Origin of the sequence: Mycobacterium alsense, from assembly GCF_002086635.1 — a bacterium.
In the GTDB taxonomy this organism is placed as follows: Bacteria; Actinomycetota; Actinomycetes; order Mycobacteriales; family Mycobacteriaceae; genus Mycobacterium; species Mycobacterium alsense.
The window spans coordinates 1-43,957 of the sequence record NZ_MVHD01000050.1 but is presented as its reverse complement, the minus strand read 5'-3'; the positions used below and the strand labels follow the sequence as shown (position 1 = coordinate 43,957).

The following is a 43,957-nucleotide window of genomic DNA, read 5'->3' as shown; positions in this document are numbered from 1 at the left end:
GGGAGGGCGGGGGCGCGGCCGCCGGAGGCGCGCTCGGCGGAGCCGCGGTGACCGCCGGCTTTCCACCGTGGCCGTTGTCGGTCGAGGTGTCCGAATGGCACATGGCGACGCTCAGCGCGAGGGCGGCGACGACGGCAACCAGCGCGATTTGGACAAGCCGGGGCTTGACCGTCCGGGCAATCATCGGCGCCCTCCGATCGTGAAACTACAGATCGCCACCCGGGTACCCGCTGGGAGCGGGATCACCCTCCCTGGCCATGCGCCTTGGCGGGGCACTTGCCATCCTCGGACGCCCGCAGCTTGACGGTCGTCGCCTGCAGCGCGCCGCCGTTGTCCAGTGTTCCGCTCGCCGAGACGCACTTGCCCGACGCGATCGCGTCGGGCGTCGCGGTGACCGTCTTGGTGTACTTCGTCGCGTCGTCGACCGTCACGGGCGTCTGGGTGGTGTTGCCGCGGTCGTCGGTGCCCGCGACGGTGATGGTGTTGCCCGCGACCGACGCGACCGAGCCTCGCACCGGCGTCGGCGGCGCGGGCGCCGGGGATCCCGGAGCCGGCGGGGCGGTGGAACCCGGCTGATTCTCCTTGGGCTTCGGGCAGGTGCCGTTGACCGACGGGCTGACCCGCACGGACGCCGCGGTGACCGGCTGCCCGCCCTGCGCCTCCTGCGTGGGCCGCACGGTGATGCAACTGCCGTTCGTGACGTCACTCAGCGTGGCCGGCGAGACCTCGGTGATCTTGGTCGTCGACGTGAAGTTCACGGTGGCGTTGGAGTTGTCGTCCTTCGTCACCCGCATCGAGTTGCCCGCCACCGACGCGATCAGCCCCCTGACCTTGGCTTCGCCGGGGGCGGGTGCCTGCGAGGTGGCGGTCGAGGTCACCGTGGAGGTGGAGGTCGACGTCGACGTCGACGTCGGACTCGATTGATTCGACGAGCCGCACGCGGCGAGGGACAGCGCGGTTGCGCCCGTGACGGCGACGATGGCGAGGCGGGTGAGCCGAGGAGCGGAACAGCTGGCGGGCATTTACTTTTCCCCAATCGTGAGTCGGACCACGAGAGGGTGTACCCAATCAAGCCGTGTCTGACCTGTGCGTGCCCCGCCCGCTCAGAACGCGTCTTCGGACACCCGCATGATGTCGCCGTCGATCGATTCGATGACCCGCCGCTGCGCGGTGAGCCGCGGGAGCATGTTCTTGGCGAAGAACGTCGCGGTCGCGATCTTGCCCCGATAGAAGTGCTCATCATCCGCCGACGGCCCGGCCGCCAGCGCGGCGTGGGCGACGCCGGCCTGGACCAGCAACCGCCAGCCGATGACCAGGTCGCCGACCGCGAGCAGGTAGCGCACCGACGCCAGCCCCACCTTGTAGATCTCCGTCGGGTGCTGCGCCGCCGACATCAGGTATCCGGTCAGCGCGCCCGTCATCGCCGTGACGGCGTCCAGCGCGGCTTGCACCAGGTCGGCCTGCGGCCGCAGCGCCTCGTCGCAGGCGTCGAGGGTGTCGCTGATTCGGGCGGTCAGGAACTGCAGCGCCCGGCCGCGGTCGCGAACGATCTTGCGGAAGAAGAAGTCCAGTGCCTGGATGGCGGTGGTGCCCTCGTAGAGCGAATCGATCTTGGAATCGCGGATGTACTGTTCGATCGGATAGTCGACCAGGAACCCCGAGCCGCCCAGCGTCTGCAGCGACTCGGTCAGGACCTCGTAGGCCCGCTCGGAGCTCACGCCCTTGACGATCGGCAGTAGCAGGTCGTCGATGCGGTGCGCCATGTCGGCGTCGGCGCCCGAAACCCGTTGCGCCACATCGGGATCCTGATGGGCAGCGGCATACATGTACAGCGCGCGCAGCCCCTCGGCGTATGCCTTCTGGGTCATCAGGCTGCGACGCACGTCGGGGTGGTGGATGATCGTGACCCGCGGCGCGGTCTTGTCGGCCATCTGGGTGAGGTCGGCGCCCTGCACCCGCTCCTTGGCGAACGCCAGCGCGTTCAGGTAGCCCGTGGACAGGGTGCCGGCGGCCTTGACGCCGATCGTCATGCGGGCCTGCTCGATGATGGTGAACATCTGCGCGATCCCGTTGTGCACGTCGCCGACGAGATAGCCGACGGCCGGCACGCCGCCGTCGCCGAAGGTCAGTTCGCAGGTCGGCGAGGACTTGATGCCCATCTTGTGTTCCAGCCCGGTGGCGAAAACCCCGTTGCGGGAACCGAGTTCGAGCGTCTCGGGATCGAACAGGTACTTGGGCACATAGAACAGGCTCAAGCCCTTGGTGCCCGGGCCGGCGCCCTCCGGGCGCGCCAGCACCAGGTGGAAGATGTTGTCGGCGGTGTCGCCGACGTCCCCGCCGGAGATGAACCGCTTGACTCCCTCGATGTGCCAGGTTCCGTCGGGTTGTGCGATCGCCTTGGTGCGCCCCGCCCCGACGTCGGATCCCGCGTCGGGCTCGGTGAGCACCATGGTGGCCTGCCAGCCGCGCTCCACACCCATTGCCGCCCAACGCTTTTGCTGCTCATTGCCCTCTTCGAACAGCGCTTGGGCCATGAACGGGCCGAAGTTGAAGAAATTGGCCGACGGGTTGGCGCAGAGGATCATTTCGGTGACACCCCAGGCCAGCGGGGGCGGGGCCGGCATGCCGCCGATCTCCTCGGCCAGGCCGAGCCGCCACCAACCGGCCTCCTTGATGGCCCGGACCGTTTTGGCCAATTCCTCTGGCACGCTGAGCGTGTGCTCAGCCGGGTCGAAGACCGGGGGGTCGCGGTCGGCGGCGGCGAACGACTCGGCGACCGGGCCCTCGGCCAGGCGGGCGGCCTCGGCCAGGATCGTGCGGACGGTGTCCTCGTCGAGGTCGCCGTAGCGTCCGGCGCCGAGGACGGCGCCCACATCGAGGACGTCGAACAGGTTGAACTCGATATCACGGACGTTGGCGATGTAGTGGCCCAACGCAATTCCCTCCGCCCGACTGCTCCGCGCTAAGTCTGTCGGACGCGGGAAAAGGTACGCAACCGTAGGTAGGGCTCACACCACGCCGGGCGCGCCCTTGCTTCCGAACAAGATTCCGCCGTTGCCGCCGGCGCCGTCGGTGCCGCCGACTCCGCCGTTGCCGCCGTTGCCCCCGTTGCCGACCAAGACGGCGTTGCCGCCGTTGCCGCCGTTGCCGTTCGACCCGCCGTTGCCGCCGTCTCCGCCGTTGCCATAGAACAAACCGCCAACGCCGCCGTCGCCGGCGTTTCCCATCGATAGCGTGGCCCCACCTGCGCCGCCGTTGCCGATCAGCCAGGCCCGGCCGCCGGCACCGCCACCGAAGAAGCCGACGCCGCCCGCGCCACCGTTGCCGTACAGCAGCCCGCCGCTGCCGCCGGCGCCGCCGATCGCCGCGGGGCCGCTGGCGCCGCCGGAGCCGCCGGTGCCAAAGAGCCCCGCGTCACCGCCCCGCCCACCGTTCTGGCCCGCGACCGTGCCGGCGCCCCCGGCGCCGCCGTTGCCGAACAGGATTCCGCCGGACTCGCCGGCCTGGCCGGGCAACCCGTTGTTCCCGTCGCCGATCAGGGGGCGGCCGAAGAGCAGCCGGGTGGGCGTGTTGATCACGTCGAGCAGCGGCTGCAACGGGTTGGCGCTGGCCGCCTCGGCGGCGGCGTAGGCCTGCGCGCCGCCGAGCAGGTTTTGCACGAATTGATTGTGAAAGGCCGCGACCTCGGCGCTGAGCGCCTGGTAATTCCTGGCGTGCGCGCCGAACACGGCCGCGACGGCGGCCGACACCTCGTCGGCCCCCGCCGCCGCCACGGTGGTCGTCTGGGCCGCCACCGCGGAATTGACCTCGCTGATCGTCGAACCGATGCGCGCCAGACTCCCGGCCGCGCCCGACAGCAACTCCGTATCTGCGACGAGAAATGACATCGGGCACCTCCAGACGACGCATCAGCGATGCGAAAAATCCTAACGCTCTTCCGGCGGCTACGGGAGTGCAATACCGCCTCTGTCCACGGCAAATTTGATTGCACAGGTACATATTTCATTGTGTGTTCAATTCCCGCGTCCGATAGTTTTGCGGCGGATTTGAGATGTCGGTGGATTTAGTCGAGAGCAAATTGTATAAACCACCTTCGGTCCCGGGCCGGATCCCGGGCCGGATGCAAGGGGCACCGCGCGCCAAATCCCGGCGACCGCGCCCGCCGCGGACGTACGCTCGAGCGGAAGTGACTACCGAAGACCTGACCAACGAGAACTTCAAGCGCACCGTCTACGGCAACGACAACGTGCTCGTCTACTTCTGGGCGCCGCTGTGCGCGCCCTGCGACGTGTTCGGCCCGACCTACGATGCGTCGTCCGACAAGCACCCCGACATCGTTCACGGCAAGGTCAACTTCGACATCGAGCGGGAACTCGTCGGCGCCGCTCAGGTCACGCTGTTGCCCACGCTGATGGCCTTCAGGAAGGGCAAGTTGGTGTTCAAACAGGCCGGGATCGCCAACCCGTCGGTGATGGACGATCTGGTGCGCCACCTGCGGGCCTACCGGGTCGACCCGGCAGAGATCCGGCGGAACCTGATCTGAGCCCTGCCGACTCGCGGGAACATCGCGGCGGCCGCCTACGTTGACGCGATTGTGACAACACGCGATCTCACCGCCGAGCAGTTCAACGAAACCATCGAGGGCAACGACATCGTCCTCGTCGACTTCTGGGCCTCCTGGTGCGGTCCGTGTCGCCAGTTCGCGCCGACGTTCGCCGAGTCGTCGGAGAAGCATTCCGACATCGTCTACGCCAAGGTCGACACCGAAGCCGAGCAACAGCTCGCGGCGGCGGCCCAGATTAGGTCGATCCCGACGCTGATGGCGTTCAAGAAGGGCAAGCTGCTGTTCAACCAGCCCGGTGCCCTGCCGCCGGCGGCCCTGGAGGACCTGGTGCAGCAGATCAAGGACTTCGACGTCGACGCGGCGGTGCAGGCCGAGCAGGCCTGATCACACCAGCTGCCGCTGCAACCGCGTGTCGTCGCGCGGCGCCGCCACCGCGGCCCGGCCCCCGGCGACGCACAGGTAGATCGATCTCAGCGTCTGGATGTAACGCGTGACCGACTGGCGCGCGACCGGGTTGTCGGGGAAGAACACCATTGCGTGCGTTTCCTTCTCGTACCGGTTCACGCGCAGGTCGAAGCGGGCCGGAACGCCGCCGTCGTGGTGGATCGTGATGTTCGACCCGCCCCATTCCGACTTGACGATGGTCGACAGGGGAGGGCTGCTCGCGTCGAGGTGAAACAGGAGCGGAACGCGCCCCGGCGGCATCCTCAGCCACGGCGCCAGCTCCAGGACGCGATGGAACGGCACGTTTGCGAGCGCCTTCCCCGAATCGAACGATTGCTGCGCGGCGCGGGCGGCAGCCTCGAACGACCGCGTTTGGACCGGGATGGTGATCGGCACGAAGCCGGTGAACCACCCGACCGTCAGGAATTCCTCCCGGCTGCTGCGGGTATCGCACGCGACCAGGCCGTGATACGTCTCGGCGCCGGTCAGCTCGTATTGCGCGAGCGCGGCGCAGGCGAACACGCCACCGCTGAAGCGCGCGCCGGCGGCCAGGCACGCGGATTCGAACTCGGCGGTCTGGCGCTCGTCCATCACCCGCATGAACATCAGGTCGCAGGGGCCCGAGCCGTCGCCGAGCGACACCGGGGGTTCCGGAAGGGTGCCGTCATTTCGCTCGAAGAATTCGACCCAGGCGCGCACCTGTGGGGAAGCGAGCGTCAGGGCGGAGCTGTATTCGTGCTGCCGGAGGCAGTAGTCGGCGTAGCTGCCCGCGGCCGGCAGGGACGGCGGGGCGCCGCCGGCCAGCAGCGAGGTGTACATCAGATACAGCTCCATCCGCATCGCGCCGAGGAACTGTGCGTCGATGTAGAGGTGGTCGATGCTGAAGCAGAAGGTGAAATGGTCTGCGCGCTGAATGATGGCGAAGCGGAAGCAATCCCACTGCAGCGGGCTCGGCGTGGTCGCGATGTGCTCGCGGACATCGGCCGGTTCCATCTCGCCGCGCTTGACCGGCACCAGGCGGATATCGGCGGGGTCGGTCAGGGTGTGCCGCACGATGCGGTCGCCGTCGGCGAACTCGAACCAGCTGTGATACGTGTCGTGCCGGCGAAGGTGCGTGGTGATGACGTACGTCAGGACCCTGATGTCGCACGTGCCGGGCATGTCCCAGCTGCCGATGCACAGCCGGGACATATCGACCCCGCGGTCGGCGTGGTCGCGAAAGTTGCGCAGGTGCCGGGCTTGCTGATGGCTGGCCGGGACGGGGCTTACCGGGGCGCGCCGCACCTTGACGAGCGAGTCGGGGGAGGGTTGCCAGCACACGACCGAACCACGCTCCGGCGCCCATTCGTCGATGGATCCGAAGGCGTCTTCACCCGGGACGAACACATTCCCTCCCTGCCTGTTTCACTGCCGGGACACAGGTGATTCACATAACTCGGGTCGGCTCGGTCATCGGGTTACCCAATGGCGCACCTACCTCCATTGGTCAATCCCGTTGCGGTACAGCGCATTCGGCGCCAGTGCTTCGGCTACTGTCGCTCGTGCAGCCAGCCAAGACGTCTCGCCGGGCAAATGCTGATACGTGCCCGACGGTGGCTTAAGATAGCAGACCAAACCAGCCGGGATGCGGCAATTTTCCTACATTTCACGGTCGCGTCCGCGTGCGACGGTACCGCAGTCCCGATCGCGGTAAAGTGCCGCCCATGTGGGGCACCGTTCTCGCGTTGGCGCTGGTCGCGGGGGTGGACCCGGGGCGGATCGGGGTCACGCTGCTGGTGTTCTCGCGGCGGCGGCCGGTGCTTCATCTCGCGGCGCTGTGGCTGGGTGGGCTGGCCGTGGGCGTGGCCCTGGGCGTCGGCGCCCTGTTCGGCCTGCACGACGTCGCGCTTCGGGCGATGCACCGGGTGGAGCGCGCCACGGCCGGGCCGACGGCGGGCCAGGTTCAGATCGCGGCGGGCGCGCTCGCGCTGGTGGTCGCCGCGGGGCTCGCGATCGGCGTCCCGGGGCGTCGACCCGCGGGGACGCCGGCCGCTGACCCGCCGCCGTCGCGGCCCCCGGGCCAGGGGTTCTCGCGGCTGTCGGCGCGCACACTCGACGCGCTGCGGGCCGGCCCGCCTTGGATCACGTTCGTGGCCGGGATGGTGCTGACGACCGACTTCCGGTACCTGGGGGCGCTCACCGTGATCCTGGCGTCGGGAACCGCGCTGGGCAGCCAGGTCGGCGCGGCCGCGGCGTACACGCTGGTGGGCTTGGCGTTCGCCGAAATCCCCCTGCTCTGCCACCTGGTCGCGCCCCACCGCACCCGCGCGCTGATGGGGCGCGCGCACGACTGGGTGGCGGCGCGCAGGAGCGCGGTCCTCGGGGTCGTCGTGGCCGCGCTGGGGGTTTTCCTGATCGCCACCGGCTTGGGCCACGTCTGAGCGCCGGACCGGTCCGGTTCGCGTTAGGTTTCACGGGTGAGTTTGGTACTGGTAGAGCAACCGCGGCCCGGTGTCGCGCTGATAACCCTCAATCGGCCGGAGCGGATGAACTCCATGGCGTTCGACGTCATGGTGCCGCTCAAAGAGGCGCTCGAGCAGGTCGGCTACGACAACTCCGTGCGGGTCGTCGTGCTGACCGGGGCGGGCCGAGGGTTTTCCTCGGGCGCCGACCACAAGTCCGCGGGCACGGTGCCCCACGTCGAGGGCCTGACCCGCCCGACCTACGCGCTTCGGTCGATGGAAGTGCTCGACGACGTGATCCTGGCGCTGCGGCGGTTGCACCAGCCGGTGATCGCCGCGGTCAACGGCCCCGCCATCGGCGGTGGCCTGTGCCTGGCCTTGGCCGCCGACATCCGGGTCGCCTCGACCAGCGCGTACTTCCGGGCCGCGGGCATCAACAACGGCCTGACCGCCAGCGAGCTGGGCCTCTCCTACCTGCTGCCGCGGGCCATCGGATCGTCGCGCGCGTTCGAGATCATGCTGACCGGCCGCGACGTCACCGCCGAGGAGGCCGAGCGCATCGGGCTGGTGTCGTGCCAGGTGCCGGAGGCGCAGCTGCTGGACACCTGCTACGCGATCGCCGCCCGCATCGCGGCCTTCTCGCGCCCGGGAATCGAGTTGACCAAGCGCACACTGTGGACTGGACTCGACGCCGGTAGCCTGGAGGGGCACATGCAGGCCGAGGGCCTGGGGCAGCTCTTCGTCCGCCTACTCACCGCCAACTTCGAAGAAGCGGTTGCCGCGCGCGCCGAGAAGAGGCCGCCGGTGTTCACCGACGACAAGTAGCGAACAAGGGAAGCCGTGGGAGACACGGAAGACACGGGAGACAGATGTGATCACGGCCACGGACCTCGAGGTCCGCGCGGGTGCGCGCATCCTGCTCTCACCGGACGGCCCGGACCTGCGCGTACAGCCGGGCGACCGGATCGGGTTGGTCGGGCGCAACGGCGCGGGCAAGACCACGACGCTGCGCATCCTCGCGGGCGAGACCGAGCCGTACGCGGGCTCGATCGCGCGGACCGGTGAAATCGGTTATCTCCCACAGGATCCCAAAGAGGGCGATCTCGACGTGCTGGCCCGCGACCGGGTGCTGTCGGCGCGCGGGCTCGACGTCCTGCTCACCGACCTGGAGAAGCAGCAGGCGCTGATGGCCGAGGTCGCCGACGACGAGGCGCGCGACCGCGCCATCCGCCGTTACGGGCAGCTCGAGGAGCGGTTCGTGGCGCTGGGCGGGTACGGCGCGGAGGGCGAGGCCGGCCGGATCTGCGCGAGTCTGGGCCTGCCCGAACGGGTCCTGACCCAGCAGCTGCGCACGCTGTCCGGGGGGCAGCGCCGCCGGGTGGAGCTGGCGCGCATCCTGTTCGCGGCCTCGGAAGGTGGGGCGGGTGCTTCGGGTTCGAGCACCACGCTGCTGCTCGACGAGCCCACCAACCACCTCGACGCGGATTCGCTCGGCTGGCTGCGCGATTTCCTGCGGGCGCATACCGGCGGGCTGGTGCTCATCAGCCACAACGTCGACCTGCTCGCCGACGTCGTCAACCGGGTGTGGTTTTTGGACGCCGTGCGCGGCGAGGTCGACGTCTACAACATGGGCTGGCAGAAATACCTCGACGCCCGCGCCACCGACGAGCAGCGCCGCCGCCGCGAGCGCGCCAACGCCGAACGCAAGGCCGCCGCGCTGCGCACGCAGGCCGCCAAGCTGGGAGCCAAGGCCACCAAAGCCGTTGCGGCCCAGAACATGCTGCGTCGCGCCGACCGGATGATGGCCGCGCTGGACGAGGAGCGCGTCGCGGACAAGGTGGCCCGCATCAAGTTCCCGACGCCGGCCACGTGCGGGCGCACGCCGCTGGTCGCCAAGGGGCTGAGCAAGTCCTACGGGTCGCTGGAGGTGTTCAGCGGCGTCGACCTGGCCATCGACCGGGGCTCGCGGGTCGTGGTGCTGGGCCTCAACGGCGCAGGCAAGACGACGCTGCTGCGGCTGCTGGCCGGTGTCGAAAGCCCCGACAGCGGCGCGCTGGAGCCCGGACACGGTTTGCGGATCGGCTATTTCGCGCAGGAGCACGACACGCTCGACACCGACGCGACCGTGTGGGAGAACATTCGGCACGCCGCGCCCGACTCCGGCGAACAGGATCTGCGCGGCCTGTTGGGTGCGTTCATGTTCGGCGGGGGCCAGCTCGACCAGCCGGCGGGGACGCTGTCGGGCGGCGAGAAGACCCGGCTGGCGCTGGCCGGTCTGGTGGCGTCCACGGCCAACGTGCTGCTGCTCGACGAGCCGACCAACAACCTCGATCCCGCGTCGCGCGAACAGGTGCTCGACGCGCTGCGCAGCTACCGCGGCGCGGTGGTGCTCGTGACGCACGACCCGGGGGCAGCGGAGGCGCTCGACCCGCAACGCGTCGTGCTGTTGCCCGACGGCACCGAGGACTACTGGTCCGACGACTACCGGGATCTGATCGAGCTGGCGTAAATCGCCGACGATTTCGACCAAAACCCGCCCGCGCCCGGCGAGGTGTTCCTACTCTGTGTGCTGGGATCGAGTCCAGTGGGGGAGGGAACGTTGAGGACGTCGAAAAGCGCGGTGAAAAAGCCGAAGAAGACGCGCGACCAGCTGTTGCACGAATTGCGCAACGCCTACGAGGGCGGCGCCAGCATCCGCACCCTGGCCGCGACCACCGGCAAGTCGTACGGGTCGATTCACAGCATGCTGCTCGAGTCCGGCACCACGCTGCGCGGCCGCGGCGGCCCCAACCACACTTCGCGGCGGACCCGGTCCACGCGAGCGTAGCGTCACTGCGAAAGTTCGTCCCCTCATTCGCAGTGGCGTTACCTCGCGGCCCCGAATCCGCTGCGGCGCACCGAGTTTTCCACCAGGTCGAGCACCGCGGACAGCCGCCGCGGATCCTCGCCGGATGCCAGCCGCGCCACCAGCCCGTCGAGAACCAGTTCCAGGTAGCACTGCAAGACCTCGCCGGGGACGTCGTCGCGCACCCGGTGTGCCTCCTTCTGGCGGCGCAGCCGATCGGTGGTCGCCGTCGCCAGTTCGGCCGAGCGCTCCGCCCAGCCGCGGCTGAAAACGGGATCGTTGCGCAGCTTGCGCGCGATTTCCAACCGGGTGGCCAGCCAGTCGAACTCCTCGGGCGCGGCGAGCATGTCGCGCATCACCTGGATGAGGCCCTCGCGGGACGCCACGTCGGCCATCCGCTCGGCGTCCTCGTGGGCCAGCGCGAAAAACAGCGCGTCCTTGTCCCGGAAGTGGTGGAAGATCGCGCCGCGCGACAGGCCGACCGCCTTTTCCAGCCGGCGCACCGTGGCCTTGTCGTAGCCGTATTCGGCGAAGCAGCGGCGGGCGCCGTCGAGAATCTGACGGCGACGGGCCGCCAGATGGTCCTCGCTGACTTTCGGCATGGCCAGGGCCCGGCTTTCCGCCGGGCTAGCCCGACTTCAGCATGTTGCGCAGCACGTACTGCAGGATGCCGCCGTTGCGGTAGTAGTCGGCCTCGCCGGGGGTGTCGATGCGCACCACCGCGTCGAACTCGACTGCGTCCCCGCCGGATTCCCTGCTCGCCTTGACGTGCACGGTCTTCGGCGTCTTGCCGTCGTTGAGGTCTTCGATACCGGTGATGTCGAAGACCTCGGTGCCGTCGAGCCCCAGGTCTTGCGCCGACTTGCCGTCGGGGAACTGCAACGGGATGACACCCATGCCGATCAGGTTGGACCGGTGGATGCGCTCGAAAGACTCGGCGATCACCGCCCGCACGCCCAGCAGCAGCGTCCCCTTGGCCGCCCAATCGCGCGAGGAACCCGATCCGTACTCCTTGCCGCCCAGCACGACCAGCGGGATGCCTTGTGCCGCGTAGTTTTGCGCCGCATCGTAGATGAACGCCTGCGGCGCGCCGTCCTGGGTGAAGTCGCGGGTGTAGCCGCCCGCAACGACCTCCCCCAATGTGCGAAGTAGCTGGTTCTGCAGCCGGATGTTGGCGAACGTGCCGCGGATCATCACTTCGTGGTTGCCGCGCCGCGAGCCGAACGAGTTGTAGTCCCTGCGGGCCACGCCGTGCTCGTCGAGATACTGCGCCGCGGGGGTGCCCGGCTTGATGCTGCCGGCGGGGGAGATGTGGTCGGTGGTCACCGAGTCGCCGAGCAGCGCCAGCACCCGGGCGCCGGTGATGTCCTTGACCGGCTCGGGGTCGGCCGACATCCCCTCGAAGTACGGGGGCTTGCGCACGTACGTCGAATCCGGGTCCCACTCAAAGGTATTGCCGCTGGGCGTCGGCAGGTTGCGCCAGCGCTCGTCGCCCTTGAACACGTCGGCGTAGTTCTTGGTGAACATCTCCTGGCTGATCGCCGAGGCGATGGTGTCAGACACGTCCTTCTGCGACGGCCAGATGTCCTTCAAGAAGACGTCGTTGCCGTCTTTGTCCTTGCCCAGCGGCTGGGAGTCGAAGTCGAAGTCCATGGTCCCGGCCAGCGCGTAGGCGACCACCAGCGGCGGCGACGCCAGGTAGTTCATCTTCACGTCGGGGTTGATGCGCCCCTCGAAGTTGCGGTTGCCCGACAGCACGGCCGCCACCGAAAGGTCGTTGTCGTTGATCGCCTTCGAGATCTCGTCGGGCAGCGGTCCGGAGTTGCCGATGCAGGTGGTGCACCCGTAGCCGACCAGATAGAAACCGAGCTTTTCCAGGTACGGCCACAGGCCGGCCTTCTCGTAGTAGTCGTGGACCACCTGCGAGCCGGGCGCCATCGTGGTCTTCACCCAGGGCTTGGACGCCAGGCCCTTCTCGACGGCGTTGCGTGCCAGCAGCGCCGCGCCCAGCATCACCTCGGGGTTGGAGGTGTTGGTGCACGACGTGACCGCGGCGATCACCACCGCGCCGTGGTCGATCTCGAACTCGCCCAGTTCGTCGGAGCGCACCTTGACCGGGTTGCTGACCCGGCCCTTGGCGTGCCTGGCGGCCGACTCCACCGGCGGGCGGTCGTCGGCGTGACCGTTGCTGAGCGCCTCCGGGTCGCTGGCCGGGAACGTCTCGTCGACCGCCTCGTCCAGCTTCGAGTAGTCCTTCTTGTCGGGATCGTCGCCCACATAATTCGGAATCTGTTCGCGGAACGTCGATTTGGCGTCCGACAGCGCGATCCGATCCTGCGGGCGCTTGGGCCCGGCGATGGACGGCACCACGTCGGACAGGTTGAGCTCGATGTATTCGGAGTACTCCGGCTCGTGTTTGGGGTCGTGCCACATGCCCTGTTCCTTGGCGTAGGTCTCGACCAGCGCCAGCTGCTCTTCGGTGCGCCCGGTAAACCGCAGGTAGGAGATGGTCTCCTCGTCGATCGGGAAAATCGCAGCGGTGGAACCGAATTCGGGGCTCATATTGCCCAGCGTGGCGCGGTTGGCCAGCGGCACCTCGGCCACGCCCTCGCCGTAGAACTCGACGAACTTGCCGACCACGCCGTGCTTGCGCAGCATCTGGGTCACGGTCAGCACGACATCGGTGGCGGTGACGCCGGCCTGGATCTCGCCGGTCAGCTTGAAGCCGACGACGCGGGGGATCAGCATCGACACCGGCTGGCCGAGCATCGCGGCCTCGGCCTCGATGCCGCCCTCGCCCCAGCCGAGCACGCCGAGGCCGTTGACCATCGTGGTGTGCGAGTCGGTACCCACGCACGTGTCGGGGTAGGCGGTCATCTTTCCCGCGCCGTCCGCCCGACTCATCACCACGCTCGCCAGGTACTCGATGTTGACCTGGTGCACGATGCCGGTGCCCGGCGGCACCACCTTGAAATCGTCGAAAGCGCCCTGCCCCCAACGCAGGAACTGGTAGCGCTCGCCGTTGCGCTGGTACTCGATCTCGACGTTGCGCTGGAAGGCGTCGGCGGTGCCGAACAGGTCGGCGATCACCGAATGGTCGATCACCAGATCGGCCGGCGCCAGCGGGTTGACCTTTTCCGGGTTGCCGCCCAACTCGGCGACGGCCTCGCGCATGGTGGCCAGGTCGACGATGCACGGCACGCCGGTGAAGTCCTGCATCACCACGCGCGCCGGCGTGTACTGGATCTCAATGCTGGGCTCCGCCTTGGGATCCCAATTCGCGATGGCCTCGATGTGGTCCTTGGTGATGTTGCTGCCGTCCTCGTTGCGCAGCAGGTTCTCGGCGAGAACTTTGAGGCTGTACGGGAGTTTCTCGGTGTTGGGGACGGCGTCGAGGCGATAGATCTGGTAACTCTTGTCGCCGACCTTGAGGGTGTCGCGGGCCCCGAACGAGTTCACAGAATCTTTGTTAGTCACTTCAACTCCCAAGGATTAAATTCTCCCGCCGGCGGGCTGTGCCGGCGGCGCGGATGCTACTTTAACAGTACGCTTGTCCTGCATTACGTGGCACCCGGTAACCCAGTCTTGTCTCGTGGGCGACGGGTTTAACCCCTGTTTCCGACCCCGCGGGCGCGAAGCCGCGCTCATCGTCACCGGGCGGCGGGGCATCGCGTACGGTTCCCCTAGCACCGCGCCAGGAGGGACGCAATGACCGGCCAACAGTTCCTGCCCGCCTACATCCCGCAGGACGTCGACATGACCGCCATCAAGGCTCAGGTCGCCGCCGACGGCGTCAGCGCGCCGCCGTCGGCCATGCCGGGCCTGCTCGGCGTGGTCAACCAGGCGCGCGCCGACGGCATCAACCTCAAGATCGTGCTGCTCGACCACAACCCGCCGAACGACACCCCGCTGCGCGACATCTCGACCGTCGTCGGCGCCGACTACCACGACGCGACGGTCCTCACCCTCAGCCCGAACTACGTCGGCAGTTACAGCACGCAGTTCCCGCGCGTCACCCTCGAGGCGGGCGAGGACATCGCCAAGACCGGCAACCCGGTGGTCTCGGCGCAGCACTTCCTGCACGAGCTGAACGCGCCGGAGTTCCCCTGGACGGCGCTGACCATATTCCTGTTGGTCGTCGTGCTCGCCGCGGCGGTGGGCACCCGGCTCCTGCAGGTGCGCGGCAGGCGTCCAGCAACGCCGGCGGCCGCGCCGGACACGCCGCCCGACGCGACCGGTAGCGCCTAGTAACGCCGTCTGACACGACCATCCGCCTCCAGCCGCACCGGCGCGCGAGCGGTCGTGATTCCCGGCGGCAAACTGGGCAGGTCACCGTTCGGTCACATTAAACGCACGTCCCGAGTGCAGTTTGTGACGAGCGTTTCCACCGCGTCCCGTGTGACGTACGGTGCAAATGATGCTCGTGTTGTTATGGCCGCCCCCCGATACGACCGTGCCTTCCGTCGCCGCCCGCGCTGAGCCGTAGGAGACCTGAACTCGAATGAGACGCACCCGCTCGGGCTCCTCTGCGCGACCGGTCGCGAGGCTAGGCTGGTCCGGCCGCTGCTGCCCTCGGTGCTGAGCGCGGCGATGCTGCTGTGCACCCCCGGTCTGGCGCAGGGTGATCCCGGCGCCGATCGCCTGGCGTCGCTGATCGCCGACGTCGCCAAGGCCAACCAGCGGATGGAGGACCTGACCGCCGAGATCGAGACGGAACAGGAAAGCGTCAACAAGGCACTCGTCGACGTGGAAACCGCGCGGGACAACGCGGCGACCGCGGCACACGAACTCGAAGCGAGCCGGCAGGCGGTCAAGGACGCCAACGCCGCGATCGCCGCGGCGCAGCGGCGCTTCGACACCTTCGCGGCGGCCACCTATATGAATGGCCCCTCGGGCAGCTACCTGACGGCGACCAGCCCCGAGGACATCCTCGCCACCGAAAGCGCCTCCAGGACCCTGACCTCCAGTTCCCGGGCGGTGATGGACAAGCTGCAGCGGGCCCGCACCGAGCAGGTGAACAAGGAGTCGGCGGCGCGGCTGGCAAAGCAGAAGGCCGACAAGGCCGCGGTGGACGCGAAGGCCAGCCAGGACGCCGCGGTGGCCGCGCTCACCGACTCCAGGCGCAAGTTCGCAGAACAGCGTGAACGGGCGACGCGCCTGGCCGCCGAGCGGGACGAGGCCCAGGCCCGCCTCGAGGCGGCCAAGCGCGAGTGGTCGGCCGCCAGGGGAGGGGCGGCCGTCCCGATGTCGGGCGACCGGTGGGACCCCGGTGCGCCGGCCGCCGGTGCGCCGCGCGCGGGAGGTCGCCAGTGGGACGGGCTATGGGACCCGACGCTGCCGATGGTGCCCAGCGCCAACGTGCCCGGTGACCCCATCGCGGTGGTGAACCAGGTGCTCGGGATCTCGGCCACCTCGACGCAGGTCACCGCCAACATGGGGCGCAAGTTCCTGCAGTCGGTGGGCCTCCTCCCGCCCGACGCCGCCCCGACCGCTGACACCGGTATCACCAACGGCCGGATTCCGCGGGTGTACGGGCGGCAGGCCTCCGAGTACGTCATCCGGCGCGGCATGTCGCAGATCGGGGTGCCCTACTCCTGGGGCGGCGGCAACGCGGCCGGCCCGAGCAAGGGCATCGACTCCGGCGCGGGCATCACCGGCTTCGACTGTTCGGGCCTGGTCCTGTACTCGTTCGCCGGCGTCGGCATCAAGCTGCCGCACTACTCGGGCTCGCAGTACAACCTGGGCCGCAAGATCCCGTCGTCGCAGATGCGCCGCGGCGACGTCATCTTCTATGGCCCCGGCGGCAGCCAGCACGTGACGATCTACCTCGGCAACGGGCAGATGCTCGAGGCCCCCGACATCGGTTTGAAGGTCCGCGTCGCGCCCGTGCGGACCAGTGGGATGACGCCGTATGTGGTCCGTTATATCGAGTACTGAACGAGGAGCTATGCGCCACAAGCGGTTTCGCCTGATCAAGCTGGCCTCGAGCGTGGCCGTGGTGGCCGGGCTGATGTGGTCCGTCATCGCGCCGGCCCCCCTGGCCGCCGCCGACCCCGGCGCGTGGGATCCCACCCTGCCGGCCATGATCAGCGCAGGCGCCCCGGGAGACCCGCTCGCGGTCGCCAACGCCTCGCTGCAGGCCACCGCCCAGGCCACGCAGACCACACTGGACCTGGGCCGGCAATTCCTCGGCGGGCTGGGCATCAACCTGGGTGGCAACGCGCCCGCCGCCGACGCGGGCGCGACCAGTCCCAGCCGGATCCCGCGGGCCAACGGCCGCCAGGCCATCGAGTACGTGATCAAGCGGGGCGGCTCGCAGATGGGGGTGCCGTACTCGTGGGGCGGCGGCTCGCTGAACGGCCCGAGCAAAGGCGTCGGCGACGGCGCCAACATCACCGGCTTCGACTGCTCGGGGCTGATGCGGTACATGTTCGCCGGCGTGGGCGTCCTGATCCCGCGGTTCTCCGGCGACCAGTACAACTTCGGCCGCCACATTCCGCAGAACGAGGCCAGGCGCGGCGACCTCATCTTCTACGGCCCGAACGGCGGCCAGCACGTCACCATGTACCTGGGCAACGGCCAGATGCTGGAGGCGTCGTCGCTAGCCGGCAAGGTCACCGTCAGCCCGGTGCGCAAGCCCGGCATGACGCCGTTCCTGACTAGGATCATCGAGTACTGATCGCGGGGCCGGCGGTCCATCAGCTGGGCGAGCGTCGACGGAATTACGCAGGCCTGGAATAGTTGGACCAGGGCACGTCGCTGCCCGGCCGTCGTGTCCGATCGAGCTGTGGAGGATTCTTGATGACAACAGCAGGTGGGCCGCCCCCGGGCGCCAGCAACTACCCGGGTCCGGGCGGCCAGGCCGGCGCCCCGACCCAAGAAGCGCCTCTCGGCGGCGGTAACGGCCTGGCCGCCGAGGTCCACACGCTGGAGCGGGCCATCTTCGAGGTCAAGCGGATCATCGTCGGCCAGGACCAGCTCGTCGAGCGGATGCTGGTCGGGCTGCTGTCCAAGGGTCACGTCCTGCTCGAGGGCGTTCCGGGCGTCGCCAAGACGCTGGCCGTCGAGACGTTCGCCCGGGTGGTCGGCGGGACGTTCGCGCGCATCCAGTTCACGCCCGACCTGGTGCCCACCGACATCATAGGTACCCGCATCTACCGGCAGGGCAAGGAGGAGTTCGACACCGAGCTCGGCCCGGTGGTGGTCAACTTCCTGCTCGCCGACGAGATCAACCGCGCCCCGGCGAAGGTGCAGTCGGCGCTGCTGGAGGTCATGCAGGAGCGCCACGTGTCCATCGGCGGGAAGACCTTCCCGCTGCCCAACCCGTTCCTGGTGATGGCGACGCAGAACCCGATCGAGCACGAGGGCGTCTACCCGCTGCCCGAGGCGCAGCGCGACCGCTTCCTGTTCAAGATCAACGTCGGCTACCCGACGCCCGAAGAGGAGCGCGAGATCATCTACCGGATGGGCGTCAAGCCGCCGGTGCCCAAGCAGATCCTGAACACCGGCGACCTGCTGCGGCTGCAGGACATCGCGTCGAACGTGTTCGTCCACCACGCGCTGGTCGACTACGTGGTCCGCGTCGTCACCGCCACCCGCCACCCCGAACAGCTGGGCATGAACGACGTCAAGACGTGGATCTCGTTCGGCGCGTCCCCGCGCGCCTCGCTGGGCATCATCGCCGGGGCGCGCTCGCTGGCGCTGGTGCGCGGCCGCGACTACGTCATCCCGCAGGACGTCGTGGAGGTCATTCCCGACGTGCTGCGCCACCGCCTGGTGCTCACCTACGACGCGCTCGCCGACGAGATCTCGCCCGAGATCGTCATCAGCCGCGTCCTGCAGACGGTCGCCCTGCCCCAGGTGAATGCCATTCCGCAGCAAGGTCATTCGGTGCCGCCGGTGATGCAGGCCGCGGGAGCGGCCACCGGTCGGTGACGGACCCGCGCCCCGCCGGGAGGCCCGCGGCCAATCGCCCGCCGTCGTTCCAGCGCGGGCAGATCGACGACCCGAAGCTGTCGGCGGCCCTGCGCACGCTGGAGCTCACCGTGAAGCGCAAGCTCGACGGCGTCCTGCACGGAGATCACCTCGGGCTGATCCCGGGGCCGGGCACGGAGCCGGGGGAGTCGCGCGAGTACCAGCCCGGCGACGACGTCCGGCGCATGGACTGGGCCGTCACCGCGCGCACCACCCACCCGCACGTCCGGCAGATGATCGCCGACCGCGAGCTGGAGACGTGGCTGGTGATCGACATGTCGGCCAGCCTGGACTTCGGCACGACGGTGTGCGAAAAGCGCGACCTGGCGGTGGCGGCCGCGGCGGCGATCACCTTCCTCAACAGCGGCGGCGGCAACCGGCTGGGCGCGATCATCTCCACCGGCGCCACGATCACCCGCGTGCCCGCCCGCTCGGGGCGCCAGCACGAACAGCAGCTGCTGCGGACCATCGCGACGACGCCGAAGGCGCCGGTCGGGGTTCGCGGCGACCTGGCGACGGCCATCGACGCCCTGCGCCGGCCCGAACGCCGCCGCGGCATGGCCGTGATCATCAGCGATTTCCTCGGCCCGATCAACTGGACGCGCCCCCTGCGGGCGATCGCGGCACGCCACGAGGTGCTGGCCATCGAGGTGCTCGACCCCCGTGACGTCGAGCTGCCCGACGTCGGCGACGTCGTGTTGCAGGACGCGGAGACCGGGGTCACCCGCGAGTTCACCATCGACGCCCAGCTGCGCGACGACTTCGCCAAGGCCGCCGCGGCGCACCGCGAGGAGGTGTCGCGCACCATCCGCGGCTGCGGGGCGCCGGTGCTGACCCTGCGCACCGACCGCGACTGGATCGCCGACATCGTCCGGTTCGTCGAGTCCCGCCGGCGCGGGGCACTGGCGGGACGCCAGTGACCCTGCCGCTGCTGGGCCCGATGAGCCTGTCGGGTTTCGCCCATTCGTGGTTCTTCCTCTTTCTCCTCGTCGTCGCCGGGCTGGCCGCGCTGTACATCGTCCTGCAGCTGGCGCGCCAGCGGCGGATGCTGCGTTTCGCGAACATGGAGCTGCTGGAAAGCGTTGCCCCGCAGCGGCCGTCGGGGTGGCGGCACGTGCCGGCGATCCTGCTGGTGGCGTCGCTGGTGCTGTTGACGATCGCGATGGCGGGACCCACCAAGGACGTCCGCATTCCGCGCAATCGCGCGGTGGTGATGCTGGTGATCGACGTGTCGCAGTCGATGCGGGCCACCGACGTCGCGCCCAACCGGATGGCGGCCGCGCAGGAGGCGGCCAAGGCGTTCGCCGACGAGCTGACCCCGGGAATCAACCTGGGGCTGATCTCCTACGCGGGCACGGCGACCGTGCTGGTGTCGCCGACGACCAACCGGGAGGCGACCAAGAACGCGCTGGACAAGCTACAGTTCGCCGACCGCACGGCCACCGGGGAGGGCATCTTCACGGCGCTGCAGGCCATCGCCACCGTCGGCGCGGTGATCGGCGGCGGCGACACCCCGCCGCCGGCGCGGATCGTGTTGTTCTCCGACGGCAAGGAGACGATGCCGACCAACCCGGACAACCCCAAGGGCGCCTTCACCGCCGCGCGCACCGCCAAGGACCAGGGCGTGCCGATCTCGACGATCTCGTTCGGCACCCCCTACGGGTTCGTCGAAATCAACGACCAGCGCCAGCCGGTCCCGGTCGACGATTCCACCATGAGGAAGGTCGCCGACTTGTCCGGGGGGAACTGGTACAACGCCGCCACCCTGGCCGAGCTGAAGGCCGTCTACGCGTCGCTGCAGCAGCAGATCGGCTACGAGACGATCAAGGGCGACGCCAGCGTGGGCTGGCTGCGCCTGGGCGCGCTGGTGCTGGCGCTCGCGGGGCTGGCGGCGCTGCTGATCAACCGCCGCCTGCCGACCTAGCTCTGCGTTTGCGGCGTTCGCGCACCGAACGTGCAACCAATGCGAAATCCGGCACGATTTTTCGCAGTGGCTGCACGCTCGGCGACGGTCGGATCCCGCGAAGAGCCGATTGCAGTGCGCGACAGGCAAGACGATAGGTTGGCGGGGTGACTGACGAAGGCAGACCCGCATTCGTACCCCGTTCGGTCCTGGTGACGGGTGGAAACCGGGGGATCGGTCTGGCGATCGCGAAGCGACTGGCCGCCGACGGCCACAAGGTGGCCGTCACGCACCGCGGATCCGGGGCGCCCGACGGGCTGTTCGGCGTCGAGTGCGACGTCACCGACAACGACGCCGTCGATCGCGCCTTCAAGGAGATCGAGGAGCACCAGGGCCCGGTCGAGGTGCTGGTGTCCAACGCCGGAGTCGCCGCCGACGCGTTTCTGATGCGCATGACCGAGGAGAAGTTCGCGAAGGTCATCGACGCCAACCTCACCGGCGCGTTCCGGGTGGCTCAGCGGGCCTCGCGCAGCATGCAGCGCAACAAGTTCGGCCGAATGATCTTCATAGGCTCGGTCTCCGGCACCTGGGGCATCGGCAACCAGGCCAACTACGCGGCCTCCAAGGCCGGCGTGATCGGCATGGCCCGCTCGATCGCGCGGGAGATGTCCAAGGCCAACGTGACCGCGAACGTGGTGGCCCCGGGCTACATCGACACCGACATGACCCGCGCGCTGGACGAGCGGATCCAGGAGGGGGCGCTGCAATTCATCCCGGCCAAGCGGGTCGGCACCGCCGCCGAGGTCGCGGGCGTGGTCAGCTTCCTCGCGTCCGAGGACGCGAGTTACATCTCCGGCGCGGTCATCCCGGTCGACGGCGGCATGGGTATGGGTCACTGAGGGACGAAGGACGGACATGGCAGGACTGCTCGAAGGCAAACGGATCCTGGTCACGGGGATCATCACCGACTCCTCGATCGCGTTTCACATCGCGCGGGTGGCCCAGGAGCAGGGGGCCGAACTGGTGCTGACCGGATTCGACCGGCTGCGGCTGATCCAGCGCATCGCCGACCGGCTGCCGCAGAAGGCGCCGCTGATCGAGCTCGACGTGCAAAACGAGGAGCACCTGCAGACCCTCGCCAACCGGGTGACCGAGGTCATCGGCGAGGGCAACAAGCTTGACGGCGTGGTGCATTCGATCGGCTTCATGCCGCAGACCGGGATGGGCATCAACCCGTTCTTCGACGCCCCCTACGAGGACGTCTCCAAGGGCATCCACATCTCGGCGTACTCGTATGCCTCGCTGGCAAAGGCGCTGCTGCCGATCATGAACCCCGGCGGCGGCATCGTCGGCATGGACTTCGACCCGTCGCGCGCAATGCCCGCCTACAACTGGATGACGGTGGCCAAGAGCGCGCTGGAGTCGGTGAACCGGTTCGTGGCCCGCGAGGCCGGCAGGTACGGCGTGCGCTCCAATCTGGTTGCCGCGGGGCCGATTCGGACGCTGGCGATGAGCGCGATCGTCGGCGGTGCGCTGGGCGAGGAAGCGGGCGCGCAGATCCACCTGCTCGAGGAGGGCTGGGACCAGCGCGCCCCGCTGGGCTGGAACATGAAGGACGCGACCCCGGTCGCCAAAACCGTGTGCGCGCTGCTCTCCGAGTGGCTGCCCGCCACCACCGGGACCGTCATCTACGCCGACGGCGGCGCCAGCACCCAATTGCTGTAATCGGCAATGGATTTCCGTGGAGTTTGACGCCGTCCTGCTGCTGTCCTTCGGCGGGCCGGAGGGGCCCGAGCAGGTGCGGCCGTTTCTGGAGAACGTCACCCGCGGCCGAAACGTGCCGCCCGAACGCCTCGACGACGTCGCCGGGCACTACCTGCATTTCGGTGGCGTGTCCCCGATCAACGGCATCAACCGCGCGCTGATCGCGCAGCTGCAACGCGAGCAGGACCTGCCGGTCTACTTCGGCAACCGCAACTGGGAGCCCTACGTCGAAGACACCGTTACCGCCATGCGCGACAACGGTGTTCGTCGTGCCGCGGTGTTCACCACGTCGGCGTGGAGCGGGTATTCCAGCTGCACGCAGTACGTCGAGGACATCGCCCGCGCGCGCCGGGCGGCCGGACCGGACGCCCCCGAGCTGGTCAAGCTGCGGCCCTATTTCGACCACCCGCTCTTCGTGGAGATGTTCGCCGGCGCCATCGCGGCGGCGGCGGGGACGGTGCCCGCCGGCGCGCGCTTGGTGTTCACCGCGCATTCGGTCCCGGTGGCCGCCGACGAGCGCTGCGGCCCGAGGCTGTACAGCCGCCAAGTCGCCTATGCCGCAAGGCTGGTCGCGGCCGCGGCGGGGTACGCCGACTACGACCTGGTCTGGCAGTCGCGGTCGGGCCCGCCGCGGGTGCCGTGGCTGGAGCCCGACGTCGCCGACCACCTGACCCGCCTGGGCGACACGAAGGCCGTCGTCGTCTGCCCGATCGGGTTCGTCGCCGACCACATCGAGGTCGTCTGGGATCTCGACCACGAGTTGCGTTCACAGGCCGAGGCCGCCGGGATCGCGTTCGCCCGGGCCGCGACGCCCAACGCGGACCGGCGATTCGCCCGGCTGGCCGCCGACCTGATCGACGAGCTCCGCCACGGCCGGGCGCCGCGGCGGGTGAGCGGGCCCGATCCCGTGCCGGGCTGCCTCGCCAGCGTCAACGGCGAAGCGTGCCGCCCGCCGCACTGCGCCGCGGCGAGCGATTAGTCCGCCCAGGCCGACTGCAGGATCGCGCTGACCGCCGCCATCCGCGCGGAGCGCACCACCGAGGCGAGTGGCCGCAGCGCGTCGCTGGTGATCTGAGCCTGCGAGGACGACTGCGGGCCGATCCCCGCGAGCCCGGAGCTGACCGCGATGATCGCGTCGACGTGTGCGGCGTTCTCCAGCACCCGCAGCGCGCGCGACGGCGCGTGGCCGGGAATGCGGTGCTGCCGTGCCGATTCCAGCAGCTGCTCGACGAGCGCCCGCGGGTCGTCGACGTCGCAGGCGGCGGCTCCCAGCCCGATGGCCCCCAGCGCGTCGGCGGCCGATCGCACCGCCGAACGCAGCGCGTACTCGGAGTCGCCCAGTTCGTGGTGTTCGAGCGCGGGCGCGCCGGGCAGCGAGTACACGGTCCAGAACAGCCCGCACAGTTCGGGCAACCCGGTGTGCTCTTCGATCTCGTCGAGGTCGCCGTAGTTGAACTCGGGGACCAGCCCGACGGCGGCGCCGGGGTCGTCGGGGCCGGCGATGATGACCGCCTCGCCGGCGGCCAGGGCGTCGGACTCGAACTGCGTCCCGGGGGCCAGCCCCCGCACGTCCCCGGGCACGGGCAGCACCACGTTGATCGCCCCCCGCGCGCGGGACCGGCCAACGGCCGCGCGCAGCGTCTGCAGCAGCGTCACCGTCCCGGCGTCGTGGACGTCGGGCCACGGCAGCCCGGTGTGGCCCGCGGCGACCGCATCATACGCGGTGACCGATTGCTTTGGCGCCCAGAGGGATAACGCGTCCAAGACGTCGTCGGGCGCGGCCCTGCCCGCGAGCCAGGCGTTGGCCCACAGGGATAGCGAGACACTGGGACACCACATGATCTCGGAGTGTAGTTGTTTGGTCCGGCAAAGTCGGATTACGCGTATTCTGGCCGCATGCCCGCCGCGGTGATCTGGCTCATATTCGCGCTGGTGCTCGCCGGTGCGGAGGCGCTCACCGGCGATATGTCCCTGCTGATGCTTTCCGGGGGAGCGCTGGCGGCCGCGGGGAGCACCTGGCTGCTGGGGTGGCCGGTGTGGGCGAACGCGGCGGTGTTCGTGGCCGTGTCCATCCTGCTGCTCATCGGGGTGCGCCCCGCGCTGCGGCGCCGCATCGCGCCCGCGAAGGGGTTGCCGATGGGGGTCGCCGCGCTGGAGGGCAAAAGCGCGCTGGTGCTCGACCGCGTCGCACGGGACGAGGGCCAGGTGAAGCTGGACGGCCAGGTGTGGACGGCGCGGCCATTCAACGACAACGACGTGTACGAACCCGGCGAACGGGTGACCGTCATGCAGATCGACGGCGCCACAGCGGTGGTGTTCAAGGGCGTGTAAACCCCTCTGGAGAAACAGGAGGAAACGATGGCAGTCGCTCTGTTGGTGGTGGCGCTTGCGCTGGTGATCTTCGGGATCATCGTGGTGGCAAAGTCCGTCGCGTTGATCCCGCAGGCCGAGGCCGCGGTGATCGAACGCCTGGGCCGCTACAGCCGCACGGTCAGTGGGCAGTTGACGTTGCTGATCCCGTTCATCGACCGCATCCGCGCGCGGGTGGACCTGCGTGAGCGGGTGGTCTCGTTCCCGCCGCAGCCGGTCATCACCGAGGACAACCTGACGGTCAGCATCGACACCGTGGTGTACTTCCAGGTCACCGTGCCGCAGGCGGCGGTGTACGAGATCAGCAACTACATCGTCGGGGTCGAGCAACTCACCACCACCACGCTGCGCAACGTCGTCGGCGGCATGACGCTGGAGCAAACGCTGACCTCCCGCGACATGATCAACGGCCAGCTGCGCGGCGTGCTCGACGAGGCCACCGGCCGCTGGGGCCTGCGGGTGGCCCGAGTGGAGCTGAAGGCGATCGACCCGCCGCCGTCGATCCAGGCGTCGATGGAAAAGCAGATGAAGGCCGACCGCGAGAAGCGCGCGATGATCCTGACCGCCGAGGGCATGCGGGAGTCGTCGATCAAGGAGGCCGAGGGCCAAAAGCAGGCGCAGATCCTGGCCGCCGAGGGCGCCAAGCAGGCGGCGATTTTGGCCGCCGAAGCCGACCGGCAGTCGCGGATGCTGCGCGCCCAGGGTGAGCGCGCCGCGGCGTACCTGCGGGCGCAGGGCGAGGCCAAGGCCATCGAGAAGACGTTCGCCGCGATCAAGGCGGGCAGGCCGACCCCGGAGATGCTGGCCTACCAGTACCTGCAGACGCTGCCGGAGATGGCACGCGGTGACGCCAACAAGGTGTGGGTGGTGCCCAGCGATTTCAGCGCGGCGCTGCAGGGGTTCACCAAGCTGCTGGGCGCGCCGGGCGAGGACGGCGTGTTCCGGTTCGAGCCCTCCCCGGTCGATGACGCGCCCAGGCACGCCGGCGACGACGACGCCGACGTCGCCGACTGGTTCTCCACCGAGACCGACCCGGCGATCGCCCAGGCCGTGGCCAAGGCCGAGGCGATCGCGCGGCAGCCGGTCGACGGGCAGCCGGGGGTTCCGCCCGAGTTGACCCAATAGGCTCGCGGGTATGAGCGCCCTGACTTCACCGAAAACCTATGTGGCGCTTGCGGCTTTCCATGCCGGCGATGCGGTGGCGTGCGGGGTCCAGGTGGCCCCGATCAAGAAGGTGCTGGACGACCTGGGGGTGCCCGACGAGGCACGGCGCGTGCTGCCGGTGGTCAAGGCCGCCGCGGCGATCGGCCTGTTGTCGGTCACCCGTTTCCCCGGCCTGGCGAGGCTGACGACGGCGATGCTGACGGTGTACTTCGTGCTGGCGGTGGGCGCGCACATCCGGGCGCGGGACAAGGTCGTCAACACCCTTCCGGCCGCGACGTTTTTGGCCACGTTCGCCGCGATGACGGTCAAGGGCCCGGATACCCGCTGAGTACCGACGACTAGTCAAGCCGCAGCTCGACGAGCGGGAGCGGGGTGTCGGTGTCGGAGATCGCCGCGCCGAGCGTCTGCTCGAGCACCGGACGGAACCGCTCCCAGGTTCGCGGATGCCGGTCGCGGTAGGCGGCCAGCGTGCGGTCGGCCTCCCGTTGGCCCAGAACGCGGGCGGTGGCGCGCCGCGGCGCGCGGCTGCCCGCGTACACACGGACCCGCGGGTTGGCCTGAATGTTGCGGAACCACTGGGCGGTTCGGCCGAAGCCGGACGCGACGACGTAGGAGTCGGGGCCGGGGCGGCCGACGACCTCCAGCACGGCATAGCGCGGGGCGCCCGACTTGCGCCCGATGTGTTCGAGCATCAGCAGGCGCGAGCCGAACAGCGCGCCCCCGCGGGCCTTGTAGATCCAGACGGGTGCGCGCACGAACCGGCGGGAGCGCAGCAGCCGCGCGCCCGCCCCGGCAAACCGCGATGGGGGATGCGTCTGCGACATGCCTCCCATCCTCCCAAGGGTGTCATCCCGGGGGCGGGGCGGTCGCTTACTCGTCGAGCGTTTCGGGTAAGCCTGGTACCCAATGAAACGCGGTAGACGCAGTGGGCAGGCGCCCGACCACATCACGGTCGTCGACGCCCGCGCCACCAAACGGTCGATCCAGGGCACCGCGATCGGCAACTTCATGGAGGCCTACGACTTCACGCTGTTCAGCCTCGTCGCCACCATCCTCGCGCAGAAGTTCTACCCCGGCGAGAACTCCGAGGCCGGCAACCTCATCGCCACCTTCGGCACGATGACGGCGGGCTTCGTCGTGCGCCCACTGGGCGGGTTCATCTTCGGGCCGCTCGGCGACCGCATCGGGCGCAAGCCCGTGCTGGTGATGACCATCTCGCTGATGGCGGTGTGCGCGTCGGTGACCGGCGTGCTGCCCGTCTACCACACCATCGGGGTGTGGGCGCCGATCCTGCTCACCGTCGTCAGGATCTGCCAGGGCCTGTCGTCCGGCGGGGAGTATGCGGGCGCCATGACCTACATCGCCGAGCACGCCCCGGACCACAAGCGGGGAATGCTGGGCGGGTTCCTCCCGGTGGGCACGCTGGCCGGGTTCGTGGTGGGCGCCGCGCTGGTGACGGCGCTGCAGACCGCGCTGTCGACGAGCGACATGCTGGCCTGGGGCTGGCGCGTGCCGTTCCTGCTGGCCGCGCCCCTCGGGCTGATCGCGTTGTACCTGCGCTCACGGATCGAGGAATCGCCCGACTACGAGGAGATGCGCGCGGCCCGGGAACCCACCTCCGGTCGCAAGCAGTTCGTGCAGACGGTCGTGCGGCAATGGAAACCCCTGCTGATCTGCATGGGTGTGGAGCTGGCGGTGACCGACACCAGCTACATGGTCAGCGGGTACGTGCCGACCTACCTGAAGAAGACCGCGAGCGTCGGGGACAGGGCGGCCCTCGTGATGGTCCTCATCGTGCTGGCCGTGCTGACCGTCGGCGTCCTGTTCGTCGCCATGCTGTCCGACCGCGTCGGCGTCAAACCGCTGATGTGGACGGGATGCGGGCTGCTCATCGCCGTCTCGCTGCCGGCGTTCACGCTGATGCGTTTCGGCGGGGCCTATCCGACCAAGTTCGCCGGCGTCCTGCTGGTCGGGCTGCCGATGCTGTTTTTGAGCAGCCTCGAGCCGGTGATCCTGCCCGCGCTGTTCCCCACCAACGTGCGCTACGGCGCGGTGTCGATCGGCTTCAACATCGCGGTGTCGGCCTTCGGCGGCACCACCCCGTTGATCGCCGAGACGCTGGTCGCCGGCACCAAGAATCCCATGATGCCGGCGTACATGCTGATGTTCGCCGGGGTCATCGGGGCCGTCACCCTGATCTTCGCCCCGGAGGTGGCGGGCAGGCCGTTGCTGGGATCGGGGCCGTCGGTGGAGAACCCGGCGGAGGCCGGCGACCTCATGCGTCAGCGCGGCAGCGGGGGTGGTAGCGGCGGGACGCCCACCGAAGGCGCCGACGTGGGCGCGCTGCCCGGCGGGGCCGGAAGGACACAACCGGGCGCGTTCGACGTCAGCGGCGGCGGATAGGGCGGCGGCGGCAGCTGGACCCGGACCGTCCAAACCAGGCCGGTCACGGCGAAGACGGCGATCGCGCCGATTATCAGCCCCGCCAGCCCGGCGAGGATCACGACGGCGGTGGAATGGCGCCGGGCGGCGGCGGTGTCGTTTGGGGTCATGTGGCTTCCCGGGTCGTCGGTATCGGTCTTTCCGGACGCTACTGGGCGGGGGCCGACACCGGGCAGCAAATGCCCGCGGCGTTGCGAGTGAGCCCGGGGCCTCGAGCGTGAGACCGCGGCTTCGCGAGGGAACTCGGGGCGGTGATCCGGCGATTTTTCCGCCCGGCACTCACAGCCGACGCCGGGGATTCACGCCCGCCACGACGCGGCCGCGTCGTCGGATTCGCGTCGGGTCAGGCGGCGGCGGGCTCGGCGGCCGAGGCGTCCTGCGCCCCGCGGTGGTGTTGCCGGTAGTGGCGGATCTCGACGATCAGCCCCGTCACGCCCACCGCCCCCGTGCACAGCGACACCAAAAACAACAGCGGGCTGGGATGACCCGCCAGCGCGTCGCCGAGGATCACCACGGCCGCGGTCCCGGGCAGCAAACCGGCCAGCGTGGCCGCCGTGTAGGGCAGCGCCCGCACGGTCGACGCGCCGGCGGCGTAGTTGATCGCCGAGAACGGCACGGCGGGGATCAACCGCAGCGACAGGACGGCCAGCCAGCCGCGTTGGCGCAGCCGCTGGTCCACCGTGTCGACCGAGCGGTGGCGGACCAGGCGGTTGAGCTGCCACCCGGCCGCGCGCACCAGCAGCAGCGCGAGCACCGCGCTCGCGGTGCTGGCGACCACCGCGATCGCGACCCCCAGCGTCGGCCCGAACAGCAGACCGGCGGCCAGGGTGAACGCCGTGCGGGGCACCGGCACGACCGTGGCCACGACGTGCGCGCCCAGGAACGCCAGCGGAAACCACGGGCCCACCGATTCCGCCCAGTCCCGCATCTGCAGCGGGGACGGCAGAGGCAGCAATGTCGCCGCGACGATCAGGGCTGTGATACCGGCCACTGTCGCCAGCGCCCGGGGCCGCGACAGCCGGCGGGCCGCCGCGCGCAGCGCGCAGCCGACATCGCGCAGCGTCTCGGCGATTTTGCAGGTGGCGGAAGCCGTCACGCCCGTAAAGGTTACGGGGTGCGGGTGAAGAACGCGTTTCCCGCGCCTGGCGTTTCTCCCTCATTCCCGGGCGATCGGGCCGGCTCGCGCGCCGCGCGGTTTTTAGCGAAGAGCGTCGATCAATTAGCCTCATTAGTACGTGGCAGAGCCCCAATTGCTGGGAAAAAGGGAGCAATCGGTGTCCATTGACGTACACGATCTCGCCGACCTAGAACAGGTTCGCGGGCGTTGGCGCACTGCGGTCGCCGGTGTGCTGTCCAAGAGCGGCCACCAGGATCCCGGCGAGTTGGGGGACGAGCCGGAACGGCTGCTGGAGAACCCGACCTACGACGGGATCGCCATCCGGGCGCTCTACACCGCGCTCGACGAACTGCCCGAACCGGCGCTGCCCGGCGAGTGGACCTTCGTGCGCGGCGCCGACGCGCGGCGCGACGTCAACGCGGGCTGGAAGGTGGCCGAGGCGTTCCCGGTCCCCGGCGGCGACGCCGACAACGGCGCGGTGCTGGCCGCCCTGGCCGACGGCGTCAGCGCGCTGCTGCTGCGGGTGGGCGAGCCCCGCGAGCTCAAGTCGCTGCTCTCGGGCGTGTACCTGGATTTGGTGCCGGTGATCCTCGACGCGGGCGCCGGGTACGCCGCGGCCTGCGACGCCCTGCTGGAGCTGGTCGACGAGCTGGACCCGGACCGGCGCGACGCGCTGTCCATCGACCTGGGCGCCGACCCGCTGACCGCGCCACTGAGCCGCCGGGAAACCGCGGCGACGGAGCAGGTGCTGGCCGTCGCGACGCGGGTGGCCGCCAGCCCCGGCGTGCGGGCGGTCACCGTCGACGGGCCCGCCTTCCACAACATGGGCGCCAACGCCTCGTGGGAGCTGGCCGGCGGCGTCGCGGCCGCGGTGGCCTACCTGAGGCTGCTCACCGACGCCGGGATCCCCGTCGCCCAGGCGTTGCGGCAGATCAGCTTCCGGCTGGCCGCCGACGACGACCAGTTCGCGACGATCGCCAAGATGCGCGCCGCGCGCCAGCTGTGGGCGCGCGTCGCCGAGGTCGTCGGCGACCCCGACGGCGGCGCGGCCGTCGTGCACGCGGAGACCTCGCTGCCGATGATGACCCAGCGCGACCCCTGGGTGAACATGCTGCGCGTCACGATCGCCGCCTTCGGCGCGGGGGTCGGCGGCGCCGACACCGTGCTGGTGTCCCCGTTCGACGCGGCGATCCCCGGCGGCTTTCCCGGTGTGGCGAACGGCTTTTCGCGCCGGATCGCCCGCAACACGCAGCTGCTGCTGCTGGAGGAGTCGCACGTCGGGCAGGTGCTGGACCCCGCGGGCGGGTCGTGGTTCGTCGAGGACCTCACCGAGCAGCTGGCCCAGCGGGCGTGGCGGCAATTCCAGGACATCGAGGCGCGGGGCGGTTTCATCGAGGCCCGCGACTACGTCGCCGAGCAGGTCGCCGAGGTGGCGGCGCGGCGCGCCGACGACATCGCGCACCGGCGCACCGCGATCACCGGCGTCAACGAATATCCGAACCTCGAGGAGCCGCCCCTGAAGCAAGCGCAGCCGCAGGGGGATTCGGCGGTGCGGCGCTACGCGGCGGAATTCGAGGCGCTGCGGGATCGCTCGGACGCGTACCTCGCGCGCACAGGTTCGCGCCCGCAGGCGCTGCTGCTGCCGCTCGGCCCGTTGGCCGAGCACAACGTCCGGGCGACGTTCGCGGCGAACCTGCTGGCGTCGGGCGGCATCGAGGCCGCCAACCCCGGCCCGGTCGACGCGGCCGGGGTCGCCGCGGCGGTCGCCGCGGCGCGGTCGCCGGTGGTCGTCATCTGCGGCACCGACAAGCGCTATCACGACGAGGCCGCGGCCGTGGTCGAGGCGGCCCGAAGCGCCGGCGTGGACAGGGTCTACCTGGCCGGGCCCGAACAGGATGGCGAGCACCGGCCGGATGAGTACCTGACCGCGAAAATCAATGCGGTGCAAGCCTTGTCGAACCTGCTCACCAGACTGGGAGCCTAGCCGCCATGACGATGACGACGCCCGCGATCGGCAGTTTCGCCAATGTCCCGCTGCACGGCGACCGCGCCGTGCCGCCGCCCACCGAGGCCGCCGTGGCCGAGCACGTCGCCGCGGCGGCGTCGGCGCACGGCTACACGCCCGAGCAGTTGCAGTGGCACACCCCCGAGGGCATCGACGTCAAACCGGTGTACATCGGTGCCGACCGCGCGGCCGCGGCCGCCGAGGGCTACCCGCTGAACAGTTTCCCCGGCGAGCCGCCCTTCGTGCGGGGCCCCTACCCGACGATGTATGTCAACCAGCCCTGGACGATTCGCCAATACGCCGGGTTCTCGACCGCCGCGGACTCCAACGCGTTCTACCGGCGCAACCTGGCCGCGGGTCAGAAGGGCCTGTCGGTGGCGTTCGACCTGGCCACCCACCGCGGTTACGACTCCGACCACCCCCGCGTCCAGGGGGATGTCGGGATGGCCGGTGTGGCAATCGATTCCATCCTCGACATGCGGCAGCTGTTCGACGGCATCGACCTGTCCGCGGTGTCGGTGTCGATGACGATGAATGGCGCGGTGCTGCCCATCCTGGCGCTGTACGTGGTGGCCGCCGAGGAGCAGGGGGTGCCGCCGGAGAAGCTGGCCGGCACCATCCAGAACGACATCCTCAAAGAGTTCATGGTGCGCAACACCTACATCTACCCGCCCAAGCCGTCGATGCGCATCATCTCCGACATCTTCGCCTACACCAGCGCCAAGATGCCGAAGTTCAACTCCATCTCGATCTCCGGCTACCACATCCAGGAGGCCGGCGCCACAGCGGATTTGGAGCTGGCCTACACGCTGGCCGATGGCGTCGACTACATCAAGGCGGGCCTGGACGCCGGCCTGGACATCGACAAGTTCGCGCCCCGGCTGTCGTTCTTCTGGGGCATCGGCATGAACTTCTTCATGGAGGTCGCCAAGCTGCGCGCCGGCCGGCTGCTGTGGAGCGAACTGGTGTCGCAGTTCGGCCCCAAGAATCCCAAATCGCTGTCGCTGCGCACACATTCGCAGACCTCGGGCTGGTCGCTGACCGCCCAGGACGCCTTCAACAACGTCGCCCGCACCTGCATCGAGGCGATGGCCGCCACCCAGGGTCACACCCAGTCGCTGCACACCAACGCCCTGGACGAGGCGCTGGCGCTGCCCACCGACTTCTCCGCCCGCATCGCGCGCAACACCCAGCTGGTGCTGGCGCAGGAGTCGGGGACCACCCGGCCCATCGACCCGTGGGGCGGCTCGTATTACGTGGAGTGGCTGACCCATCGCCTCGCGCAGGCGGCCCGCGCCCACATGGCCGAGATCGCCGAGCACGGCGGCATGGCGCAGGCCATCGACGACGGCATCCCCAAGATGCGCATCGAGGAGGCGGCGGCGCGCACCCAGGCCCGCATCGACTCGGGCCAGCAGCCGGTGATCGGGGTGAACAAGTACCAGGTCGACGAGGACCAGGAGATCGAGGTCCTCAAGGTCGAAAACAGCCGCGTGCGCGCCGAGCAGCTGGCCAAACTCCAAGAGCTGCGGGCCAACCGGGACCAGCGGGCCGTCGACGCGGCTCTCGCCGAGCTGTCCCGCGCGGCCGCCGCCACCGGCCGCGCGGGCGAGGACGGGCTGGGCAACAACCTGCTGGCGCTGGCCATCGACGCCGCTCGGGCCAAGGCCACCGTGGGCGAGATCTCCGACGCGCTGGAAAAGGTGTATGGCCGTCACCAGGCGGAGATCCGTACCATCGCCGGGGTCTACCGTCACGAAGCCGGAAAGGCCACCAACATCGCCACCGCCACCGAATTGGTCGAGAAATTCGCCGAGGCCGACGGGCGCCGGCCCAGGATCCTGGTGGCCAAGATGGGGCAGGACGGCCACGACCGCGGGCAGAAGGTGATCGCGACGGCGTTCGCGGACATCGGGTTCGACGTCGACGTCGGCTCGCTGTTCTCCACGCCGGAGGAGGTGGCCCGGCAGGCCGCCGACAACGACGTGCACGTCATCGGGGTGTCCTCGCTGGCCGCCGGGCACCTGACGCTGGTGCCGGCGCTGCGCGACGCGCTGGCCGAGGTCGGGCGGCCCGACATCATGATCGTGGTCGGCGGCGTCATCCCGCCCGGCGACTTCGACGAGTTGTACGCCGCCGGGGCCACCGCCATCTTCCCGCCCGGGACGGTGATCGCCGATGCCGCGATCGGCTTGCTGCACAAGCTCGCCGAGCGGCTGGGGTATGACCTGGGCCAGTGACGTCGCCAATGCTTCCCGCGAACGTGATGTCATGGCGAGAATCGGTCCGTTTTCTCGCCGTGACGTCACGCTCGGCGCGTGCCATATGAAGGGCTCCATCGAGGATCTGGCCAAGGCCGTTCTCGGCGGCGACCGCGCGGCGCTGCCGCGGGCCATCACGCTGCTGGAATCCACCCGCGCTGACCACCACGAAAAGGCCCAACAGCTGCTGCTGGAGCTGATGCCCCACGCGGGCAACGCGCACCGCGTCGGCATCACCGGGGTCCCCGGGGTGGGGAAGTCCACCAGCATCGAGGCGCTCGGGATGCACCTGATCGAGCGGGGCCACCGGGTGGCGGTGCTGGCCGTCGACCCGTCGTCGACCCGCACCGGCGGCTCGATCCTCGGCGACAAGACCCGGATGGCGCGGCTGGCGGTGCACCCGGACGCCTACATCCGCCCGTCGCCGACGTCGGGCACGCTGGGCGGGGTGGCCAAGGCGACGCGGGAAACCATCGTGCTGCTGGAGGCCGCCGGGTTCGACGTGATCCTCGTCGAGACGGTCGGCGTGGGCCAGTCCGAGGTGGCCGTGGCAAACATGGTGGACACCTTCGTGCTGTTGACCCTGGCGCGCAGCGGCGACCAGCTGCAGGGCATCAAGAAGGGCGCGCTGGAGCTCGCCGACATCGTGGTGGTCAACAAGGCCGACGGCGAGCACCTGGGCGAGGCGCGCAAGGCCGCGCGGGAGCTGTCCGCGGCGATCAGGTTGATCCATCCGGGCGAAATACTTTGGCGGCCACCGGTTCTCACCATGAGCGCGACGGAGGGAACCGGCCTGGCCGAGCTGTGGGAGACGATCGAGCGCCACCGCAAGGTGCTCGCCGACGCCGGGGAACTCGACGAGCGCCGGCGGGCCCAGCAGGTCGACTGGACCTGGCAGATGGTTCGCGACGCCGTCCTGGACCGGGCGCTGTCCAACCCGGCGGTGCGCAAAATCCGCGCCGACGTGGAACGCCAAGTCAAGGCGGGGGAGCTGACCCCGGCGCTGGCGGCCCAGCAAATACTTCAGGCCGCGTCTTCCTAACGGAAAGGTAAATTAGCCGCGGTTTCCCCTACGGACAGTATGGAATCCAAGTAAATTCAATACCGTGACAATGGAGTCTCGGGTCGCTCGCCGCGCGGTCCCCGTCCACGATGGCCCTGACGCAGGCCATCGCGTGTCCGGTGCGGCGGACCCACATTTCGCCTGCGTCGTCCGGAGTTTCTCCACGATGTTCCCGGCCCGCCGGTTCGGTGGCGGGGCGCTGGCCGTCTACGTCGACGGTCAACCCGCCGTTGACGTGTGGACCGGCTGGGAGGACCGGGGCGGTCACGTGCCGTGGTCGGCCGACACCGCCCCGATGGTGTTCTCGGCAACCAAGGGCATGGCCGCCACCGTCATCCACCGGCTCGCCGATCGCGGGCTCATCGACTACGAGGCCCCCGTGGCCGAGTACTGGCCGGAGTTCGGGGCCAACGGCAAGGCCGAACTCACGGTGCGGCAAGTGATGCGGCACCACGCCGGGCTGTCGGGCCTGCGCGGCGCCACCCAGGAAGACCTGCTGGACCACACCCTGATGGAAGAGCGGCTGGCGGCCGCGTCGCCGGGACGCCTGCTGGGCAAATCCGCCTATCACGCCCTGACGTTCGGCTGGCTGATGTCCGGGCTCGCCCGGGGCGTGACCGGCAAGGGCATGCGCGCGCTGATCCGCGAGGAGCTCGCCGAGCCATTGGGTACCGACGGGATGCACCTGGGCCGGCCGCCGGCCGAGTCCCCGACGCGGGCCGCGCAGATCATCATGCCGCAGAACCTCGTCGCCAACCCCGTGGTCAGCTACGTGACGCGCAGGGTCGCCCACGAGCTGTCCGGTGGGTGGCGGTCCATGTACTTCCCGGGCGTCATCGCCGCCGCGCAGGGTGAGATCCCGTTGCTGGACGCCGAGATCCCGGCGGCCAACGGCGTGGTGACGGCCCGCGCGCTCGCGCGGATGTACGGGGCGATCGCCAACGGCGGCGAGATCGACGGCACCCGATTCCTGTCCCGCGAGCTGGTCGCCGGGCTGACCGGTCGGCGGAGCCTGCGGCCGGACCGGAACCTGTTCGTGCCGTTGGCTTTCCACCTGGGCTATCACAGCCTGCCGATCGGCAACGTGATGCCGGGCTTCGGGCACGTCGGGCTGGGCGGGTCGGTCGGTTGGGCCAATCCCGCGGAGGGGGTGGCGTTCGCGCTGGTGCACAACCGGCTGCTGACACCGTTCGTGATGACCGATCACGCCGCGTTCGTCGCGATCTACAAGCTGATCCGCGACGCCGCCGCGAAGGTGCGCAAGCGCGGTCTGCAGCCGGTGACCGAGTTCGGGGCGCCGTTCTCGGAGCCTGGAGCGGTCGCCGGCTAGAGCTGTTGGCCTAAGAGCTGCGTTGGAGGCGCCCGCGGCACGGACGCCATAGAGAATGCCAAAAAGCCAACTTTCTTGTCGAAAACTATTATTCTCGAATCGGAACAGGCTCACAGCGAAGATGGGGTGGCGCACCTTGGGCGGGCTGGGAGCTGGAAGGTTAAGGGCACGACGCGCTTCGGCGAAAGGGGTTCATTACCAACGTTTTCGGTCGCGGGGATCCGCCGACCGCTGCCCCGCAGACTTAAATCTGTCGCCGTTCGGACAATCCGAGCTTGCTGGCTCAGCGCGGCAACCTATGTTTTGCGCCGATGCGGTCTGAGGGTCCTTTCTAATCCACCATAATCCGTTGGCGCACTCGGGCGACTTCGCGTAATGCGTCAAATCTTGCGCTACAACGATCGGGCAAACAACATATGATTCCGAAATTCACTGACCAGCTGCAATTCACTCATCACAACATTCGTCTCGATGATGGAACGTTCACTAAACCCGAATCGAAGCTGTCGATGGCGGACTATCCGTATTGCATATCGGCGCGCAACATCCTGGAGGCAGTCTTTCCCGGGGATAAAACTCAGCTGCGCTTGGTTGATATTGGCTGCCTAGAGGGCGGATACGCGGTTGAGTTCGCGCGCATGGGATTTCAGGTCCTCGGCCTCGAGGTACGCGAGCTAAATATTGCAGCTTGCAACTATGTCAAGTCGAAGACGGACCTGTCTAATCTGGACTTCGTCCAGGACAACGCCTTGAATATCGCTGATCACGGTGTTTTCGACGCGGTTTTTTGCAGCGGATTGCTTTATCATCTTGAGTATCCAATGCAATATCTAAAGACGCTTTCCTCGGTCACCCGAAAGCTATTGATCTTGCAAACACAATTTTCGATCATCCGCCCTATCGACACCAGACTTCGATTGAGTACGAGCTTGCGACAGGCGTGGGATAGATTGCTTCTCAAACGCGAACCGGTGAATTTTCTGCTGTCGGCGCCGGCTGAACACGACGGGGTTCCTGGCCGATGGTTTACCGAATTCAAGGATGAGCGGTCATTCAGTCGGCGCGAAACCTCGCGGTGGGCTTCTTGGGACAATCGCCGGTCTTTCTGGGTTCAACGTGAGCATCTGCTCCAAGGGGTCAAAGACGTTGGATTTGACGTTGTGCTGGAGCAATATGACCATCTCGAGCCAAGCATTGCTGAATCGTTACTAGGTGGTTCCTATTCCGCACAGCTTCGGGGGATGTTTATCGGCATCAAGACGCGCTGAGCCAGGGTTGCCGGCAACCCCACCGCATTGCGACGAGACGACCCGCGCCGTGCGAGGGCAAGGTATGCGTCGTCGGTCTTGCACTTCGTGATCACGCCGACTAATAGAAGGTTTCGACGACCTTTCCGATCTGGGCGGGTTTGCTGAAAACGCCTATGTTCGGATACTCCAGCTCGTAGGCTTCACCGCAAAGGAGCCATGAACGTCGAAGGCAGCAGGCATCGGGCTGAAGCTGTCGGAAGATGGGGAAGAGTCGGGAGGCGGCGGTTCACATGCAGACTCAATCCGATAAGCGCATCTGCATCATCGGCGGTGCCGGACACGTCGGGCTTCCCCTGGCGCTGGTGCTCGCGGACGTGGGATTCAACGTCGACATTCTGGACACCAACGCGACCGCGTTGAAGACGATCATGGCCGGCCGTATGCCCTTCGTGGAGAACGGCGCCCAGGATCTGCTCAAGCGGTTGTTGCCGACTGGGCGCATCTCGGCGACCACCGATTCGTGGGCGGTCAGGAATTCCGACATCGTGATCTGCGTCGTGGGCACGCCGGTGGACGAATACCTGACACCGCAGGCGCACACCTTCTTTCGCATCATCGACGAGATCAGCCCGTACTTCCACGACGGGCAGACGCTCGTGCTCAGAAGCACCGTCTACCCCGGGCTGAGCCAGCGCGTCCACGACATGTTCGCCGAGCGGGGGATCGGCGTCCACGTCACCTTCTGCCCGGAGCGCATCGCGCAGGGCCACTCGATTCGAGAGCTGCGGATGATTCCGCAGATCATCAGCGGCTTCGACGCCGAAGGGCGCCGGATCGTGCGCGAGCTGTTCTCGCAGATCACCAGCGAGATCATCGAGGTCGAGCCGCAGGAGGCCGAGCTGGCCAAGCTGTTCTGCAACGCGTACCGCTATATCCAGTTCGCGGTGGCCAACCAGTTCTACCTGCTCAGCCGCGAGGCCGGGCTCGACTTCGACCGGGTGCACCACGCGGCCACCTACAAGAACGCCCGGGTCGACAGCCTGCCCCGGGCCGGGCTGGCGGCGGGCCCCTGCCTGCTGAAGGACACCATGCAGCTCGCGGCGTTCAGCAACAACAATTTCATGCTGGGGCACGCGGCCATGCTGATCAACGAGGGCCAGCCGCAGTTCATCGTCAACATGCTCAAGCGCCGGGTTGACCTGCGCGACAAGACCGTTGGCCTTCTCGGTATGACGTTCAAGGCGGACTGCGATGACACGCGCGACTCGCTGAGCTTCAAGCTCCGGCACCTGCTCATGCTGGAGGCCAAGAAAGTGATGCTGCACGACCCGTTCCTGGACGGCCCGGACTACTTCGCGCTCGACGCCGTTCTGGGCCGTGCCGATGTGATCGTCATCGGCGTGCCGCACTCGATCTACCGCGGCCTGCAGATTCCGCCGGACAAGATCGTCGAGGACGTCTGGGGCTGCCTGGACGTCAGCGAACCGGAGCCCCACGCGCCGAGCGGGGCCGCCATGGCAAGCACGGGAACCCCGGCCCGGTGAAAGTTCTCGTCACCGGTAGCGCGGGATTCATCAACGGCTACGTCGTCGACGAGCTGCTGCGCGCCGGCCACGAGGTGGTCGGCATCGACAATTACTCCAAATACGGCAAGGTCAGGAAGAGCTACGACGATCACCCGCGCTACACCTTCGTCGAGGGCGACGTCAAAGACGTGGATTTGATGTTCCAGCTGATCGAGGGGTGTGACCAGCTGGTGGCCAGCGCGGCCCGCATCGGCGGCATCACGTACTTCCACGAGTACGCCTACGACCTGCTGGCCGAGAACGAACGCATCGCCGCCGCCCATTTCGACGCCGCCATCTATGCGTACCGCAAGGGCTGGCTCAAAAAGATCAATGTGATCAGTTCCTCGATGGTGTTCGAAAACGCCACCGTCTTCCCGACGCCGGAGAAACACATCGCCGAGTGTCCGCCTCCGACAAGCACTTACGGCTTTCAGAAGCTGGCCTGCGAGTACTTCGCGCACGGTGCCTATGAGCAATACGGCCTGCCGTACACGATCATCCGCCCGTTCAACTGCGTGGGCACCGGCGAGCAGCGGGCGCTCGGCGGCCGCGAGATCCCCAGCGGCAACGTCAAACTCGCGATGAGCCACGTCGTGCCCGACCTCATCCAGAAGGTCGCGAAGGGCCAGGACCCTTTGCACATCCTTGGCGATGGCACCCAGGTGCGCCACTACACCTACGGCGGCGACCTGGCGCTCGGCATCCGCGTCTGCATGGAGCATCCGGCCGCGCTGAACGGGGACTTCAACCTTTCGACTCCCCAAGCCACCACGGTGCTGGAACTGGCGGAAGTGATTTGGAAGAAGATGCGCCCCGACACCCCGTTTCGCTACGAGAGCGACCCGCCGTTCGAGCATGACGTCCAGTTGCGCTCACCCGATGTCCACAAGGCGTCCGAGGTCCTGGGTTTCGAGGCGGCGACGACGCTCGATTCCATGCTGGACGAGGTCATACCCTGGATCGTCGACGCCGTCGATGCCGGAACCATCTGACGTGCCACTGTCGTCGCCACCAGAACGTCATGCGCATCGCGGGTAGGCCCGACCTTCAGCAGCTTTACCGCAATCGCTTCGGCCACGCCTGCGAGGCGCGCTCGGCCATCTGGGCCGTGTTGGTCCGGGACTTCTTCCAGGCGTGGATCAGGCGCAGCGACACGGTGGTCGACCTCGGTTGCGGCTACGGCGAGTTCCTGAACCACGTGAGTGCCGCGCGCCGGATCGGCGTCGACCTCAACCCGGACAGCGCCGGCATGCTGGAACCCGGCGTCGAGTTCCAGCACGGCCGCGCCGACGACCTCGGCTTCCTCGCGGACGGGTCGGTCGACGTCGTCTTCACGAGCAACCTGCTGGAGCACCTGCGCAGCAAGGAAGAGGTCGAGCGCACGATCGCCGCGGCACGCCGGGTGCTCAAGCCGGGTGGGCACCTCATCGCGATGGGCCCGAACATCCGGTTCGTCCCCGGCGATTACTGGGACTTCTGGGATCACACGGTGCCGATCAGCGATCGATCGCTGACCGAGCTGCTGCAGTCGTGCGATTTCGAGATCGTGGAAAGCTGCGACCGGTTTCTGCCCTACACGTCGGCCTCGCCCTTGCCGCAAGCGCCGATCCTGGTGCGCTGGTACCTGCGCTCGCGAATGGCGTGGCCAATTTTGGGCAGGCAGTTCGTGATTCGCGCCCGTAAGCCCGATTCTCGATCCATGGCCGACGATCAGCATCTGGTGAGTGTGGTCATTCCGGTCTACAACGAGGGCGAAAACATTCAGCTCTGTGTCCGCGGGCTCACCGAGGCGTTGGCCGACACCCCGCACGAGCTCCTCGTGTGCTACGACTTTGACGAGGACAGCACGCTGCCCGCGCTGGCCGCCATGCCCGACAGGCCGGCCACCGTGCGGCTGGTGCGCAACTCGCTCGGGAAGGGCGTGGCCAACGCCTTGATCGCCGGTTTCGCGGCCGCGCGCGGCGACGTCGTCGTCACCAGCATGGCCGACCTGTCGGATCCGCCTTCGGTGATCCCATTGATGGCGGCCAAGATTCGCGACGAGGGGGCGCACGTCGTCAGCGGATCCCGCTACATGCGCGGGGGTGCCCAGCACGGCGGACCCCGACTGAAGACGCTGATGTCGCGGACCGCCGGACTCAGCTTGCATTACGTCGGGCGCATCCCGACGCACGATGCCACGACGAACTTCCGCGCCTACAGCCGCCGGTTCCTCGACGAAGTCCCCGTGGAGAGCGGGCGAGGATTCGAAGTGGGACTGGAGCTCACCACCAAAGCGCATCTGCTCGGGTATCGGGTCGATGAAGTCCCCAGCAGCTGGGATGACCGAGCCGCCGGCACCAGCAAGTTCGATCTGGTCGGCTGGTTGCCCGCCTACCTGCATTGGTACGGGGTGGCGATGCGGCGGCCGGTGTTGCGGTGGACCGGCGGCGGATTAGCGTCGCTGGGGGCGTTGCGAGTGCTGTGGCGGTACGGAAAGCGCCGCCTATGAAAGCGACCTCGGCCAACTCAATGCGCGCACAGGATGAAAAACTTATGCCCCCGGATGCTGCACCAGCCGTTGAGGTTCAACACGAGACAGGGACAAGTCCGAGGGATGAACCGCCAGATACGCGAACACGGCGCAGCGCCACGATCGTCCTACTTGCCGCGGTCGCGTGTGTTGTTTTGGGTGGCAAGCTCATCACCATTTTTGCCCTGGGTTCGCCGATGCCCTTTGGGGATCAATGGGACGGTGAGGCGGCGAATCTCTTTTCCCCGTATCTAAAGGGCACACTATCGTTCGCCGATCTCATGGCCGCTCACAATGAACACCGCATCCTCGTTTTCCGCGTGTTCGCACTGGCACATCTCGAGCTGGCCGGTGAGTGGAACGTGCGCCTCGAGATGGTCTTTGGCGCGATTGTGCACACCGCGGTGATCACGTGGCTGGCGGCGCTGCTGATGCCCCTTATCGCGGTGCATCGCCGAATGCTCCTGGCAGGCTTTGTCGCGCTTCTGTTCGCCCTGCCAATGGGTTACGAGAACACCCTGTGGGGGTTTCAGGGCCAGGTCTACCTCGCGTTGCTCTTCGGCATCGCGGCCTTGGTCGCGTTCGCTTTCGCGACGCCGTTTTCCGCGCGTTGGTTTGGCGGATTGGCCGCCGCGGTCCTCAGTTACTTCTCGTTTGCGACGGGTGTGGCCGCAGTTCTCGCCGTCGTCGCACTCGTAGGCTTGCAGATCGCTACCGACGTCAGAAAGCGGTGCGGCCGTGAGATCGCTGGCGTTGTCGTTCTCACGTTAATCGCTCTGGCGATGATCCTATGGGCCGCGTCTATCCCACATCCGATAAGCGTCCCATGGACTTCCTTTATCCAGGGCTTGTGCCGATTTGCCGCCGTGGTCGGTGCGGGGTTCGTCCCGATGGTCTGGTTTTGCTACCACACCGTGGCAAGGCGGCCTGGCATTTCCGACCGTGTCTGGGTAGCAGTCGGAATTGGTGTGTGGGTCGCGGTCCAGCTTGTGCTGCTTGCGTACGGTCGTGGGACCGCGATCGCGGCGCGCTATCTAGACATTGTCCTGCTCGTTTACCCGGTGGCTCTGGTGGCGGTGTTCGCGAGTCTCGACAGAGCGCGCGCCTGCCGGTTCAGCCGGTTCGCGATGCAGGGCGCCGTAACGTGGGTGTTCATTGTCGTGGCGGCCTTTGGCGCGCTCGGCTACGGGTTGGTGCTGAAGGCCGTCGCCTGGGCCGAAGGGGCACATCAACAGGAGGTCAACGTCCAGGCCTATCTCGACACGCGAAACGTAGCCGATCTCAAAGCAAAAGGCGGCCGCGGCCAGACGGTTGACCTCTCTTTTCCCGACCCTCAGCGACTGGCGGCAATCTTGGCCGATCCCGACGTCAGATCCATCCTGCCGCGCGAATTCCGACCTACCGACGCCGACAACGCCGGGGCGCGCGGCAGGATGCTGCTCAAGGGTTCACTCGCGGGCGTCACGGGTGGCGCGGTCGGCCTCCTAGCTGTAGTCGCCCCTGGATTGCTGGCACTCGGCGTAGGTTTGTTCTTTGCCGTGGGAGCACGGTTGAGCATCCCTCACGCGGCGGTGGCTCTGCTGCGATCACGACTCGAATGAGACTTCTGAACAACTTGAAGGGAGCGGAATGCTGCGTTCGGCGGTGAAACCGGCGGCCGACCTATTCTTTGCCGTGAAGTACGCGGCCCTGCGACTGCCGCTGCGACGCAAGTATCAGTCCTTCGTAGACGGCAAATACGGGGTCGAAGTCGGTGGTCCGAGCTTGCTCTTCAAGACGGTGCTGCCTCTTTATCAGTTCGCGGCAGGATTGGACGGTGTCAACTTCGCTACGGATACGGTATGGGAGGGCAGCATCGAGGCGGGGAATGATTACAGATATTACCCGGGTAAACGCGGCCGCCAGTTCATTGATGAGGCCGCGGACTTGGCCGAGATCGAATCCGCGCAGTACGACTTCCTCTTGTCCTCCAACTGCCTTGAGCACGTAGCAAACCCGATCAAGGCCTTGCATGAGTGGAGGCGGGTGATCAGACCCGATGGCGCTCTGATACTGGTCCTGCCCAACAAAGAGAGCAACTTCGACCATCGGCGGCCGTTCACCACGTTCGAGCACCTGCTGGACGACTTCAACAGCGACGTGGGAGAGGATGACCTCACGCACCTGGAAGAGATCCTCGCGCTCCACGACCTGCCGATGGATCCCCCGGCGGGTGATCTGGAACATTTTCGGCAACGAAGCTTGAAGAATTTTGAAAACCGGACGCTTCATCACCACGTGTTTGACGTCCAGCTCATCGAAAAGATGCTGGACTACGTCGGGTTTGAAATCTTAGATTTATCGACCACTCGAACCGACTTCTTCGCGTTGAGCAAGAAAGGCCGTTGAGCTGCCTCATCTCCGAGAAATCTTGCGCGCAGGTTCGGCCTGGAAGCGAAGCGTGCGGTGATACCGGCCGCGCTGGTTCGTTGCGACCTCAGCGTGATGCGACCACGCGGCTGCCTATTGTTCCCGATCGTGTTAGCGAGTGTGCTGGCCGGCCGGCGGTTGCGAGGCACAGGCCGCGCGGCGCGTTCGCGCGCCAGGTTGAGGGCGTTGGTTGCGCAGACGTTCCGGCCCTACAGCGACTGTTACATGACGGAATAACGCCGCACCTACCAGAGTGCGTTATGGTAGAAAGCCTCGAAAGCCGTAAGGTTAAAGCAGTTAAGGCTGGGGGGCAGAAAGTATTCGATGGTTGATTTACCGAGCGAGACGACGATAGCAGCGATTCGACGTAGGTTAGACACAGTCCTCCAGGGCGTTCCCGTTTACGATCAGACCTCGACGTTGAGTGCCAAGGCGGCAGGCCGGATTCGCCGGTCCCGACTTGGCTCAAATTAGTGCGCATCACAGGCGCGGATTTTGAGCAGAGCGGTGCGGAGGTCGTCGGGTAGCGGG

37 protein-coding genes and 3 pseudogenes are annotated in these 43,957 nt (G+C 68.2%); 30 read left to right on the top strand and 10 right to left on the bottom strand.

Annotation, left to right across the window (positions count from 1 at the left end):
- A pseudogene (locus BST11_RS28205) lies at positions 1-184 on the bottom strand (DUF5666 domain-containing protein); the annotation flags it as partial.
- A gap of 58 nt (positions 185-242) precedes the next feature.
- Positions 243-677 carry a DUF5666 domain-containing protein gene (locus tag BST11_RS21785; protein ID WP_342351740.1) on the bottom strand — a complete coding sequence of 145 codons (435 nt, stop codon included), beginning with the start codon at positions 675-677 and terminating at the stop codon, positions 243-245.
- A 19-nt stretch (positions 678-696) separates the two neighbouring features.
- Here BST11_RS21785 and BST11_RS28700 point away from each other — a divergent pair, with 19 nt between their 5' ends.
- Positions 697-924: a hypothetical protein gene (locus BST11_RS28700; RefSeq protein WP_244897742.1), complete on the top strand. Its 228-nt coding sequence runs from the start codon at positions 697-699 to the stop codon at positions 922-924.
- Positions 925-1,103: 179 nt separating this feature from the next.
- On the opposite strand, the gene BST11_RS21775 is transcribed toward BST11_RS28700, so the two are convergent.
- Both BST11_RS21775 and BST11_RS21770 read right to left on the bottom strand, forming a co-directional pair.
- Positions 1,104-2,933, bottom strand: a complete 1,830-nt coding sequence (locus tag BST11_RS21775) for an acyl-CoA dehydrogenase (RefSeq protein ID WP_083140082.1) — start codon at positions 2,931-2,933, stop codon at positions 1,104-1,106.
- A 75-nt stretch (positions 2,934-3,008) separates the two neighbouring features.
- A complete protein-coding gene (locus BST11_RS21770; protein WP_083140081.1) occupies positions 3,009-3,887 on the bottom strand; it encodes a PE family protein in 879 nt (292 codons plus the stop codon).
- Between the two features lie 299 nt (positions 3,888-4,186).
- Here BST11_RS21770 and BST11_RS21765 point away from each other — a divergent pair, with 299 nt between their 5' ends.
- Both BST11_RS21765 and trxA read left to right on the top strand, forming a co-directional pair.
- The gene (locus tag BST11_RS21765) at positions 4,187-4,543 is read left to right on the top strand and encodes a thioredoxin family protein (RefSeq protein WP_067318404.1); all 357 of its coding nucleotides are present in this window, start codon (positions 4,187-4,189) and stop codon (positions 4,541-4,543) included.
- Positions 4,544-4,594: 51 nt separating this feature from the next.
- The gene (gene trxA, locus BST11_RS21760) at positions 4,595-4,948 is read left to right on the top strand and encodes a thioredoxin (protein ID WP_083140080.1); all 354 of its coding nucleotides are present in this window, start codon (positions 4,595-4,597) and stop codon (positions 4,946-4,948) included.
- On the opposite strand, the gene BST11_RS21755 is transcribed toward trxA, so the two are convergent.
- Positions 4,949-6,394, bottom strand: a complete 1,446-nt coding sequence (locus BST11_RS21755; RefSeq protein WP_083140079.1) for a condensation domain-containing protein — start codon at positions 6,392-6,394, stop codon at positions 4,949-4,951.
- A 317-nt stretch (positions 6,395-6,711) separates the two neighbouring features.
- Between BST11_RS21755 and BST11_RS21750 the strand changes: the two genes are divergently transcribed.
- From BST11_RS21750 to BST11_RS21735, 4 genes are all read left to right on the top strand, one after another.
- Complete coding sequence (locus BST11_RS21750) at positions 6,712-7,428, top strand: GAP family protein (protein WP_083140078.1); 717 nt, start codon at positions 6,712-6,714, stop codon at positions 7,426-7,428.
- Positions 7,429-7,464: 36 nt separating this feature from the next.
- On the top strand, positions 7,465-8,274 hold the full coding sequence (locus BST11_RS21745; RefSeq protein WP_083140077.1) for an enoyl-CoA hydratase: 810 nt from the start codon (positions 7,465-7,467) through the stop codon (positions 8,272-8,274).
- Positions 8,275-8,320: 46 nt separating this feature from the next.
- On the top strand, positions 8,321-9,958 hold the full coding sequence (locus BST11_RS21740; protein ID WP_083140076.1) for an ABC-F family ATP-binding cassette domain-containing protein: 1,638 nt from the start codon (positions 8,321-8,323) through the stop codon (positions 9,956-9,958).
- Between the two features lie 111 nt (positions 9,959-10,069).
- Positions 10,070-10,276 carry a helix-turn-helix domain-containing protein gene (locus BST11_RS21735; RefSeq protein ID WP_083140075.1) on the top strand — a complete coding sequence of 69 codons (207 nt, stop codon included), beginning with the start codon at positions 10,070-10,072 and terminating at the stop codon, positions 10,274-10,276.
- A gap of 38 nt (positions 10,277-10,314) precedes the next feature.
- Here BST11_RS21735 and BST11_RS21730 read toward each other — a convergent pair whose 3' ends face one another.
- Positions 10,315-10,896, bottom strand: a complete 582-nt coding sequence (locus tag BST11_RS21730) for a TetR/AcrR family transcriptional regulator (RefSeq protein WP_083140074.1) — start codon at positions 10,894-10,896, stop codon at positions 10,315-10,317.
- Positions 10,897-10,921: 25 nt separating this feature from the next.
- Positions 10,922-13,771, bottom strand: coding sequence for an aconitate hydratase (locus BST11_RS21725; protein WP_142276487.1), 2,850 nt, complete (start codon positions 13,769-13,771; stop codon positions 10,922-10,924).
- Between the two features lie 231 nt (positions 13,772-14,002).
- Between BST11_RS21725 and BST11_RS21720 the strand changes: the two genes are divergently transcribed.
- From BST11_RS21720 to BST11_RS21680, 9 genes and pseudogenes are all read left to right on the top strand, one after another.
- Positions 14,003-14,542: an Rv1476 family membrane protein gene (locus tag BST11_RS21720; protein ID WP_083140072.1), complete on the top strand. Its 540-nt coding sequence runs from the start codon at positions 14,003-14,005 to the stop codon at positions 14,540-14,542.
- Between the two features lie 253 nt (positions 14,543-14,795).
- Positions 14,796-16,231 (top strand): annotated as a pseudogene (gene ripA / locus BST11_RS21715) (NlpC/P60 family peptidoglycan endopeptidase RipA).
- A gap of 10 nt (positions 16,232-16,241) precedes the next feature.
- Entirely contained in the window at positions 16,242-16,973 is a 732-nt protein-coding gene (ripB, locus tag BST11_RS21710; protein ID WP_083140070.1) for an NlpC/P60 family peptidoglycan endopeptidase RipB, read from the top strand.
- Between the two features lie 122 nt (positions 16,974-17,095).
- The gene (gene moxR1, locus BST11_RS21705) at positions 17,096-18,229 is read left to right on the top strand and encodes a chaperone MoxR1 (RefSeq protein ID WP_067318380.1); all 1,134 of its coding nucleotides are present in this window, start codon (positions 17,096-17,098) and stop codon (positions 18,227-18,229) included.
- Entirely contained in the window at positions 18,226-19,188 is a 963-nt protein-coding gene (locus BST11_RS21700; RefSeq protein WP_068212469.1) for a DUF58 domain-containing protein, read from the top strand. Before moxR1 ends, BST11_RS21700 begins: the two co-directional genes overlap by 4 nt.
- A complete protein-coding gene (locus BST11_RS21695) occupies positions 19,185-20,192 on the top strand; it encodes a VWA domain-containing protein (protein WP_067318377.1) in 1,008 nt (335 codons plus the stop codon). Before BST11_RS21700 ends, BST11_RS21695 begins: the two co-directional genes overlap by 4 nt.
- A 146-nt stretch (positions 20,193-20,338) precedes the next feature.
- Positions 20,339-21,070, top strand: coding sequence for a 3-oxoacyl-ACP reductase FabG1 (gene fabG1 / locus BST11_RS21690; protein WP_083140069.1), 732 nt, complete (start codon positions 20,339-20,341; stop codon positions 21,068-21,070).
- 16 nt (positions 21,071-21,086) lie between these two features.
- Positions 21,087-21,896 (top strand): NADH-dependent enoyl-ACP reductase InhA, encoded by an 810-nt coding sequence (gene inhA, locus BST11_RS21685; RefSeq protein WP_083140068.1) that lies wholly within the window; start codon positions 21,087-21,089, stop codon positions 21,894-21,896.
- A 16-nt stretch (positions 21,897-21,912) separates the two neighbouring features.
- Positions 21,913-22,945 (top strand): annotated as a pseudogene (locus tag BST11_RS21680) (ferrochelatase).
- Here BST11_RS21680 and BST11_RS21675 read toward each other — a convergent pair.
- Positions 22,911-23,774, bottom strand: coding sequence for a hypothetical protein (locus BST11_RS21675; protein WP_083140066.1), 864 nt, complete (start codon positions 23,772-23,774; stop codon positions 22,911-22,913). The pseudogene BST11_RS21680 and the gene BST11_RS21675 overlap by 35 nt on opposite strands.
- A gap of 57 nt (positions 23,775-23,831) precedes the next feature.
- On the opposite strand from BST11_RS21675, the gene BST11_RS21670 reads away from it, so the two are divergent.
- From BST11_RS21670 to BST11_RS21660, 3 genes are read left to right on the top strand one after another with little or no spacing between them, the layout of a single operon-like run.
- A complete protein-coding gene (locus tag BST11_RS21670; RefSeq protein ID WP_083140065.1) occupies positions 23,832-24,266 on the top strand; it encodes an NfeD family protein in 435 nt (144 codons plus the stop codon).
- A 27-nt stretch (positions 24,267-24,293) separates the two neighbouring features.
- The gene (locus tag BST11_RS21665; protein WP_083140064.1) at positions 24,294-25,430 is read left to right on the top strand and encodes an SPFH domain-containing protein; all 1,137 of its coding nucleotides are present in this window, start codon (positions 24,294-24,296) and stop codon (positions 25,428-25,430) included.
- 10 nt (positions 25,431-25,440) lie between these two features.
- Positions 25,441-25,797 carry a DoxX family protein gene (locus BST11_RS21660; RefSeq protein ID WP_083140063.1) on the top strand — a complete coding sequence of 119 codons (357 nt, stop codon included), beginning with the start codon at positions 25,441-25,443 and terminating at the stop codon, positions 25,795-25,797.
- Positions 25,798-25,807: 10 nt separating this feature from the next.
- Here BST11_RS21660 and BST11_RS21655 read toward each other — a convergent pair whose 3' ends face one another.
- Complete coding sequence (locus BST11_RS21655; RefSeq protein ID WP_083140062.1) at positions 25,808-26,302, bottom strand: nitroreductase family deazaflavin-dependent oxidoreductase; 495 nt, start codon at positions 26,300-26,302, stop codon at positions 25,808-25,810.
- A gap of 73 nt (positions 26,303-26,375) precedes the next feature.
- On the opposite strand from BST11_RS21655, the gene BST11_RS21650 reads away from it, so the two are divergent.
- Entirely contained in the window at positions 26,376-27,872 is a 1,497-nt protein-coding gene (locus BST11_RS21650) for an MFS transporter (RefSeq protein ID WP_083140061.1), read from the top strand.
- Between the two features lie 382 nt (positions 27,873-28,254).
- Here BST11_RS21650 and BST11_RS21645 read toward each other — a convergent pair whose 3' ends face one another.
- Positions 28,255-29,007, bottom strand: coding sequence for a TVP38/TMEM64 family protein (locus tag BST11_RS21645; RefSeq protein ID WP_083140060.1), 753 nt, complete (start codon positions 29,005-29,007; stop codon positions 28,255-28,257).
- A gap of 178 nt (positions 29,008-29,185) precedes the next feature.
- Here BST11_RS21645 and mutA point away from each other — a divergent pair, with 178 nt between their 5' ends.
- From mutA to BST11_RS21595, 10 genes are all read left to right on the top strand, one after another.
- On the top strand, positions 29,186-31,012 hold the full coding sequence (gene mutA, locus BST11_RS21640; RefSeq protein ID WP_083140059.1) for a methylmalonyl-CoA mutase small subunit: 1,827 nt from the start codon (positions 29,186-29,188) through the stop codon (positions 31,010-31,012).
- A 5-nt stretch (positions 31,013-31,017) separates the two neighbouring features.
- Positions 31,018-33,273 carry a methylmalonyl-CoA mutase gene (scpA, locus tag BST11_RS21635; protein ID WP_083140058.1) on the top strand — a complete coding sequence of 752 codons (2,256 nt, stop codon included), beginning with the start codon at positions 31,018-31,020 and terminating at the stop codon, positions 33,271-33,273.
- 85 nt (positions 33,274-33,358) lie between these two features.
- Positions 33,359-34,336 carry a methylmalonyl Co-A mutase-associated GTPase MeaB gene (gene meaB, locus BST11_RS21630; RefSeq protein WP_083140057.1) on the top strand — a complete coding sequence of 326 codons (978 nt, stop codon included), beginning with the start codon at positions 33,359-33,361 and terminating at the stop codon, positions 34,334-34,336.
- 70 nt (positions 34,337-34,406) lie between these two features.
- Positions 34,407-35,687 (top strand): esterase/beta-lactamase LipL, encoded by a 1,281-nt coding sequence (gene lipL / locus BST11_RS21625; RefSeq protein ID WP_276033826.1) that lies wholly within the window; start codon positions 34,407-34,409, stop codon positions 35,685-35,687.
- A gap of 416 nt (positions 35,688-36,103) precedes the next feature.
- Positions 36,104-36,955, top strand: a complete 852-nt coding sequence (locus tag BST11_RS21620) for a class I SAM-dependent methyltransferase (RefSeq protein ID WP_083140055.1) — start codon at positions 36,104-36,106, stop codon at positions 36,953-36,955.
- Between the two features lie 272 nt (positions 36,956-37,227).
- Positions 37,228-38,481 carry a nucleotide sugar dehydrogenase gene (locus BST11_RS21615; RefSeq protein ID WP_083140054.1) on the top strand — a complete coding sequence of 418 codons (1,254 nt, stop codon included), beginning with the start codon at positions 37,228-37,230 and terminating at the stop codon, positions 38,479-38,481.
- Complete coding sequence (locus tag BST11_RS21610; RefSeq protein WP_083140053.1) at positions 38,478-39,497, top strand: NAD-dependent epimerase/dehydratase family protein; 1,020 nt, start codon at positions 38,478-38,480, stop codon at positions 39,495-39,497. The genes BST11_RS21615 and BST11_RS21610 overlap by 4 nt, the downstream gene beginning before the upstream one ends.
- A gap of 29 nt (positions 39,498-39,526) precedes the next feature.
- Entirely contained in the window at positions 39,527-40,996 is a 1,470-nt protein-coding gene (locus BST11_RS21605; RefSeq protein WP_083140052.1) for a glycosyltransferase, read from the top strand.
- Complete coding sequence (locus BST11_RS21600; RefSeq protein ID WP_142276485.1) at positions 40,993-42,618, top strand: hypothetical protein; 1,626 nt, start codon at positions 40,993-40,995, stop codon at positions 42,616-42,618. The genes BST11_RS21605 and BST11_RS21600 overlap by 4 nt, the downstream gene beginning before the upstream one ends.
- Positions 42,619-42,646: 28 nt before the next feature.
- Positions 42,647-43,405, top strand: a complete 759-nt coding sequence (locus BST11_RS21595) for a class I SAM-dependent methyltransferase (protein WP_083140050.1) — start codon at positions 42,647-42,649, stop codon at positions 43,403-43,405.
- The last annotated feature ends 552 nt before the right edge of the window (positions 43,406-43,957 follow it).

Excerpts from the sequence above, each read along its gene's own strand:
- BST11_RS21770 (WP_083140081.1), bottom strand. The coding sequence starts at position 3,887 with ATGTCATTTCTCGTCGCAGATACGGAGTTGCTGTCGGGCGCGGCCGGG.
- BST11_RS21750 (WP_083140078.1), top strand. The coding sequence starts at position 6,712 with ATGTGGGGCACCGTTCTCGCGTTGGCGCTGGTCGCGGGGGTGGACCCG.
- BST11_RS21730 (WP_083140074.1), bottom strand. The coding sequence starts at position 10,896 with ATGCCGAAAGTCAGCGAGGACCATCTGGCGGCCCGTCGCCGTCAGATT.
- BST11_RS21720 (WP_083140072.1), top strand. The coding sequence starts at position 14,003 with ATGACCGGCCAACAGTTCCTGCCCGCCTACATCCCGCAGGACGTCGAC.
- ripB (WP_083140070.1), top strand. The coding sequence starts at position 16,242 with ATGCGCCACAAGCGGTTTCGCCTGATCAAGCTGGCCTCGAGCGTGGCC.
- moxR1 (WP_067318380.1), top strand. The coding sequence starts at position 17,096 with ATGACAACAGCAGGTGGGCCGCCCCCGGGCGCCAGCAACTACCCGGGT.
- inhA (WP_083140068.1), top strand. The coding sequence starts at position 21,087 with ATGGCAGGACTGCTCGAAGGCAAACGGATCCTGGTCACGGGGATCATC.
- BST11_RS21675 (WP_083140066.1), bottom strand. The coding sequence starts at position 23,774 with ATGTGGTGTCCCAGTGTCTCGCTATCCCTGTGGGCCAACGCCTGGCTC.
- BST11_RS21670 (WP_083140065.1), top strand. The coding sequence starts at position 23,832 with ATGCCCGCCGCGGTGATCTGGCTCATATTCGCGCTGGTGCTCGCCGGT.
- BST11_RS21665 (WP_083140064.1), top strand. The coding sequence starts at position 24,294 with ATGGCAGTCGCTCTGTTGGTGGTGGCGCTTGCGCTGGTGATCTTCGGG.
- BST11_RS21660 (WP_083140063.1), top strand. The coding sequence starts at position 25,441 with ATGAGCGCCCTGACTTCACCGAAAACCTATGTGGCGCTTGCGGCTTTC.
- BST11_RS21655 (WP_083140062.1), bottom strand. The coding sequence starts at position 26,302 with ATGGGAGGCATGTCGCAGACGCATCCCCCATCGCGGTTTGCCGGGGCG.
- BST11_RS21650 (WP_083140061.1), top strand. The coding sequence starts at position 26,376 with ATGAAACGCGGTAGACGCAGTGGGCAGGCGCCCGACCACATCACGGTC.
- scpA (WP_083140058.1), top strand. The coding sequence starts at position 31,018 with ATGACGATGACGACGCCCGCGATCGGCAGTTTCGCCAATGTCCCGCTG.
- meaB (WP_083140057.1), top strand. The coding sequence starts at position 33,359 with ATGAAGGGCTCCATCGAGGATCTGGCCAAGGCCGTTCTCGGCGGCGAC.
- lipL (WP_276033826.1), top strand. The coding sequence starts at position 34,407 with ATGGAGTCTCGGGTCGCTCGCCGCGCGGTCCCCGTCCACGATGGCCCT.
- BST11_RS21620 (WP_083140055.1), top strand. The coding sequence starts at position 36,104 with ATGATTCCGAAATTCACTGACCAGCTGCAATTCACTCATCACAACATT.
- BST11_RS21615 (WP_083140054.1), top strand. The coding sequence starts at position 37,228 with ATGCAGACTCAATCCGATAAGCGCATCTGCATCATCGGCGGTGCCGGA.
- BST11_RS21605 (WP_083140052.1), top strand. The coding sequence starts at position 39,527 with ATGCGCATCGCGGGTAGGCCCGACCTTCAGCAGCTTTACCGCAATCGC.
- BST11_RS21600 (WP_142276485.1), top strand. The coding sequence starts at position 40,993 with ATGAAAGCGACCTCGGCCAACTCAATGCGCGCACAGGATGAAAAACTT.
- BST11_RS21595 (WP_083140050.1), top strand. The coding sequence starts at position 42,647 with ATGCTGCGTTCGGCGGTGAAACCGGCGGCCGACCTATTCTTTGCCGTG.